This is a genomic window from Methylosinus sp. LW3 (assembly GCF_000527115.1).
Taxonomy (GTDB): Bacteria; Pseudomonadota; Alphaproteobacteria; order Rhizobiales; family Beijerinckiaceae; genus Methylosinus.
In genome coordinates, this window is the sequence record NZ_AZUO01000001.1 from 2,190,419 (window position 1) to 2,246,555 (window position 56,137).

Below are 56,137 nucleotides of genomic sequence, written 5' to 3' on the forward strand. Positions count from 1 at the left end.
CTCGGCGAGAAAGATGAAGCTCGCGGCGAGCAGCGCCGCCAGCAGCAGCGGCATCGACCGCCAGCTATGATGCACGCGGTAGAAAATCCAGGTGCGCGCAAACAGCGCCGCTGTCCCCGCGTACAGCGCGATCCGCAAATCCCACAGGTAATGGTGCAGGAAGAAATTGGCGTAGATCGCCACGGCGAGCGTGGCGACCATCCAAATCGGAGGATGGCGGATGAAGCGGAAATCGAACACCATCCAGGCGCGCATCATATAGCTGCCGATCGCCGCATACATAAAGCCGGTGAAGAGCGGAACGCCGCCGATGCGGAAAAAGGCCGGATCGGGGTAGATCCAGGAGCCGACCGCAGTCTTGAACACCTCCATCGCCGTGCCGACGAGATGAAACAGCAGGATCACCTTGGCTTCCTGCAGGCTCTCGAACCGCGTCGCGAGCAGCAGCGCCTGAATAGCGAGCGCGGCGAGGAAGAGAAAATCATAGCGCGCGAGGACAAATTCGCGCGGATAGAAGAAATGCGTCGCGATCAGCAGCCCAACCATCAGAAAACCGAACAGGCACGACCACGCCTGCTTCACGCCGAAGCGTAGAAACTCGTACGTCAGGCGCCGCAATGGCCGCTGCGACGCCCAGCGCGCGAGGCGCGCCTCGGCGATGGCGAAACGCGCCAATGGCGCCCATTGCGCCGCCGCGCTGGCGCGAGGATCGAGAAAGTCCGGCTCCATATTCCCGCTTACCGCACCGGCGGCGCATATATCAGCCCGCCCTTGGTCCACAGCGCGTTGAGCCGGCGCTCCAGGCCGATGGGCGAGCCGGCGCCGAGATTGCGCTCGAAGACCTCGCCGTAATTGCCGACATGCTTGACGATGCGATAGGCCCAATCGGCCTCGAGCCCCAGCCCGTCGACGCGGCCGCCGTCGACGCCGAGCAGGCGCCGCACGCGCGGATCGGCCGATTTCAGCTGCTCATCTGCATTGGCGGAGGTCACGCCCAGCTCTTCCGCATCGACCATGGCGAAATGCGTCCAGCGCACAATGTCGAACCATTGGTCGTCGCCTTGCCGCACGATGGGGCCGAGCGGCTCCTTGTCGATGAGCTCGGGCAGAATCGCATGTTCGGCGGGCGCGGCCAACTCTTGCCGCTTGGCGGCGAGCGTCGAGAGATCGGCGGTCAGCGCCTCGCATTTGGCCTCGGAATAGGCCTTGGCCGCCTCCTCGAATGTCGGGAACAGCTTGGGCTCGATCGGCTTCACGCCCTCGCGATGAAAATCGACGAGATCGAGCTCGAAGGGCGTACCCTGCTGCACGCAGACGGAGAGGCCGCCGAGATCGCGCAGCGCTGCGACGGATTTTTTGCGCGCGAGAAATCCCTGTCCGTCGAAAAAGCTGATCGCCGCATAGGAGAGTCCCTGCCCGGCGTCGCGCGCCAGAGTCCAGGCGGCGCCGCGCGCCAGGAGATCCACGACTCCCGATTGTAGCGCCTTCACGCGATCCTTGGCGGAGAGCGTCACGAAGCGCATTTTTTCTGGATCGTCGAAAATGGCGGCGGCGAGCGCGCGGCAGAAATCGACGTCGAAGCCGCTCCAGCGGCCGGCCTCGTCCTGATGCGCGAAGCCCGGCAGGCCATTGCTCGCGCCGCAGATCAGAAAGCCGCGCTTTTGCGCTTGCTCGAGCGTCGAGGCGTCGGCGCCGGCGGCGAGCAGCAGAGCGCCCGCGATGAGAATGTTGCGGAACAGGCGAGAGATCATGTCCGACTCTGGATTGGGCTCGGGCGACCGGCGATCATTGGACAATTGCTCCTCTTTCGCCCATGTCCTGCGCGAACAGTCTATACTGCGGCGCGGACGAAGCCGCCGCAATTGCGTTCGCAGAAAGGCCGATGAGCGAGACATGAGCGAGACTAGAGGACAATCTGGGCGAAAAAAGAAAAGCCGCACCCGCCTGGTCCACGCCGGGCGCGAGCCCTCCGAGCAATTCGGCTTCGTCAACACGCCGATCTATCGCGGCTCCACCGTGCTGTTTCCCGACACGGCGTCCCTGCTCGCCAATCGCGGCGCCTATACTTACGCCACCAAGGGCACGCCGACGACGCGCGCGCTCGAGGAGGCTTGGATCGACGTCGCCGGCGCGGCGGATGCGGTCGCCGTCCCCTCCGGCCTCGCTGCGATCACCCTCGCTCTGCTGACGGCGCTGAAGGCCGGCGACCATCTGCTCGTCACCGATTCCTGCTATCTGCCGGCGCGCATGTTCTGCGACAGCGTGCTGAAGCGCCTCGGCGTCGAAACGACCTATTACGATCCGCGCATCGGCGCCGACATCGCCGCGCTGATGCGGCCGAACACGACGGCCATTTTGACCGAGTCGCCCGGCTCGCAAACGCTCGAGGTGCAGGACATTCCCGCCATCGCCGAGGTCGCCCATGCGCGCGGCGCCTGCGTCGTCCTCGACAACACTTGGGCGACGCCGCTCTTCTTTCCGCCGCATGAGCGCGGGGTCGATCTCGCCATAGAGGCCGGCACCAAATATCTCGCCGGCCATTCCGATCTTCTTCTCGGCCTCGTCTCGGCGAATGAGAAATGGGCCAAGCGTCTGCGCGCCACCTACAACGCCTTCGCCATCTGCCCCGGTCCCGAGGATGTCTTTCTCGCGCTGCGCGGCATGCGCACAATGGAATTGCGTCTGCGCGAGGCGGAGCGCGCCGGCCTCGAGATGGCGCGCTGGCTCGCCGAGCGCGAGGAGGTCGCCGAGGTGATCCATCCCGCTCTCGAGAACCACGCCGACCACGCTTTGTGGAAGCGCGACTTTCTCGGCTCGACCGGATTGTTCTCCTTCATCTTGAAGCCGGTTCCGTCGGAGGCCGTCGCCGCCATGCTGGATGGGCTCGAGCTGTTCGGCCTCGGCTATTCCTGGGGCGGCTTCGAGAGCCTCGCTCTGCCCTTCGATTGCGGCTCCTATCGCACCGCGACTGAATGGGCGCCCGGCGGTCCGGCGATAAGGCTCTCGATCGGGCTCGAGGATCTGGACGATCTGAAGGAGGATCTCGACGCCGGCTTGGCGCGGCTGCGGAGAGCGTAAGCATCGCATTGAATAGGTAGTTCCCCTTGATTTCGCATATGCGCGAAAACGCATACCTAAGCAGCAAGCGCGACGGAGTGTCGCGGGCGGACTCGAGGGGAGCAGTTCGATGCGTGACGGAGCTTTCGATCTGACGCCCACCTCTAATGAGGCCATGTTCGGCGTGCGGCCTTCGGCGCAGCATGAGGCGCTGCTGGCGTCCTATCTTCTCGGGCTCGGCCATGGGCCGGCCGTGGTGCGCGACCTCATTGTCGCCGATCTCGACGGCTTTCTGGATCTCGGGCTGAAGCGCCGCGCGGCGGATCAGCTCGTCGTGCTGCGCGCCTTTCTCGCGCGATTTCCAGAAATGACGCGCTCGAGCTGATCGCCCCTCTTGCGCAGAAAAAATCAGCTCCTATTCTCTTCATAGATCGAGCGCCGCGAGCGCGGCCGCTCGCATGAGACGCCCCGACCTCGGATGAACAGGCGGGGCGTTTTCGCGTCAGCGCCGTCCTTCCCAGCCCCGTCCTTCCCAGCCCCAAGCCAGCACGATCATGCCGAGCAGCGCCGCGAGGCCCCAGAGGCCGATCGCGAGCGGCGCCGTCTCGACGCCCTTGAGCTCGCTCGCGCCAGTGCGCTTCACGCCGATGTAATCGGCGCCGCCGAAGACCGAAGCTTCGCGCATCTCCACCACGCGCGGCAGCGTGACGGCGCCGCTCGCGTCTTTCGACAGACGTCGCACCGTGCCGCCGCTTGCCTCGGCGAGAGGCTTCAGCTTCTCGGTGGTGGAGACCACCTCGCGAAACTCGCGCGGATTCTCCGGGCCGACATTGACCAGCGCCGTCAGCTCGCCGCTCTGAAAGCGATAGAGCCCCATCTCCTTCGCCGCATGATGCGCGCGCGCGAGGCCGGGCTCGGCGGGCGCGAGCGCGATCTGCGACGTCGCGCCGGAGGGCGTCGTCATCGTCACCGTGTCGATCTTCTCCTCGAGGCTCTGGCGCTCGATGGCGATGTCATGGCCGTGGGCGCTGGCGCGCAGAGCCTCCTCCTCGAGATCGGGCTCCTTCATCAGCCAATGAGCGAGGCGGCGCATCAGATCGACATGCGGGCCGCCGCCCTCATAGCCGCGCGCCCACAGCCACATCTGATCCGTGAGCAGAGCGGCGACGCGACCCTTGCCCTCACGTGAGAGCACGAGCAGCGGCTTGTCATTGGCGCCGGTGAGGATGGAATTGCCCTTCACCACTTCCGCATCGACCTGGCGGAACCAATCGCCCCAGGCGGGAGGATTGCTCCGCGCGCCCTCTAGCCCGCGCGTGACCGGGTGCTTCTCGCCATCCTTGCTCACATGGGCGCGAAAGGCGCGCTCATAGAGCGAGCCGTCCGGCCGCGCCGGAATGATGCTCTCCAGCGGCGAATAATAGAGCCCCTGCACCGTCGCGAAATCCGGCCCCGTCGCGACAAGAAAGGCGCCGCCATTGTCGACATAGTGGAGGATGTTGTCGAAATAGACGGAGGGCAGGATCGTCTGGTTCGAATAGCGATCGAAGATGATGAGATCGAACTCGTTGATCTTGCGCCCGAAGAGATCGGCCGTCGGAAAAGCGATCAATGAGAGCTCGTGCGGCGGCGTGCCGTCGAGCTTCTCCGGCGGCCGCAAAATCGTGAAATGCACGAGATCGACATTGGCGTCGGAGCGCAGAAGATTGCGCCAGCTGCGCTCGCCGGGATGCGGCTCGCCGGAGACGAGCAGAACCTTCAGCTTGTCGCGCACGCCCTCTATGGTGACGACGGCCTTATTGTTGACGGCGGTCAGCTCGCCGGGCAGCGCCTCCACCTCGAGCTCGACGACATTGGCGCCGCCATGCTCGACGCGCAGCGGAATGTCGACGATTTCGCCGGCCCGCGCGACGATGGGCTCGAGCGCCTGCCCGTCGCGGCGCGTCGTGATGACGACCGGCTCCGTCCCGCCGAGATTGCTGTCGACGACGCGGGCGCGGATCGTCTGATCCTTGCCGACAATGCCGAAGCGCGGCGCCTCGACCAGCTCGAGCCTGCGGTCGCGCTCGCCCTCATGGCCGGTGACGAGCACATGCAGCGGCGCCTTGAAGCCGAGCGCGGCGGCGTTCGCCGGAATGTCGTGAACGATTCCGTCCGTCACCATGATCGCGGCGCCGATGCGCTCGCGCGGAACGTCCTTCAGCCCCTCTTCCAGAGCCTGGAACAATCTCGTCCCGTCGGCCTCGGCGCCGGGACGTGCGGCGTCGATGAAGCGCGGCTCTATATCGCCGAGCTTTTGCAGCGCCGGCTCGAGCGCCGCCTTCGCCGCCTCGGTCTGCGCCATGCGCTCGCCGAAGCTCTGGCTCTCGCTGCGATCGAGCACGATGGGAACGATTGTCCTCAGAGGCTCGCGCTGCTCGCGCACCAATGAAGGATCGGTGAGCGCCAGCAGCACGAGCGCCAATGTCGCAAGGCGCAGCGGCGCGCCGCGCCCGCCGGCGCGCAGAGACAAAAGCGCGATGATAATCGCAGCCACGCTCAGCGCGGCGAGCGCGGGCCAGGGTAGCAACGGCGTGAAGGAGAGGGACAGCTCGCTCATTGGCCGAGCCGCTCCAATAGGTCGCGGACATGGACCTGATCGGATTTGTAATTGCCGGTCAGCGTGTACATCACCAGATTGACGCCGCCGCGTATGGCGAGCTCGCGCTGACGCGCGCCGCCGGGCGTCAACGTGTAGAGCGGCTGGCCATTGCGATCCGCCGCCCAGGCGCCGGCGAGATCATTGGAGGTTATCACCACAGAGGACACGCTATCGGTCGCGCGCACGGGGCGCGCGGGATCGTCCTTGCTCTCTGGCGGCAGCGCCTCGACCCAGGTCTTGCCGTTGATCGTGCGGCCGAAGAAGCCGTCGAGCAAATAGAAGGTCTTGGTGATGACATGATCGCGCGGCGTGACTTCGAGCGGCGGAATGTCGAGATTGCGCGTGAGATCGCGCAGCCATTGCGTCTCCGGCGTCGGCGGCCCGCCCTCATGCGCGGTGAGCGCGTCGCGCGTGTCGAAGACAATGGTGCCGCCCTGCTTCAGATAGACGCCGATCTTGGCGACGGTCTGCGCCGAAGGCAGCGGCGCGGAAGCGACGATCGGCCAATAGAGCATGGGATAGAAGGCCAATTCGTCGCGCGCGGGATCGACGCCGACGGGCGCTCCAGGCGCGAAGGATGTGCGCTGATTGAGCGCGCGCGATAGAGCCTCGAGGCCGAGCTTGCTGGTCTCGTCGACGCGCGCGTCGCCGGAGACGACATAGGCGAGCCTTGTGGTCAGCGCCGCCTCGCGGTCGCGAGGCGAAGCGGCGGTGGGCGCGTCCTTGGCGCGAGCGCTCTGCGGCGCGGCGCTCAGAACAGCGAGCGCGCAAAAAGCGCCCAGGGCGATCGGCGCGGCGCGGCGCAATGCGCCAGACATTGACAGCAGGATCAGCCAATCGGCGAGCAGCGCGATAAAGACCAGCGCGAGCAGAAAGGGGCGCAGATCGATCGGCGCGCCGGCGCGCAGCGCTGAGACCGAGAGCCCCTGCCCGGCGAAATCGAAGGCGCGCAATTCGTCGCTCGCGCGCAGCGGCTGCACGGCGATGGGCGCATCGGCGGCGCCATAGAAGCCGGGCGGATGCTCGCGGCCGGAGCCGCCGTCATAGTCGCCGGCGATCGGCCGGGCGGTCGGCGGCGGCGCGCCGAGACGGCCGCGTCCGTCCAGAGTGACGAGCGGCGCCAGAGCCGGCGCATCGCTGCGCGGGCCGTCCTCGGCCCGGCGTGCGGCGGCCTCGCCGCTCTCGGCGGCGATCCTGTGCAGCATGTCGATGAAGAGGCCGGAGATCGGCAGATTGGACCAAGCGGCGTCGGCGCTCACATGAAACAGCACGATGAGCCCTTTGCCGCGCCGCTCGGCGGTGACGAGCGGCGTGCCGTCGGTGAGCGCGGCCCAGGTCTTGGCCGGCAGGCCCTGCTCCGGCTCGGCGAGAACCTGCCGCGTCACTGTCACCTCCTCGGGAACCGCGAGCCCGTAGAAAGGACTCGCCGGATCGAAGGGCGCGAGCTTCTTCGGCGTGTCCCAGGACATGGCGCCGCCGAGCACGCGTCCGTTGCGCCGCAGGCGCACGGGGGTGAGATCGTCGCCGGCGTTGGCGAGGCGCGCGCCGGCGAAGCGCAAGAGCACGCCGCCCTCCTCGACGAAACGGACCAGCGCCTCATGCGCGTCCGGCGGCAGAGCGCCGACATCGGCGAGGGCGACGATATTGGGCTGCTCGGCGATGAGGCCGGGCAAAGGATCGGCGGCGCCCGGCCGCGGCTCGCGCACCTCGGCGAAAGGCGCAAAGGCTTTTTGCAGATAATATTGCGGCTCCAGCAAAGGCTGCGCGAGATCGGCGCTCACGCCGCTCAGCACGGCGACGCGGCGAATCTTGGAGCGACCGTCGAGCAGCGCCACGGCGCCGGCCGAAGCCTCGCCGTCGAGGCGCAGCAGCGAGGCCTCATTGCGCAGCTCGATCGGCAGATCGAAACGCGCTTTCGCTTTTTCTCCCGCGCCGAAATCGAAATGCGCCTGCGCCAGCACGCGTCCCTGCTGGTCGAAGGCGGAAACGGAACCCGACGCCGGGGCGGCGGCGGAGGCGCGCGCGACCTCCACCTCGAGGCCGGCGGCGGCGTTCTGCGGCGCGAGAAGCGCGCGCGGAACATGATCGCTGGTCAGCGTCTCGACATTCGCGCCAGCGGCGGCGGCCGAGGTCAGCGCTTTGGCGAATTGGCTCGCCCCGCCCTGCGCCAATCCATCGGCGATCCAGACGATGCGCCCATGCGGATGGGCGGCGGCGAATTCGGCGAGCCGGGCGGCGGCGGCGGCGCGGTCCGGCGCATAGGGCTGCGGCGTGAGCGCGCGCAGGCGCTCGTCGATCTTGCCGCCGTCCTCTGGCGTCGGCGCGGCGTCGGCCTGCGACATGGGCAGCAGAGCGATCGTCGCGCCGGAACGCGCGGCGTCGGCGGCGAGAGCGCGCGCCGCCTCGAGGCGGGCGTCGAAATCCGGCGCCGCCGCCCAACCGTCGTCGATCGCGATCAGCAGCGGCGCGCCGGAGAAGGAGGCGGTCGCCGTCGGCGTGATCGCCGGGCCGGCCATGGCCAGAACGGCGAGGCCCGCGAGCGCGAGGCGCAGCGCCAATAGCCACCAGGGCGTGCGCGCGGGCGTCTCCTCGCGGCGCAGCAGATCGAAGAGCAGGCGGATCGGCGGGAAGACGATCTCGCGCGGGCGCGGCGGCGTCACCCGCAGCAGAAAATAGATGGCGGGCAGAGCGAGCAGCCCGATAAGCGCGAGCGGCGCGGCGAAGGTGAGGCCCATCAGACGCGCTCCAATCCAGAGGCGAGCGCGAAGCTCAAAGAAAGCGCCGCCTCCGCCGCAGGCCGGTCGGTTCGGTGGATATGCAGCGAGAAGCCGACATCGGCGGCGGCTTTGGCGATCTCGTCCCTATGCCGCGCGAGACGCTCGACATAGGCCTCCCGCCAGGATTGGGCGCGGCCGGCGCGCAGCTGCGCGCGACTGTCCGTGTCGAGAAAGATCGTCTCGCCTTCGAAGGGGAATGTCTCCTCCACCGGATCGGCGATCATCAGCAGCGCGCCCGCAGCGCCATTTCCCGCGAGCGTCGTCAGACGTTCGGAAAGCGCCTGCGGATCGCAGAGGAAGTCGGAAATGAGCAGAGCCTTGGCGCCGCCGGGCAGAGCCGCCGCCTCCGGCAATTCGCCGCGCGCCGCGCCGCCTGCTGCGACGAGCGCCTGCGCGAGTCGCTCGATGATATCGCGCGTCGACATGGGGTGGGTGAGGCCGAGCAGCCCGATCCTTTCGCCGCCGCGCATGAGCACGTCGGCGAGCGCGAGGCCGAGCGTCAATGCGCGATCGAGCTTTGGCTCCATCGCCAGAGAGGAGACGAAGCCCATGGAGGGCGAGCAGTCCATCCACAGATAATAGGAATGGGCGGCCTCCCATTCCCGCTCGCGCACGAAGAGACGGTCGTCGCGAGCGGAACGGCGCCAGTCGATGCGATGCGCCGCCTCGCCGGCGCCGAAGGGCCGGAACTGCCAAAAATTCTCGCCCGTCCCGGCGCGGCGGCGGCCATGCGCGCCGTGGACGACGGTCGCCGCCACTTCCCGCGCGCGGATGACGATATCCGGCAGCCGGCTGGCCAGCTCGGTGGCGTCTATGCCGCGGGCGCTCGGCGCGAGCCGCTCGGCAATGTCGAAAGCCTCGGTGGAAACCGCCGGTCCCGCCGCCACCTCAGCCGATCCTCGAGACGAGCTTCTCGACGAGGCCGGCGATGGTCTTGCCCTGCGCGCGCGCGGCGAAGGTCAGCGCCATGCGATGGCGTAGCGCCGGCGCGGCGAGCGCGGCCACATCGTCCAGCGACGGCGACAGCCGCCCGGCGAGCAGCGCGCGGGCGCGCGTTGCGAGCATGAGGGACTGCGCCGCACGCGGGCCGGGACCCCAGGCGACATGGGGCGCGATCTCTGGATCGCCCTCCCCCGGCCGCGCGGCGCGCACGAGATCGAGTATCGCATCGACGACCTTGTCGCCGACCGGCAATTGCCGCACCAGCCTCTGCGCCGCGATCAGCTCCTGCGCAGAGAGAGTCTTGCGCGCCTCGATCACACGATCGCCCGTCGTCTCCAGCAATATGCGCCGCTCGCTGGCGCGGTCGGGATAATCGACGTCGATCTGGAGAAGAAAACGATCGAGCTGCGCCTCCGGCAGAGGATAAGTTCCCTCCTGCTCCAGCGGATTTTGCGTCGCCAGCACATGGAAGGGCCGCGGCAGATCGTGGCGCTCGCCGGCGACGCTCACATGATATTCCTGCATCGCCTGCAGCAGCGCCGATTGCGTGCGCGGAGAGGCGCGGTTGATCTCGTCCGCCATCAGCAATTGCGCGAAGATCGGGCCTTTGACGAAGCGGAAGACGCGCTTTTTATCGGCGGTCTCCTCGAGCACCTCGGAGCCCAGAATATCGGCCGGCAGAAGATCAGGTGTGAATTGCACGCGCCGCTCATCGAGACCGAGCACGCGGCCCAATGTCTCGACGAGCTTGGTCTTGGCGAGGCCCGGCACGCCGACGAGCAGGCCGTGTCCGCCGGCGAGCAGAGTGACGAGCGCCTGCTCGACCGCCTCCTCCTGACCGAAGATCACGGTGGAGACGGCGGCGCGGGCGCGGCCGATCTCTTCCAAGACACGCTCGGCTGCGGCGGCGGGAGCGCTCGCCAAATCTTGCTCGGTCATTGACTGTCCTTCGATCGGCGACGACGGCCGCGTCGCAGTTTCCCCCTAGGATAAGCCGGAAAGGACGCTTGTCGACGTTAAAGAATGTTTAATTTCGGCCGGAGGCGCGGCGCGCCCGGACAGACGGGTTCGCCGGCAAAAATGGCTTTTTGACGCTCGCAACCGCGCTCAGAGGGAATAGCGCGAGGATAAGGAGACGCTGATCCCGATCAGGAGATTATAGACATAGACGCTCTGCGCGACGATGCGCGTGTCGCCACTCATCATATTGGTGGTGATGCCCGAATTATTGGCGGTCGGCGCCGTCGCCGTCATGTAGAGCACGGTTTCCGAGATCGAGCCGCTGGTCATGGATTTTGCCAAATATCGCACCGACACATTGAGGTTGGCGGGCGCCGTGGCGCCCTGCATCACAAAAATAATGTTTCCGAGAATGGTTTTCGCGCTGGTTGGAAGCGAGGCGTTGGCGGTCGACGTCGCCGGCGTGACGAGCGTCTGCGCCGTCCAGGCGAGGGATTCGGTCATTTGCGCGACATTGCGATAGGCGAGCAAGGCCCGGCAGCTCTCGACGACGCCGAGCATCAGCATGACGAGAACCGGCGCGAGCAATCCGAACTCGACCGCGACGATGCCGCTCCGCGCGCGATGTCCACGAAAACCGAAGCGTGCAAAAGCGCGCTCACGCATTGGGCGTCACCGTGACGACGGAATAATCGATCTTCTTGTTCACTATGCTCGACCAGACATTGTTGGCGAGCAGATTGAACGGCACGAGGCTCGTGCGCTTGGCGACGACGCGAACCAGCACGGCCGAGGACGCCCCCGGCAGCGAGAAGCTGTCCGCCGTCGGTTGCGTCGGCATGGAGGCCATGGCCGTCGTCGAGAGCGGCGAGACGGAGACGATCACATCCTGCGCCTTCTGCGTCGCCATATTGGCGCCGAGCACGATGGTCTTCGCGGATGCCGCGTCGGTCGGCGGCGAGGAGGAGGAGCTGATCGCGCGGGCGAGCAGGAAGGCGCCGGTCTGAATCGCGCTCGTCTCCATGTAATTGATGCCGAGCTGGATCACCGAGATCACGGTGAAGATCAGCACGGGCGACAAGAAGGCGAATTCGACCACGCTCGCGCCGGAGCAATTGCGCGCGAACGTTCTCGCGCGCGTCTTCCCTAGCTGTTTCCCTCGCTGCTTCACTTGCCCGCCTCCGTCGCGGCGGCGATTTGCGCGTCTCTCGCGGTCGCGAGCCATATGTCCTCGATCATGATCGGCGCGCCATTGCGAATGGCGTGAGACTGCATCTTCATATGGCCGTCGGCGTCGATCGTCTTTTTCCAATTGGCGTCGATCGCGGTGACGCCGAGCGCGGCGAGAGTCTCGATCTCGCCGCGCTGCACGATTCCGTCGCCGTCGTCGATCCACACAGCGAGACCTTCGAGGTCGCGGCCCGTCAGGACGCCGGAGCCGCTATGATCGAGCTTGGCGAGCGTCTCGAACCCATCCGACGTCGTGTCGGTCGGGCCGAAGAGACGCGCAGAGGACATGTCCGTCTCGGCGCGGCCGTCGCGATTGTCGACGAGGAAACCTTGCCCATTGCCGGTGAGCCATTCGATGCGCGTCGGACCGTCCGGCGTGCGCAGCGAGACCGTGCGTCCGACCGCCCGGCGAATGGCGTCGATCGCCGTCGAGACTCCGGTCGTTTCTATGCGTCCGAGGCCGATGAGATCGAGCGCGATCGGCGAGCTGATGTCGTTGCAGGCGCCGTTGAGATCCTCCCAGACCGCGTCCGTATGGCTTTTCACATAGACGAGCTTCCATCCGGCGCCGACGACGTCGGTCATCATGGTGCCGAATTTGCCGGCTGCGACATTGAAGAGATAGGCCTGCTCGTCGGTGGTCGTGTAGACCGCGCCGCCAGCGCCCGTCACCTGCGTCACCGAGGCTGAAGCGGCGAAGCCCTTCGACACGTTGAATGTCACCGTATAGGGGCCGGATTTCGCGCCATTCAGCACGGTCGTCGTGAGCGCGAGGGTCGAGAGCCCGGCGGACGGCGACGGCGAGAGGGAGACGGTTCCCGAATAGCTGGAATTGCTCATCGTCTCCGTGCGCGCGGAGCGCACATAGGCGCTGGCGGAGCAATAGGCCGATGACGACCCGCCAGAGCTCGACGAGCCGCCGCTCGAGCTGGACGAGGACGTGTATGGCAGAGCGTCCTCGCAGAATTGTGGCATGCTTCCGTCCTTGTTGACGTCATGGACGAAGACGCTGGTGGCGGCGGCCGTGGCGGCGGGAATGACGTAATCGGCGCTGATCACATTGCGCGAGAGCAGCTGCGTGGCGTTCGACGAATCGAGACTGGCGTAGCTCACGACATATTGCGTGGGGCTCGACGTCTGCGAGAGCGCCGCGAGCTTGCTCATGGCGAGCGTCTGGCCGGCGACATTATTGGCGGCGTAGATATAGGAGCCGCCCGTGCATTGATATTGCGTCGTCGAGGTCTTGGCGCATTGCGCGCGCACGGCGAGATCGGAGCCGCGATAGCCGAGCGCCGCGCCTAAGGTCGAGCGCACCGTCTGCGTCAAGGCCAGCGAATAGGTCGAGCCCGCATCGGTGAGGGAGACGGAAGCGCCGGAGGTCGAAGAATTGGAGCCGAGCTCGCCCGTGGCGTAGCGCCGCGCCATGGCGACGACGTCGCCCGAGGTCGGGTAATTCACCGTCGAGGCGCTGGAGATCTGCCGGCAAGTCGCGTCGGCGACCCGCTTCAGCCCCGCTTGCGTGTTCTGCACGCGATAAGTGTCGATCCCGAGCCCCACCGCGCCCACCAGAGCAAGCGCGGAAATGCCGAAAATGACGGCGACGGAGCCGAAGGAATCGTCGGCGAATGAGCGAGGCGCCGGTCTGCGCATGCGGGACTCCATGGTGCGACGAAACGCGCGCGAACGAGCGCTCCTTCCGAATGGCGGGGAGGACAGGCCGGAGTCCAACCGGCTCGACGGTGATGGCGTCATGCCGCGGATTTGGATCCGCACCGTCGTCTATGAGCGAATGAGAGACATTCGCGGGAGCCCGGGACACAAGGGGCTCGGGAAAAATTGGAAGCGAGAATGACCCCAAATCCTTTTCAAAAAATTGAGACGATTCCCGGCAGAGAGTTTGTGAGCAAGGCTAATTATTTGTAACTGCGCTAAAGTTAGCCGCGCTCGGCGCGCCTTCACCGCGTGCTATGATCGCGCGAGGTTCAGCGCGGCGATTCCCACCCCGAGAAAATCGCCCTTCGTGCGAGGCGTCCCAATGTGGCGGGTCATCGTTCAACCGGCGTTGCTCTTCGTCACGCCTTTCGTCGCCTATGCGGTCTATCTTCTGGCGCGTCGGCGCTGGCCTTTCGTGGCCGCGCTATGGACGCGCGGCGTCGTCTCGTCGCTGACCATCGCCGGCCTCGCCATCGGCGTCGCCGGCTTTATTTTTCTCGCGCTGTTGTCGCCGCGCAACGAAGGGACCTATGTCCCGGCGCATATAGAGGACGGCCGGCTCGCGCCCGGCCGCTTTCAGTGATTTGCCGAACCGCCTGCTCGACAATCCCAAGATCATCCGCCTGCTCGAGGCCCTGCGCGCCACCGGTGGCGAGACGCGCATCGTCGGCGGCGCCGTGCGCGACTCGCTGCTCGGCCGTCCGCCGCATGAGATCGACCTCGCCACCGCCGCTCTGCCCGAGGCCGTGACCAAGGCGGCCGAGGCGGCGGGGCTCAAGAGCGTGCCGACCGGCATAGATCACGGCACGGTGACGATCGTCGTCGAGGGAACGCCCTTCGAGGTGACGACGCTGCGCGAGGATGTCGAGACCTTCGGCCGCCACGCCAAGGTGCGCTTCGGCGATGATTTCGAGAAGGACGCGCTGCGCCGCGACTTCACCATCAATGCGCTGTCTCTCTCGCCGGACGGGCGGCTGCATGATTACACTGGCGGACGCGAGGATATAGAGGCGCGCCGCGTGCGCTTTATCGGCGATCCTTCGACGCGCATCGCCGAGGATCATTTGCGCGTGCTGCGCTTCTTCCGCTTTCACGCCGCTTTCGGCGAGGGACCGCTGGACGCAGCCGGATTGCATGCGGCGATCATCGCCCGCGCGAGCCTCGCCAAGCTCTCCGGCGAGCGCATCCGCGCCGAGACGCTGAAGCTGCTCGCCGCGCCGCGGGCGGTCGAGGTGGCGCGCGAAATCTCGCAGGCGGGCGTGCTCGAGGTCGTCGTCGGCGCGAGCTTTCCGGCGCGGCTCGAGCGTCTGGTCGCGGTCGAGGCGGCGCTCTCCCACGCCGCCGATCCGCTGCTGCGCCTCGGCGCGCTCTGCGTTCTCATTCCCGAGGACGCCGATCGGCTGCGCGATCGGCTGCGGCTCTCCAACGCCGAGCATCGCCGCCTCGCCCATGCGGCGCGTTTGCTGGAAGGGCTCCATGGCGCGGCCTCGCCGCCGCGGGAGCTGGAGCTGCTGCGGCTCCTCTTCGAGCAAGGCCGCGGAGCCGCCCGCGATGCGCTGGCGCTGGTCCATGCGGAGAGCCCCGCCGCCGCCGATGCGGAATTCTGGCTGCGGGGCGCGCGTTTCCTCGCCGAGACCCCGGCGCCGGATTTTCCCGTGAAGGCCGCCGATCTCATGGCGCGCGGGCTCACGCCCGGCCGCGCATTGGGCGCCGTGCTGAAGGAATTGCAGGCGAAATGGATCCGCGCCGGCTTCCCGCGCGATCCGGCGACGGTGACGCGGCTCGTCGAGGAGGCGGCGCGCGACGCGCTGCGCCCGTCGAGGCTATAGCAGGCTGCGTCCGAACATCAGCACCGCCGCGAACAGGCAGAGCATGGCGACGACGAATAGAAGATCGGCGATCAGCTCATAATTGAGCGGCGTCCGCAGCTGCAGCAGCGAGACGAAGGAGAAGAGGCAGGCTCCGACGAAGCCGACCGCGGAGACCATGGCCACCTCGTCGAGCAGCGTGCTGTCGCTCACCTTGCTGATCTTGAGGCCGGTGATCAGCACGAAGCAGATGCCCAGCAGATTGGAGGCCGCGGTCAAAATATGCGGCTGACGATTTTGAGACATATTTCCTGTCCGGCTCCGCTGGGGCGCTCGGCGAAAATCCTAGGGCGCCGCCGCGCCGCGGCCAGAGGCGCCGGCAGGCCCCACGCTCGCGCGCGAGGCGGAAAATCCGCTGCATGTCCGTGCGTACGGCTTTTCTTTTCACCGCTCGGCGCGCTATCATTCCCCGGTCGGCCGCGGGAGTTGCGTATGAGCGTCGAGACCAGACAGCCGAGAGACGTGGCGCGTCGGCTCGCCGATCGCGCCCGCAGCATCAAAAGCGCGCGCAGCGATAGCTGGCGCCGGGAGACCTTCACGCTCGAGCGCGGCGAGGCCCGCGCCAAGGCGCGCGAATGGTTCGACCTCTATCCCAAAGCCGCCTATATGACCGAGATCGAGTTCTGGCGAGAGCTCGAGGATGGCCGCATCGAATTCACCATCCGCCGCCTGCCCAGCGCCGACTGACCCCCTCCTTTCCTCTGGCGCTCGAATTGCTCTATTCGAGGGTCTTGTTTCCAGGAGGGAAGATGCAACACGGCGTCGATCTCGTCACGACCCTCGCCGCCGCGCTCGGCCTCGCGCTTTTCATGGGGCTCATCGCCGCCAAGCTGCGGCTCTCCCCGCTCGTCGGCTATCTCTTCGCCGGAATATTGATCGGCCCGGCGACGCCCGGCTTCGTGGCCGATGTCGGCCTCGCCGATCAGCTCGCCGAGATCGGCATTATTCTGCTGATGTTCGGCGTCGGCCTGCATCTTTCGATCGACGATCTCCTTTCCGTCCGTCGCATCGCCGCGCCGGGGGCGGTGGTGCAGATGGCTATCGCCACGGCGCTGGGCGTCGGCGTCGCCAGCTATTGGGGCTGGCATTTCGGCGCTGCTCTGATATTCGGCCTCTCGCTCTCCTGCGCCAGCACCGTGGTGCTGCTGCGCGCGTTGGAGGAGCGCGGCGAGATGGACACGATCAACGGCCGCATCGCCATCGGCTGGCTCGTCGTCGAGGATTTGGCGACCGTGCTGCTGCTGGTGCTGCTGCCGCCGGCCGCCGGCCTGCTCGGCGGCGGCGATCCGGACGCCCTGGCCGGCGAGACGAATCTATGGCCGATCGTCGGCCTGACGCTCGCCAAAGTGGCGGCCTTCGTCATTTTGATGCTGGTGGTCGGGCGCTGGCTGTTCCCGCGCCTCTTGTTCTGGGTGGCGGGCGTCGGCTCGCGCGAACTGTTCACGCTCTGCGTCGTCGCCACGGCGATCGGCGTCGCCTATGGCTCGGCCAAGCTCTTCGACGTCTCCTTCGCGCTGGGCGCCTTTTTCGCCGGCATGATGATGCGCGAATCCGAGTTCAGCCATCGCGCCGCCGACGAATCTCTGCCGCTGCGCGACGCTTTCTCCGTCCTGTTCTTCGTCTCGGTCGGCATGGCCTTCGATCCGCGCGCTTTCGTCGAGGAGCCCTGGCGCGTGCTCGCCGTCGTCGGCATTGTGATGGTGGGCAAGACGCTGGCCGCCGTCGGCCTCACCCTCGCGCTGCGCTATCCGCTGGACACGGCGCTGACCGTCGGCGCCAGCCTCGCGCAGATCGGCGAATTCTCTTTCATTCTGGCCGGGCTCGGCGTCTCGCTCGGCCTCATCTCGCCGGACGGCCGCAATCTCATTCTCGCCGGCGCGCTGGTCTCCATTGCGCTCAATTCACTGATTTTCGTCGCGATCGAGCCGATTCGCGTACGGCTGGGACAAAAAGCGCGCTCCTTGGATCCGCTCGCGGAATTGCCGGCGAGCGTCGACGATGCGCGACTGACCGGTCAGATCGTTCTGGTCGGCTATGGGCGCGTCGGCCGTCGGATCGGCGAGAAGCTGCTCGAATGGCGCACGCCTTTCGTGGTGATCGAGCAGAATCGCGAGCTGGTGGAGTCGCTACGCGCGCAAGATATCGCCGCCGTCTGTGGCGACGCCTCAGAGCCCGCCTCGCTGGTCCAGGCGCATATCGCGCGGGCGAGCGAGCTGATCGTCGCGACGACCGCCGACAGCTGCGATCTCCAGCGGATGATCTCCGCGGCGAGAAGGGTCAATCCCAACGTGGGCGTCGCGCTGCGCGCCCGCGACGAGGCGGAGGCGAAGCTGCTCGAGCTCGAGAACATCGGCCGCGTCTTCTCGCCGGAGACCGAGCTCTCGCTCGGCATGCTCGGCTATTTGTTCGAGCGGCTCGGCAAGGAGGGCTCACGATCGGACGGCTGATTATTCGATCTCCACGTCGAAGCTCGGCGCCGCGCCCGCGCCGGTGAAGGCGAAGTGCCACCATTCGGTCGGCAGATTGTGGAAGCCGTGGCTGCGCATCAGCGTCTCGAGGCGGCGGCGATGCTCCTGCGCCTCGCTGCTCACATCCTTGTTGGCGGTCCAGGACCGTTCGTCGAAAAAGTCGAAAGGCGTGCCGAAATCCCAGCCCAGCACGCCGAGATCGACGGCGAGCCCGGTCGAATGCGAGGATTTCTCGGCGATATAGCCGCGCGCGAAGAGGTCGCGCTTGTTCTCATGCGGATAATATTGCGCCTTCATGCTCTCGTCCGGGCCTTTCGCCCAATCGATGAAGGCGGCGACGGCGCGACGCGGGCGGTAGCAATCATAAAGGATGAGCTCGAAGCCTTGGCGCTTCGCCTCGCCCTGCACGGCGATGAGCGCCTTCGCCGCATCCTCGCGCAGCCAGCATTGCGCGGCCTTATAGCCGGGCACCGGGCGGCCCGTGAAATTATCGGCGCCGGCGTAGCGCATATCCTGCACGATCTGCGGCGCGAGATCGGCGAGCCGCACGAAGCCCAGCGGAAGCGCTGCGGCAGCGGCGGTGCAAGCGACGCAGGCGCCGGCGGCGGCGACGATATCGCGGGTGGTTTTGGAGGTCATGGGGCGGCTCGGCGTTGACGGTAGCGCGGCATGCCGACAGTATTAGCCCAGGGACCGGCCCGATCAAAGGCGTCGCACATGCTCATTCGAGACGAGAGCGCAGCAGATCGCGTCGCGATAGGCGACGTGCACAGCGCCGCCTTCCGAGACCATCCGTTCAGCAAGGGGCGGGAGGGAGAGCTCGTGGACGCGCTGCGCGAGGCCGGCGCTCTGACCATCTCGCTCGTCGCCGAAGCCGAATTCATCGTCGGCCATATCGCCATCTCGCCTGTCACGATCGACGGAGCTGCGCTCGGCTGGTTCGGCCTCGGACCGGTCGCCGTGCTGTCTGAGCATCGGCGCCAGGGCGTCGCCGCCGCGCTGATCGATGCCGGCCTGGCGCTGCTCCGCGCCGCCGGCGCCGGCGGATGCGTCGTCTTCGGCGAGCCCAAATATTACGGCCGTTTCGGATTCCGGTCCCATGCCGGACTTCGCTTCGCTGGAGGTCCGCCGGAGCTTTTCATGGCCCTGCCATTGGCGTCGACGATGGCGCTCGGCGCTGTCGATTATCATCCAGCATTCGCGCTGGTCGGCTGAGACGCTAAATCCTCCGCAACGTCACCACGCGGTTCGTGTTCGTGCCTTTGGCGTTATTGCCGACGCCCCAGCAATTGCTGGTCTTGGTGAAGCTCTGGCTGTTCACCAGCACGAATAGCCGCTCGAAAGGCAGCCCCTCGGCGGCGCGCCAGACGAGCCGCTCGAGCAGCACCTTGCCGCCGCGCACCTCCCCGACCTCGAAGGCCACATGCCCGCCGGGCGCGACGATGCGCGCGAATTCCGCGAGACAAGCGCGCACCATTCGTTCCCATTCCGCCTCGCTGCGATGCGCGGAGATGCGCACCGCATCCGTATCGACGCCGGCGAACCAATTGCGCAGCCAATTGTCGCTCGCATATTGCACGACATCCAGAAAGGGCGGCGAGGTGACGACGAGCCGCACTTCCGCGTCGCCGGCATAGGGCGCGCGCCAGGCTTCGCTGGTGGCGAGCACGGCGGGCCGATGCGGCGGCGGCGCGCCATCGGCGAGCAGCGCGCGCGATTTACGCAGGATGAGCGCCGCCACATCGCGCAAGGGCGGCGTCTGCTTGCGCTTGGCGTTGATCTTGGCCTGCGCCTCGACGGAAACCGCCTGGTTCGGCGGCAGCGAATAGACCGAGAAAAAGCCGGGCGAATGGCCGGTCAAGCGATTGATCGCGACCATGCGAATCCAATCGTCGATCTCATCCGTGTCGCGCTCGAGCAAATGACGCCGCAGCGCGCAGAGGCGGCGCAAAGTCTCGGGATGATAGAAGACGTGAAGATCGTCGCGCTCGACCGCGCCTTGCTCCCAAGGGATTTCGGCGAGGCGTTTCTCTATGGCCGCGAGCGACGGCGGCGCCAGGCGCGGGCGCGTCAGCAGAATGGAGAGCGGATTGATATCCGCGCCCATGGGCCGCCGCCCTTGCAGCGCGGCCTCGAGCGGCGTCGTGCCGCGGCCCATGAAGGGATCGAGCACAGCCTCGCCCGGCGAGGTGAGACGCGAGATGAAAAAGCCCGGCAGCTGCGGCTTGAAGCAGGCGCGATAGCTGATCTCGTGCAGCGAATGCGCCTGCCGCTGCGCCGAGGTCCAGAATTCATTGACGAGATAGAGGAGGCCCTCCTCCTCTATCCGCCGCGTCGGCGCGCCGAAAGCGTCGAAGGCGAGCAGCTCTGCTTCGAGAGTCGTATCGGCCGAGCAGGCGAGATTGCGAGCGAGCGCTTGGGGCATGAATCACCCTTGTTCATGCCGACTATAGCGCTTTGGCTTCTCCGCGCGCCCAGCCTTCCTTCGTCTCCGCGATGAAATCAGCGAGGCGCCCCTGCTCTATCGCCTCGCGCAGCCCGGCCATCAGCTCCTGATAATAAGCGACATTGATTTCCGTCAGCAGCATCATGCCGAGGATTTCTTGCGCCTTCACCAGATGATGCAGATAGGCGCGGGAATAATCGCGCGCAGAGGCGCAGGCGGCGCCTTCATCGAGCGGCGCGGCGTCGTCGGCATGACGCGCATTACGGAGATTTACGCGGCCGAAGCGCGTATAGGCGAGGCCATGGCGCCCGGCGCGCGTCGGCATCACGCAATCGAACATATCGACGCCGCGCAGCACGGATTGCACGATATCGTCCGGCGTGCCGACGCCCATCAGATAACGCGGCTTCTCCTCGGGCAGATGCGGGATGACGATGTCGAGCATCGCCAGCATCACATCCTGCGGCTCGCCGACCGCGAGGCCGCCTATGGCGAGGCCGTGGAAATCCATGCCGGCCAGCGCCTTCGCGCTCTCTATGCGCAGCGGCGGCGAGGCGCCGCCCTGCACTATGCCGAAGAGCGCCTTGCCTTTGGCGTCGCCGAAAGCTTTGCGCGAGCGCTCCGCCCAGCGCAGCGACAGGCGCATGGCGCGCTCAGCCTCCGCATCCGTGCAAGGCAGGCGCACGCATTCGTCGAATTGCATGTGAATGTCGGAGTCGAGCAGACGCTGAATCTCCATAGAGCGCTCGGGCGTCAGCATATGGCGCGAACCGTCGATATGGGATTGGAAGGCGACGCCCTCCTCGTTCAGCTTGCGCAGCTTCGATAGCGACATCACTTGAAAGCCGCCGGAATCGGTGAGGATCGGATGCGGCCAATTCATGAATTTATGCAGCCCGCCGAGCGCGGCGACGCGCTCCGCGCCCGGGCGCAGCATCAGATGATAGACATTGCCGAGCACGATATCGGCGCCGGTCGCGCGCACATCCTGCGGAAACATCGCCTTGACCGTCGCCGCCGTGCCCACGGGCATGAAGGCCGGCGTGCGTATCTCGCCGCGCGGCGTCGAGACGAGGCCGCGCCGCGCCGCGCCGTCCTTCGCGAGTAGCCGAAATTCGAATTGCTCGGTCATGCGTCTCTCATTGTCAGCTCTTGGCGCCGAGAGACGCCACTTTGACGATCTCATAAAGGCCGAAATCGCGCTCGTTCCAATGCACGGTGAAGCGCTCGCCGACCTTGATCGCGACGCTGCGTAGATCAGTACGCCACGCTTCCGCGGCGCCCATGCCGAAATCCAGAGCGCCGTCGCGCCGCAGCACGAAAGGCCGGCATTTGCCGCCGGAAAGATCGCAGGCGCCGAAAGTCTCCCAATGCGAGATCACGCGGCGGCTGTCGGCGTCTATGCGCAGATCGAGCGTCAGCGGACATTCGGTGCGATCGTCGCGCCAGAGCGCCAGCACGCGCACGTCGAGGAAAGCGACTTCGCTCATTTGCGCAGCAGCAGGCAAGCGTCGCCGTAGGAATAGAAGCGATAGCCGGAAGCGATCGCATGCGCATAGGCCGCACGCATGCGTTCGAGCCCGGCAAAGGCGCAGACCAGCATGAAAAGCGTCGAACGCGGCAGATGGAAATTGGTGAGCAGCGCATCGACGGCGCGGAACCGATAGCCGGGCGTGATGAAGATCGCCGTGTCGCTCGCAAATTCCGCGAGCGTTCCGTCCTCGCGCGCCGCGCTCTCCAGCACGCGCAATGCGGTCGTGCCCACGGCGATGATGCGCCCTCCCCGCGCGCGCGTCTCGTTCAGCGCTTGCGCCGTCGCGGCGTCGAGCGCTCCCCATTCGGAATGCATCTTATGCTCTGCAGTGTCCTCGACCTTCACCGGAAGAAACGTCCCCGCGCCGACATGCAACGTCACGCGATGCAGCGATACGCCTTTCGCCTGCAGCTCTTCGACGAGGCGCGGCGTGAAATGCAGCCCTGCCGTCGGCGCGGCGACGGCGCCGGCGTTGGCGGCGAACAGCGTTTGATAATCGGTCTCGTCGCGCGCGTCGGCGGCGCGTTGGCCGGCGATATAGGGCGGCAGCGGCATGACGCCGGCGGCCTCCACGGCTTCGTCCAGCGCGGCTCCCGCGAGCGAGAAGCCGAGCAATATCTCGCCATTCTCGCCCTTCTCGAGCGCCGTCGCCGCCAGCGCGCCGTCCGCTCCAAAGCACACGGTCTCGCCGATGGCGAGCTTCTTCGCGGGCTTGACGAGCGCGCGCCAGCGATCGGCCGCGACGCGCTCGATCAGCGTCGCCTCTATATGGGCGCGCGTTTCGCCGCGCGCGCGAAAGCCGGAGAGGCGCGCGTGAATGACGCGCGTGTCATTGACGACGAGCGCATCGCCGGGCGCGAGAAAATCGGTCAGATCACGAATGGAGCGCTCGAGGAAGGCGCCGTCCGGCGGAACGACGAGCAGACGCGCGCTGTCGCGCGGCTCGGCGGGACGCAGCGCGATCCGGTCTCGCGGAAGCTCGAAATCGAAGAGATCGACGCGCATGGGGAACTATAGACGGTTCGCGGAGTCATCGTGCGCGACTCCTTCTCCCACGAGTGGGAGAAGGTGGCCCTCGCGTCAGCGAGGGTCGGATGAGGGCCGACGCCCGCACGGCAAAATCCTTTGGCTCGCCACGCATATCGATACGTGGACGCGGCCGCGCCCTCATCCGACCCGGCTTCGCCGGGCCACCTTCTCCCGCGAGCGGGAGAAGGGAGCGCGAACTTTCATTGGCGGCGGAAAATCAGACCAGCGAGGCCTTGACGATCCTGTCCGGGTCCTTCACCGGCTCGCCGCGCTTGATCTTGTCGACATTCTCCATGCCGGAGATCACCTGGCCCCACACCGTATATTTCTTGTCGAGGAAGCGGGCGTCGTCGAAGCAGATGAAGAATTGCGAATTGGCGGAGTCGGGGTTTTGCGCGCGCGCCATGGAGCAGGTGCCGCGCACATGCGGCTCGGCGTTGAACTCCTGTTTCAAATCCGGATATTTCGAGCCGCCGGCGCCGGTGCCGTGCGGACAGCCGGTCTGCGCCATGAATCCGTCGATGACGCGATGGAACACGATTCCATCGTAGAAGCCTTCGGAGACGAGCTTCTTGATATGCGCCACATGATTGGGCGCGAGATCGGGGCGCAGCTTGATCAAAACGTCGCCCTGCGTCGTCTCGAGCTTCAGATTTTCGGCTTCGGACATGTCCACTCCTGTCGGTTTTACATTTCGCCCGGCGAAGCAATCCGAGGGCCGCGGCGCTCGGATCGCAGCGCGAAAGACGCGATCAGCTATTGTCGCCGGCGAGGCGCAGCTTGATGATCTTGTCGGGGCTCGACACTTTTCCATTGTCGGCCTTGTCGCCCTTCTTGATCTTGTCGACGACATCCATGCCGGAGACGACCTCGCCGATCACCGTATATTGCTCTTCGAGATAGCGCGCCGGCGCGAGGCAGATGAAGAATTGCGAATTGGCCGAGTCCGGGCTCTGGCTGCGCGCCATGCCCAGAGTGCCGCGCACGAATTTCTCCTTGGAGAATTCGGCCGGAATATTCGGCAGGTCGGATTTGCCCATGCCCGTGCCGGTCGGATCGCCGGTCTGCGCCATGAAGCCGTCGATGACGCGGTGGAACACGATTCCATCGTAGAAATGGCGCTTGGCCAATGTCTCGATCTGCGCCGCATGCTTGGGCGCGATATCGGCGCGCAGCTTGATGACGATGCGGCCGTCCTTGGTGTCGAGGTAGAGCGTATGGGGCGGAGCGTCCTCCGCGCTGGCCGGGCCGGTAAGCGCGGCGGCGGCGAGAGCGGCGAGCGTGAAGCTGCGGCGATCGATAGGCAATCGAGCCTCCCTTTGCGTTGTTTTTGTCAGCGTCCGGAGAGCGCGCGGCGCAGAACTTCGGCCGCCTCTGGCGGAACGAAGGCCGAGACATCGCCTCCGAGCGAGGCGATCTGCCGCACGAGCGTCGCGGTGATGTGCCGGACCGCCGGAGACGAAGGGTGAAAAATGGTTCTGATCTCCGGCGCCATGGCGAGATTCATCCCCGCCATCTGCATTTCATAGTCGAAATCGGAGCCGTCGCGCAATCCGCGCAGGATCAGCCCGGCGCCATGGTCGCGCGCCGCCTCCACCGCGAGGCCGGCGAAGGAGACCACCTCGAAGCGACAGGAAGCGGCCTCCGCAAGCCCGGCGCAGACCGTCTCGATGAGCACGACGCGCTGCGCGAGCGGGACCAGAGGCGTCTTGCCCGGATGCGCGCCTATGGCGATGACGAGGCGGTCGCAGAGGCTCGCCCCGGCCCGGATCACGTCCAAATGGCCGAGGGTCAGCGGGTCGAAGGAACCAGTGTAGAGCGCCGTGCGGGTCATAACGCGGATATAGGCGATTTCCCGCCTTTCGTCATGGCATGAGAGATGAGCGACCGTCTATTTTCACGCGGATTTAGGGACGAGCCGTTCGACCTTGATCGACCCTGCTCTGGCGCGCACCAGCGAGAGGTCATGGTTCGCCTGCAGACGAAGCCAAGCATCAGCCGTGCTCCCGAGCGCCGCCTCCAGACGGAACGCCATCTCGGGCGTTATCGCCGATCGCCCAGCTATGATGTTATGCAGCTGTTGCCGGGTGACGCCGAGAGCTTTTGCCGCCTCGCTCACAGAAACGCCCATTTCCTCGATGCTGTCTCCGATGGTCTGCCCCGGATGAGGAGGGTTTTTCATCGCCATGATCAGCCTCGCTCAGTGATAGTCGATGAGGTCGACATCTGAGACCTCTCCCTTTTCCAAACGAAAAACGATCCGCCAATTCGCGCGAACCGTGATCGACCAGAAGCCACGCAGCTCACCTTTGAGCGCATGCAGCCGAAAAGTCGCCAATTCCAGGTCCGCCGGAGTTTCGGCAATGTCCAGCAGAGCGAGGATCTGCTTGATCTTGCGGACTTGGTCGGCGCTGACGCCCTTTGGATCATCCTGCTCGAACAGCCGCTTCAAACCCTTGTGCCGAAAGCTCGCGATCACTGATCCTGCCGCTACTGTAAAACATCGATTGACATTTGTCAGCTCACCCCAGGCTCGCCTTCACCGTCTCGATCAGCTGCTTCAGGCTGAAGGGCTTGGGCAAAAAGCCGAAATCCCCCTCTGGCAGATTCTTGGCGAAAGCCTCCTCGGCATAGCCCGAGACGAACACCACCTTCGCCGTCACGCCGCGCTTGCGCAATTCGGCGAACATGGCCGGCCCATCCATCTCCGGCATCACCACATCGGAAACGATGAGGTCGATGCGCTGGCCCTCGCGCTCCACCACTTCCAGCGCCTCGAGGCCGGAGGCGGCCTCCATCACATTATAGCCGCGCGAGCCCAGCGCCCGCGCCGCGAAGGCGCGAACGGCGTCCTCATCCTCCACCAGCAGGATCGTCCCCTGCCCCGTGTAATCGGTGGCGGGCTTGGCGGCCTCGGGCTTGGCGGCGATCTCGCCGACCTCGGGCACATGGCGCGGCAGGAAGATGCGGAACACGGTTCCGCGCCCGAGCTCGCTCGCCGGAAAGACGAATCCGCCCGACTGCTTGACGATGCCGAACACCATGGAGAGGCCGAGGCCCGTGCCTTTGCCGACCTCTTTTGTGGTGAAGAAGGGCTCGAAAATCTTGGCCATCACATCCGGCGCTATGCCCGCGCCATTGTCCTCGACCTCGATCAGCACATATTCGGCCGGCGTGAGCGAGGCCTCGCCGAAGGCGGCGCATTCGCCCGCGGCGATATTGCGCGTGCGCAGCTGGATGCGTCCGCCCGATTCCGGCATGGCGTCACGGGCGTTCACCACCAGATTGATGACGACCTGCTCGAATTGATTGATGTCGGCCTTCACGAACCACAAATCGCGGCCGTGCTTGAGATCGACCTCGACCTTTTCGCCGACGAGACGGCGCAGCAGCATTTGCAGCTCCGTCAGCACGTCGCCGAGCTGCAGCACTTGCGGGCGAAGAGTCTGCCGGCGCGAGAAGGCGAGCAGCTGGCGCGTGAGGCCGGCGGCGCGATTGGCCGTCTGCTTGATCTGGATAATGTCCTGGAAGGACGGATCGGTCGGCCGGTGATTGGCGAGCAGCAGGTCGGAATAGCCGATGATGGCGGTGAGCATATTGTTGAAATCATGCGCCACGCCCCCGGCAAGCTGGCCGACCGCCTGCATCTTCTGCGATTGGGCGAAGCCCTCCTGCAGCTTGCGATGCTCGGTGGTGTCGAGCGCGTAAATGGTCGCGCCCTTCTTGCCGGCGTCCTCCGAGGGGGCGACGAAGAAACGCGCCGAGCGCGTCGGCAGTCCGTCCTCCTCCTGCAGCGTGGCGTCGATGGGCGGCACGTCGCCGCGATTGTCCAGAGCCGCGGCAATGGCGTCCTTCAGCGCGACGCGGTCGCGCTCGACGACGCTGGCCAGCACGGGCCAGGCGGCGGCGCCCTTCAGCGCTTGCGGCAGCAGCTTGGCGAAGGCGGCGTTGGAGCGCGTGACCTTGCCGTCCGGATCGACGGCGGCGATGGCCATGGGCGTCGAATTGAAGAAGCGTGCGAAACGCACCTCGGCGGCGCGCAAATCCTCCTCCGGCTCCTCGCCGGCGGTGCGGTTGAGCACCAAGGTCCGCGAGGCGCCCGGCGCGCCGTCCTGGCCGAAGGCGACGCGATGCAGCAGCCGCACCGGCAGCGAGCGGCCGTTGCGGCGCTTCAGATCGAGGTCGATCTGCGCGGTGCGGACCTCGCCCGAGCCGCCGGTGATGGCGGTGAGCAGAGTCGAGCCATTATTGGCGACGATATCGGCCAGCGAGACGCCGCCCGAGCCGACCTGGGTGAGGTCATAGCCGAGCCAGCCCGCCAGCGTCTTGTTCATATAGGAGATCGCCCCGTCCGGGCCGGCCGAGAAAAAGCCCGCCGGCGCATGGTCGAGGAAGTCGATCGCGTGCTGAAGCTCCTGGAAGACATTCTCCTGGCGCTGGCGATCGGCGGTGGCGTCGACGACTGTCCACAGATTCGTGTGGCGCGCGCCATCGCGCTCGAGAGGGCGCACGCGAATGCGATACCAGCCGACCTCGGCGTCGCCGGTGAGCGGCGGAACGAGGCGCACATCCTCGACATGGGCGCGCTTGGCGCGGGCCGCCTGGGCCAGTCGATAGATCGCCTCCGACACTTCCGCCGGCCCCGAGAACAGACGTTCGACCGTCAGCAGCCCGGCCGGATCGCGCGAGCCGCAGAGCTCGAGATAGGCGTCATTGGCGTAGACGATCTGCGTGTCGCCCTCGGTGACGAGCAGCCCCTCGGAGAAGGAATCGGCGATCTGGCGGGCGATGTCGAGCCGCGCGGAACGGCCCGGAAAGCGCAAAAATCCAACAGCATAGGCGAAGGCGCAGAACACGCCGGCGACAGCGAGCAGCGCCAGCAGGCCGACGGCGAATTTGGGCGCGACCGGCGCCGGCAGCAGCGAGGCCACGACGATCGAGCCCACCAGGACGATGGCGAGCGCGAGGACCAGGCCGACATTGCCGGGGCGTTCGGTGCGGTCATAGGCGGGCGGCGCCGTCCTGTCGGTCACGGGAATCGTCTCATGAATCGTTTCATGGGCCGCCTCATTGGCCGTATCTCGGGCCGTCTCTCGCCGTCGGATGGGCTCCTGCGCCCACAAACGCTGCGGCGCAGGCAGAATCAGGCGGAACAATGGCCCCGGCCGGGGCACATGGCAATGTCCTTGCGCATTTTCCGCAAGCGCGAATCACGAAGAATGCACTATTAACCATTGCTTAACCTTTGAGGCGCGCTTGCGTCCAACGCTGATAGACTGCATTCTCGCGCCGCGTCACGACGAAAGAAAAATCGATTCATGCCGTCCAGCATCACACAGTCGCAGCTCCTGCCGATACTCGCCGCAATTGTCGCGTTCCTGTTCGCGGCGCTGCTGCTCGTCTATATCTACCGGCTCTTGTTCGGACGACGCATCAAGGCTCCGGGGCCGCGCAACCGGCCGCGCCGGCTCGATATCGTCGATACTTTCGATGTCGATGGCGATCGGCAGCTGGTCATCGTGCGCCGGGACAATGTCGAGCATCTTCTACTCATCGGCGGACCGAATGATCTGCTGGTCGAGGCGTCGATCAGCCGCGTCGAGGTCCGCGAGCAGCGTCCGCGCGAGAAGGAGGCGCCCTCCGCCGGCCCCGGCTGGCCGCTCGGCCCTTCCGCCGCGCCGCAGGCGCCGGCTCCCGCCCCTGCGCCGGCCCCGTCTTTTCCGCCGACGCTCGGCCAGGCCTCTTCGCCCGTGGAGAGCGAGGCTCCCAAGCCGCTGGTCGAGCCTGCGCCGCCGCCGTCGGCCGGTCTCGCCCCGCTGCCGCCGGATCTGTTCGGCCCGCCGCCTTCCAAGCCCGTTCCGCCGCCTGCGCCCGAGGCGCCTGCCCGCGCCGGAACGCCGCGCTTCACGCCGCAGCGGCCGCCCTTCACCCCGACGCCGCGCCCGCCGCGGCCCGCGCCGCCGCCTTTCCTGTCGCGCGCCGCCAAGCCGCCCGTCCCGCCGCCGGCCGCCGAGGTCCCCCCTCCGCCGCCGCCCGCTCCCGAGGAGCCGCCGCATCTGCCCACTCCTGAGCCGCCGCCGGAGCCCGTGGCTGTCGAACCGCCCCCGCCGCCTGCGCCGGAGGAGCCCGCGCCGCCGCCCGCCGAGCCTGTCGATCCACTCGACTCGCTGGAGGCCGAAATGGCCCGCTTGCTGGGCCGGCCGGAATCCAAGCCCTGAAAATAAAACAGCGCCCGCGGATGTTTTCCGCGGGCGCTGTTTTGTTTCAAATCCAGAAGAAGCAGCAGAAAGCGCTTTCAGTCGTCCCGATAGACGCGCTCGCGGCGCTCGTGCCGCTCCTGCGCCTCGATCGACAGAGTGGCGATCGGCCGTGCATCCAGCCGCTTCAAGGAAATGGGCTCGCCCGTCTCCTCGCAATAGCCATAGGTGCCGTCCTCGAGCCGCGCCAGAGCGGCGTCGATCTTGGAGATCAGCTTCCTCTGCCGGTCACGCGCGCGAAGCTCGATCGCACGATCGGTCTCCGACGAAGCGCGATCCGCGAGGTCCGGATGGTTTTCGTTCTCGCTCTGCAGAGTGGCGAGCGTGTCGCGGCTCTCCTGCAGGATCTCGTCTTTCCACGCGAGCAGCTTGCGCCGAAAATACTCGCGCTGCCGGTCATTCATAAAATCTTCTTGCTCGGACGGTCTGTAGCTCGCGTCTAGATCCACCGCCATGGCCGCGAATCCTCCCTAAGCCTGAACGCGGCGTCTATATAGCCGCGCCGCTCGGGTAGCACAATCACTTCGTCCGCGTCTCATTTGCCTGCCTGAAGCGCGGCTGCGAGGTTGGAATCGATCTTGTCCAGGAAGCCGGTGGTCGACAGCCATTTCTGATTATGGCCGACGAGCAGCGCCAGATCCTTGGTCATGAAGCCCTGCTCCACTGTGGCGACGCAGACCTGCTCCAGCGTCAGAGCGAAGCGCGCCAGAGCCTCATTGCCGTCGAGCTTGGCGCGATGCGCGAGCGCCCGCGTCCAGGCGAAGATGGAGGCGATGGAATTGGTCGAGGTCGCATGGCCCTTCTGATGCTCGCGATAATGGCGCGTCACCGTGCCATGCGCAGCCTCCGCCTCGACGGTCTTGCCGTCCGGCGTCATCAGCACGCTGGTCATCAGGCCGAGCGAGCCGAAGCCCTGCGCCACAGTGTCGGACTGCACGTCGCCATCGTAATTCTTGCAGGCCCACACATAGCCGCCGGACCATTTGAGCGCCGAGGCGACCATATCGTCGATCAGCCGATGCTCATAGGTGAGCCCATTGGCCTGGAATTGCGTCTTGAACTCGGCGTCGAACACTTCCTGGAACAGATCCTTGAAGCGCCCGTCATAGGCTTTCAAAATCGTGTTCTTGGTCGAGAGATAGAGCGGGAATTTGCGGTTCAGCGCAAAATTCATCGAGGCGCGGGCGAACTCGCGGATCGAATCGTCGAGATTGTACATCGCCATCGCGACGCCGGCACCGGGGAAGCGGAACACTTCCTTCTCGATCACAGTCCCATCGTCGCCTTCGAATTTCATCGTCAGCCGGCCCTTGCCGGGCGTGCGGAAATCGACGGCGCGATATTGATCGCCGAAGGCGTGGCGGCCGATGACGATCGGCTGCGTCCAGCCGGGCACGAGGCGCGGAACATTCTTGGCGATGATCGGCTCGCGGAAGATGACGCCGCCCAGAATATTGCGGATCGTGCCGTTGGGCGACTTCCACATTTCCTTCAGGCCGAATTCCTGCACGCGGGCTTCGTCCGGCGTGATGGTGGCGCATTTGACGCCGACGCCGTGAGTCTTGATCGCCTCGGCGGCGTCGATCGTCACCTGATCGTTGGTGGCGTCGCGGTTCTGAATGGAGAGATCGTAATAGAGCAGCTCGAGATCGAGATAGGGATGGATGAGCTTGTCCTTGATATAGGCCCAGATGATCCGGGTCATCTCGTCGCCGTCGAGCTCGACGACCGGATTCTCGACCTTGATCTTGCTCATGAAATGCCTCTCCCCGCGTGAGCCGCCGGCCTTATAGCGCGCGTAACGCGCGAGGCAAAGCAGGCGCCATGGGCAAATCTGCGAGGCGAAGCGGTTTGCGCGTCTCGTGACGGCGATTTTGATCGACTACTGCCGAATGTTCAGGCGCCGACGCCTACGGCGCGCTCGGCCGAGAGAAAATTCGACCGACGCCAGAAATAGCACGTTATGCGCATAATGTGTTATCCTCCGCCGAGGAGGCGCGCCATGAACGTATCCGTCGGCAAGCATTGGGAAGAGTTCATCGATTCCCTGGTCAAGCAGGGCCGCTACGCCTCGGCGACCGAGGTGATGCGCGAAGGCTTGCGCCTCGTGGAGGAGCGCGAGGCGAAGCTGAAGGCGCTGCGCGAGACGATTGAGGCGTCGCTGGCCGAAGGGGGCGAGCACAGCAGCAAGGACGTGGCCGCTCATCTCGACAGGAGAGCCGCGGAAGTGAAAGCGAGAGGATATTGATTTGCGCCGTAATGGGCGAGACCGAGCATTGATCCCGTGACCGGCGCTGGAACCGACCACACCAAGCCAAAGCTCGAAGGCGGGCCGACCATTGTGCTCGTGCGGCCGCAGCTCGCGGTCAATATTGGCATGTGCGCGCGCGCCATGGCCAATTTCGGGCTCTCCGATCTGCGGCTCGTCGCGCCGCGCGAGGGCTGGCCGACGCGCGATCCCGTGTATCGCGAGGCCTCCTACGCGGCCGCCGCCGGCGCCGCGCATCTGCTCGATTCGGCCAAGCTCTACGAGAGCGTGCGCGAGGCGATCGCCGATCTTTCCTTCGTCTATGCGGCGACGGCGCGCGGGCGGGGACAGGTGAAGCCCGTGGTGACGCCCGCGACCGCAATGTCCTCTACAGTCGTGCGCATCAAAGCCGGCGAGCGTCATGGCGTGATGTTCGGGCCGGAGCGCACGGGGCTCGACAATGACGACGTCGCGCTCGCCGATTCGATTCTGACCTTTCCGGTCAATCCCGCCTATGCCTCGCTCAATCTGGCGCAGGCGGTGCTGCTCACCGGCTATGAATGGTTCCGCTACGCCCATGGCGAGACGCTGCCCTTCGACGTCACCGAGCGCTCGCCGCCCGCCACCCGCGAGATGACGCTGGCCTTCTTCGACTATTTGGAGAAGCATCTCGACGAGCGGCAATTCTTCCGTCCCGAGACGAAGAAGCCGGTGATGTCGCGCAATCTGCGCAATATGTTTCACCGCATGAACATGACCGAGCAGGATGTGCGCACGCTGTGGGGCGTGGTGGTGCGGCTTGTGGAAGGCCCGCGGCGCGAGCCGAAGAAGGCGAGGCGACGCAAGTCCGAGGAGCAGAGCTGAACCAGCGCCGCTCCTTCTCCCGCCCTGCGGGAGAAGGAGCGGCGCACACTGGTTGCTGATATGATCCCCATATGTCCCGCTTCGCCGAGCTCGCGACTGCGACCAATTTTTCCTTCCTGCGCGGCGCCTCGCATCCCGAGGAGATGGTCGCGCAGGCGATGGCGCTCGGCCATATCGGCATAGGCATAGCCGATCGCAATTCGCTCGCCGGCGTCGTGCGCGCTCATTCCTATCTGCGCGAACATGCGGCCGAAGCGCCCGGCTTTCATCTCGCCATTGGCGCGCGCCTCGTCTTTGCCGACGAGACTCCGGATGTTCTCTGCTATCCGAAGGACCGCGCCGCCTATGGCCGTCTCTGCCGGCTGCTGACGCGCGGCAATATGCGCGCGCAGAAGGGCGAGTGCCGCCTTTTCCTCGACGATCTCCTGGAATTCGCCGAAGGCCAGCAGCTCATCGCGATGGAGGGCGCGGCGCTTCCCCCCGCCCTGCTCGCGGCCGCATGCGGCCGACTGTGGCTCGCCGCGACCGCGCTCTATGGCGTCGATATGCGCGCCGCCCTCGCCCGCCGCATCGCGCTCTCACGCGAGACCGGCCTGCCTCTCATCGCAGTGAACGAGCCGAACATGCATGTTCCCGAGCGCCGTCCGCTCGCTGACGTTCTCGCCTGCGTGCGCGAGAAGACGACGCTCGATAATGCCGGCTATCTGCTCTCCGCCAACGCCGAGCGCTCGCTGAAGAGCGGCGCAGAAATGGCGCGGCTCTTCGTGCAGGCGCCGCAGGCGGTGGAGGAGACGGCGCGCTTTCTGGAAGGTCTTTCCTTCCGTCTCGACGCGCTCGCGCATAATTATCCGAGCGAATTGCGCGAAGGTTTCGCCAGCGAGCAGGAGGCGCTCGAATATTACGCGCGCGAAGGCGCGAGGATGCGCTATCCAAACGGCGTTCCCGATAAGGTCGAGGCGCTGCTGCGCCATGAGCTGAAGCTGATCGCCGAGCTCGGCTACGCCGCCTATTTTCTCACTGTCCACGACATTGTGCGTTTCGCGCGCAAAAAGGACATTCTCGCGCAGGGGCGCGGCTCGGCCGCCAATTCCGTGATCTGCTTCTGCCTCGGCGTCACCGAGGTCGATCCGACCAAGCATGATCTCCTCTTCGAGCGCTTCGTCTCCGCCGCGCGCAACGAGCCGCCCGATATCGACGTCGATTTCGAGCATGAGCGGCGCGAAGAGGTCATGCAATATATCTACGCGCGCTATGGCCGCGAGCGCGCCGGCCTCACGGCGACGGTGGTCTCCTATCGCTCGCGCTCGGCCATTCGCGAGGTCGGCAAGGCTTTCGGTCTTTCCGCCGATGTCGTCTCGCGGCTCTCGAACAATGTCTGGGGAGGAATGGCGCAAGGAGAGGCGTCCCCACCTCCCCCTCGAGGGGGGAGGTCGAGCGCCGAAGGCGATCGGGAGGGGGTGAAACCCCGAGTCTTTGCCGTTGAACCCCACCCCGTCCGGCTATCGCCGGCCGACCCTCCCCTTAAAGGGGAGGGTGAGCGCGAGCCGCGTCTCGCCAAGGCGCTGGAGCTGACACGCGAGCTGACCGGCTTTCCGCGCCATCTCTCGCAGCATACGGGCGGCTTCGTCATCACGCGCGATCGGCTGGACGAGATTGTCCCGCTCGCGCCCGCCGCCATGGAAGGCCGCACGACGATCGAATGGGACAAGGACGATCTCGACGCGCTGCGCATATTGAAGATCGACGTGCTGGCGCTCGGCATGCTCACCTGCCTGCGCAAGGGCCTCGCCCTGCTGGCCGAGCGCTATGACGTCGTGCATCGCCTTTCGTCGATCCCGGCGGAGGAGGAGAGCGTCTATGACATGATCTCGCGCGCCGATACGATCGGCGTGTTCCAGATCGAGAGCCGCGCGCAAATGTCCATGCTGCCGCGGCTGCGGCCGCGGGAGTTCTACGATCTCGTCATAGAGGTGGCGATCGTGCGGCCCGGCCCCATTCAGGGCGATATGGTTCACCCATATCTCCGCCGTCGTATCGGCAAGGAGCAAGTGTCCTTTCCTTCGGCAGAGCTCGAGCAAGTGCTGCGCAAGACGCTCGGCGTGCCTTTGTTCCAGGAGCAGGCGATGCGCATCGCCATCGTCGCCGGCGGCTTCACGCCCGATGAGGCGGATCGGCTGCGCCGCGCCATGGCGACGTTCAAGCGCGTCGGCACGATCGGAACCTTCCGCGCCAAAATGCTCGCCGGCATGGAGGCGCGCGGCTATAGCCGCGAATTCGCCGAGCGCTGCTGGGGGCAGATCGAAGGCTTCGGCTCCTATGGTTTCCCCGAGAGTCACGCGGCGTCTTTCGCTCTGCTCGTCTATGCCTCCGCCTGGCTCAAATGCCGTTATCCGGACGTGTTCTGCTGCGCCTTGCTGAACGCGCAGCCCATGGGCTTCTATGCCCCGGCGCAGATCGTGCGCGATGCGCAGGAACATGGCGTCGGCGTGCATGAGGTCGATGTGAACGCCTCCGATTGGGATTGCACGCTGGAGACGCGCGCGCAGGCGACGCCGCTGCATTCGCGCCACGCCTCCATGGCCGGCGACATTCGCGCGACGCATGATGTGCGGCTCGGCTTCCGCCAGATCGTCGGCCTGCGCGAAGCGGACATGAAGCGCCTCGTGGCGAAGCGCGGCGCGGGCTATGATTCCGTGCGCGATCTATGGCTGCGCGGCGGGCTCGAGCCATCGACGCTCGAGCGCTTGGCGGAGGCCGGCGCCTTCGCCTCGCTCGGCCTGCCGCGACGCGACGCGCTCTGGGCCGTGCAGGCGCTCAATCGCGCCGGCGACAAGGACGATCTCCCGCTGTTGCGCGCGCTCTCCTTCGCGCCGCAGGAGGAGGACGCGAACCTCCCGCCCATGCCGCTCGGGGCGGAGGTAGTGGAGGATTATCGCTTTCTGTCGCTGTCGCTGAAGGCGCATCCAATGGCGTTTCTGCGCGCGCGGCTCGAGGCCAAGGGGATCATGCCCTGTGGGGCGCTCGGCGGCGGCCCCCTCCCACACCCTCCGCCGAAAGGCCCCCTCCCCAACCCTCCCCCGCAAGCGGGAGAGGGAGCAGGCTCCACACTTCATCGAGATTTCGCGCAACGCCGGCCGCTCCCCTCTCCCGCGCAGCGGGGGAGGGTGAGGGAGGGGGCAACGGGCCAAGGCGCGCGCGAGGGCGCCCGCGTGACAGTCGCCGGCCTCGTGCTGGTGCGGCAGCGGCCGGGCTCGGCGAGCGGCGTGATCTTCATGACGATCGAGGACGAGACGGGAATCGCCAATATCGTCGTCTGGCCGAAACTGTTCGAGCGCCAGCGTCCCGAGGTCATCGGCGCGCGGCTGGTGGCGGTCACGGGGCGCGTGCAGAATGAATCCGGCGTCGTCCATGTGATCGCGCAGAAGATCGAGGATCTGACGGCCGATCTGCGCCTGCTCGAGCAATCGCGCGGCGCAAACGCAAGCGAGGCCAAGGCGCGCGAGGCAATCCCGAAGGGACGCAATTTTCAATGACCCGAGACGACTTCCTCACCACCTTCGACTCTCCGCCGGGCGCGCTGCAACGCTTGTCGCCGGCGACGCGCCGCATCGTCGCGCCCAATCCCGGCGCCTTCACCTATACGGGCACTTGCAGCTACATCATCGGGGAAGGCGAGGTCGCGATCATCGACCCCGGCCCGGCGGACGCCTCCCATATAGAGGCGCTGCTCGCCGCCATTGCTGGCGCAACGCTGCGCTATCTGCTCGTCACCCATACGCATCGCGACCACTCCCCGGCGGCGCGCGTTCTGGCGGAGAAGACCGGCGCGACCATCGCCGGCTGCGCGCCTTATGCGCCGCCGCCCGATCTTTCGGTCACTGGCCCCGGCCTCGACGCCTCGCATGACAAAACATACGCGCCCGACATGTCCCTCGCCGATGGCGATAGGCTGAGCTTCGGCGGCCTCACCATCGAGGCCGTCGCGACGCCCGGCCATACGACCAATCATCTCTGCTTCGCGCTGGCCGAGGAGGCGACGCTCTTCACCGGCGATCATGTGATGGCCTGGGCGACCACCGTCATCGCGCCGCCGGACGGCTCCATGGGAGAATATTTCGCTTCGCTGGAAAAGTTGCGCGCGCGCGACGATCGCCTCTATTGGCCCGCCCATGGCGGGCCAGTGAAGGAGCCGCAACGCTATCTACGCGCCCTGCTCCACCATCGCCGGCAGCGTGAGGCGGCCATCCTCGAGCGGCTCGAGGCCGGCGACGAGACGATCGCCGCCATGGTCGCGCGCATTTACGAGGGCTTCGACGCGAGCTTGCAGAGGGCGGCGGCGCTCTCCGTCTTCGCCCATCTCGAAGATTTGATCGAGCGCGGGCTCGCCCGTTCCGACGGGCCGGCGACATTGGAGACGCGGTATTTCAGAGTGAGCGAATAGGGAGTAGCGAATAGCGAATAGCGGCGTCCCAGTTCTACTCGCTATTCGCTACAAACTCCCTACTCCCTCACTTCTCGTTCAACCCCGCCTGCAGCTCCTCGGCGAATTGGCGGATGCGCTTTGCGTTGGCGCCGAAATCATGGCGCCCGTAACGGGAGGCGGAGCGCACGTCTATGCGCGTCTGGCCGGCGAGCGGGCGCAGCCGCACGGCGATATCGTCGGCAAAGCCCATCACCAATGTGCGGTCGAGAAAATCGAGATGGCCGATGCCGGAACGGCCGCCCGGCGGACGCTGGTCGATGACGCGCCAGCCGCGGCTCTGCGCCGTCTCCAGCACCAGCTGATAGGCCTCGTCCGGCTCGAGATCGACGACGATCGGCTCTATGTCCGGATAGCCGTCCCTCTGCCGCTCCGCAGTGTCGGCGTCGAAGCCCGCGGGCGTGAAGCCGGCGCGCGCCGCGACGGCCGCCCGCGAGGTGGAAAAGCGCGGCGGATCGGCCGTATCCGTCGAGACGTCGGATAGCACCGGCAGACGCACGGCCTGGACGGCGAGATAGGCCGGATAGCCGAGCGTCACGGCGGCGAGAAAGGCGCCGCCGAGCGCCTCGCCCAGCCCGCGCCGGCCCTCCTGCCAGATGACGACGCAGGCGGCGAGAAACAGCAGCAGCGCGACGAGCGCCACCACGATCGCGCCGCCGAGCACGGCGAGCGAGGCCTGCGGCTCCACCGCATTGGCGCGCGCGAGGATCACGGCGATCGCCGCCACCGGCAGAGAGAAAACAGCGAGCCGCCGGCACCAGACCGCGGCGTTGGAGACGGGCTCTTCGGGGATATGGCGCAGCATGAGGCGATCATAGCATCGATCGCGGCGCGGCTCATCCACAGGGGCATGTGGAAGTCGCGCGGCGGGCTCCGCGATTTTACGAATAGTTTACCGGGGTAAGGGAGACTTTAAATCAAATGCACGCATTCCTCGAGCGCCCCGCAACCGTTCAGTAGAGAGTAGCCGCCATGTCGAAGCTCGTCGCCACCGATTTCAGCGAAGCGCAATCCGCCGACCGTCCGCATGATCTGCTCACCCGCCTCTATCGCGAGATCGGCATTTCGGCCGTCGCCGCGGCGCTCGAGGTGATGGCGCATCCGAGCCATGACGAGACTGAGGCCTCCGAGGACGCGCGCCTGCCGGCAATCCTCCTCGAGGAGCAGCTCGCGGCCTGACGGTCCACAACTCTCTTCTCCCCGACTTGGGACCGCGAGCCATTCGGCTCGCAGTCCCTTTTTTCGAAGCGAGCCCGAAAGGCTCGCTTTCTTATTCGATGATCGAGGCGACGACGCCGGCGCCGAGCACGAGCGCTTCGCGCTCGTGCAAACCTAATGCGGTTGTCGCGACGGCGTGCTCGCTCCGATCACTCGATGATCGAAGCGACCACGCCTGCTCCAACCGTGCGGCCGCCTTCGCGGATGGCGAAGCGCAGCTTCTCCTCCATGGCGATCGGAACGATGAGGTTCACCTCCATCGCCACATTATCGCCCGGCATCACCATCTCGACGCCCTCAGGGAGCGTCACAATGCCGGTCACATCCGTCGTGCGGAAGTAGAACTGCGGACGATAGTTGGTGAAGAACGGCGTATGACGGCCGCCCTCTTCCTTCGTCAGAATATAGGCTTCCGCCTTGAACTTGGTGTGCGGCTTCACCGAGCCGGGCTTCGACAGAACCTGGCCGCGCTCCACGTCCTCGCGCTTGGTGCCGCGCAGCAGCGCGCCGATATTGTCGCCCGCCTCGCCCTGATCGAGCAGCTTGCGGAACATTTCCACGCCCGTCACCGTCGTCTTGATCGTCGGGCGAATGCCGACGACCTCGACTTCCTCGCCGACCTTGACAATGCCGCGCTCGACGCGGCCCGTCACCACCGTGCCGCGGCCAGAGATCGAGAACACGTCCTCGACCGGCATCAGGAAGGGCTGATCCTTCGGACGCTCCGGCTGCGGGATGTATTCGTCGACCGTCTGCATCAGCTTCAGGATCGCGTCATGGCCGATCTCGGGCGTCTTGTTCTCGAGCGCCGCCAGGGCCGAGCCCTTGGTGATCGGAATATCGTCGCCGGGGAACTCGTATTTCGACAGCAGCTCGCGAACCTCGAGCTCGACGAGCTCGAGCAGTTCCGGATCGTCGACCATGTCGACCTTGTTCAGGAACACGACGAGCGCCGGCACGCCGACCTGGCGGGCGAGCAGGATGTGCTCGCGGGTCTGCGGCATCGGGCCGTCGGCGGCGGAGACGACGAGGATGGCGCCGTCCATCTGCGCGGCGCCGGTGATCATGTTCTTCACATAATCGGCGTGGCCGGGGCAGTCGACATGGGCGTAATGGCGATTGGCGGTCTCATACTCGACATGCGCCGTCGAGATGGTGATGCCGCGGGCGCGCTCTTCCGGGGCCTTGTCGATCTGGTCATAGGCCGTGAAGGTCGCGCCGCCCGTCTCGGCCAGAACCTTGGTGATCGCCGCCGTCAGCGACGTCTTGCCATGGTCCACGTGACCGATCGTGCCGATGTTGCAATGCGGCTTCGTGCGTGAGAATTTTTCCTTGGCCATGCTTTCTGGTTCCCGGTTGCGGCGCGCCTCGCGTCCCGCGCGCGCGTGCCTTTAAGGCGGTTGCCGCTTTTCTTCAAGAGCGTTCGCGATTCCGCCGGGCCGCCCAAACAAGATAGGGGAGGCGCCGCCGATCGCCGCCTCCCCTCTCAGTATCTTTTAGATCAGAGACTTGAGCTCAGAACTTGAGCTCAGGACTTGAGCTCAGAACTTGAGCTCAGAACTTGAGCTCAGGACTTGAGCTCAGAACTTGAGCTCAGGACTTGAGCTCAGAACTTGAGCTCAGGACTTGAGCTCAGAACTTGAGCTCAGGACTTGAGCTCAGAACTTGAGCTCAGGACTTGAGCTCAGAACTTGAGCTCAGGACTTGAGCTCAGGACTTGAGCTCAGGACTTGAGCTCAGGACTTGAGCTCAGAACTTGACCTTGACGCCGCCATAGACGGAGACCGGCGCGCCCGGAACATAAGTGCGCGCATTGGTGAAGCCGCCGGCCGACGCGGTCGCATTGCCGCTGTTGTCGAAATAGGTCCCGAAAGTATAGTAGCGCCGATCGAAGAGGTTTTGCGCCAGCGCATAGACCTCGACATTCTCGGTGACCTTATAGGAGGTCTTCAGATTGACGACGCCCCAGGAGGGCAGCGGCTTGTCGAGATTGGACTCGTCGCCGCGCAGCCGCACGCCGCTCGTGAAGATGTAATCGGCGCCGAACTTCCACTCGGGCGTGATGAAGTAATCGAAGCCGAGCTTCACGCGATGGCGCGGCACGCCCGGCATCACATTGCCCGGCCGCACATGGATGAGGCCATTGGCGTCGGCGTAGGGATTGCTTTCCGACTGCACATCGAAGGCGCTACGGAAGGTGGCGTCGATCAGCGCATAATCGGCATAGAGGCTCAGCTGGTCGTTGCGCCAAGCGACGCCGGCTTCGACGCCTTGGCGGCGGGTGGCCCCGACATTGGCGAAATAGCCCCTGCCCTGGATCACATTCGACGGCAGCGAGACGATGTCGTCGCTGTTCACGGCGCGGAAGATATCGACCTTCCACTCGAGCCGGCCATGGTCCGGCCCGATGTCGTGATAGCCGCGGAAGCCGATCTCGCCGCTGCGCGTCACCACCTGCTTCAACGGCGGATCGGCGACGAGGAAGCTGTCGATCGTGCATGGATGATTGGCGTCGGCGCAGCCGTTCTCGAGCGCCGTCGGCGCGCGGTTCGCCTCCGAATAATTGCCATAGACGGTGAATTCGGGGATGAAAGTATAGGTGAGGCCGGCGACCGGATTGACGCGCTGATAGCTCTTGTCACTGTTGAGGCGCACGCCCAAACGATCATAGAGCGTGATTTCCGCGCTATTGAAACGCAGGCCGGCGGTGAGCGTGAGCTTGTCGGTCAGATCGAGCGTGTCGAGCGCATAGACGCCGTAATAAAGGTTGCGCGCGAAGACCGAGGAGGGTTGGAATCCGCCTTCGGGGACCGAGTTGAAATATTGCAGCCCGGTCGATGTGACATTGAAATCGCCCTGCAGAATGCCGAGTTCCGAATAGCCTCGAAAGTCGGTGAATTGGCGATCAAACGAGCCGCCGACGATGAGCTTGTTCTTGAAGTCGGCGATCTTCTCGTCATAGGTCCCCTGAATCGCGCCGCCATAGGAACGCGAATGGGTGCGCGAATAGTCGATCGTCGCCGGCAGGCCCCCGGCGAGCACCGAGGACCGAATATAGGCGCCATTGGGTCCGATCAGACGACGCTGCGCATTGGTCGGCACATTGCCGATGAAGGGGTCGTTGTCCTGGCAGACGAAGGTTTTGGAGCTGCAGGTCTCCATATCGGCGATATTGCCGTCGATATGCGCCTGCTGATAGTCGCGGTAATAGAAGTTGCCGTTGAGCTTCAGCGCGCTCGAAACGTCATAGGAGCCCTTCAGATTGAGGAAGTGCAGCTCATTGGTCGAGCTCTGCGGCGTCGTGTAGACGGAGCTGTAGTCGCGCTGGAGCATCTCGACCGGCGTCGCCGCGGCGGCGCCGAGACGCGTCGTAGCGCCCGTGTAGTTCAAATGGAACTCGGCCTTGTCGCCCTTATAGCCGAGATCGAGATAGCCGCGCAGCAGCTCCGAGCCGGAACGCTTGCGCCAGCCGCTGTCGCCGAGCGCCTCGAAGGCCGAATAAATGGCGAAATCGCCGTATTTCTGGCCGACCTGCGCCGCGCCATAGCGACGGCCGAAGGAGCCGCCGCGTCCCTCCAGCTCATAGCCCTGCCAGGTGAAGCCGTTCTTCATCTCCAGCGTCAGAGCGCCGCCGAGCGCATTGAGGCCGAACAGCGGATTGCCGCTGACCAGCTCGCTATTGGCGATAGCGACCGTGGGAATGAGGTCGAAATTGACGACGTCGCCGAAGGCCTCATTGATGCGCACGCCGTCCTGATAGACGGCGAGGCCCTGCGGCGTGCCGGACACCGGCGAGGCCGAGAAGCCGCGATAGGTGAGATCGGGCTGGAAGGGATTGCCCGCGACATCGACGATGGACACCGAAGCGTTGCGGCGCTGCAGAGTGTCGGTGATGACCAGCGCGCGGTCGCGATCGAGATCGCTACGCTTGGTCATGATCGGATTGGTCGGGACCTTCGACCTCTCGATTCCCGCGCCCGCCTCCGGGGCCGCCGCTATAACGTCGATGTCGGGCAGCGCCTCCTGGGCGCGCGCCTGCAGCGCAGGCGCCGCGGCGACCATCAGCGCGACGAGGGAAATACGGGAACCAAGCATCGCTTCTCTTCCACTTGACGGCCCGGCCGCTCGGGCGATTTTCTCGTCGAAGGCGACGCGTCGCGGGAAAACGAACGTAGAATCAGGACTAACGCCCCGCCTTCGGTTCGCGGAAGTTACGGGCAGTTAACCTACGTACCTATTTCAAAGATTCACAATCCACTTGCCGCTTTTTCCCGAAATTGGCGAAATCACGGCGGGAAGACGCTTTTTTCGTTATGGCTCTGCTCTAGGCGTCCGGCCGCTCGAAGACGGATTCTCCCGCGACGAATGTCGATTTCACCCGACCTTGCAGGCGCGCCGTGTCGAAGGGCGTGTTCTTGCAGCGGGAATGCAATTCGGCCGGATCGACGACAAAGGGCTCGTCCGGATCGAAGCGGATGAGGTCGGCCGGCGCGCCTTTGGCGAGACGTCCCTGCTCCAGGCGCAAAATCTCGGCCGGCCGTGTGGACATGGCCCGCAGCAGCGTCGGCAGCGGAACATCGCCCGAATGGACGAGCCGCAATCCCGCCGCCAGCATGGTCTCGAGGCCGACGGCGCCGGCCTCGGCCTCGGCGAAAGGCAGGCGCTTCATCTCCACATCCTGCGGATCATGGTCGGAGAGAATGACGTCGATGAGCCCGCTCGCCACCGCCTCCACCAGAAGCCGGCGCTCGTCCTCATGGCGCAGCGGCGGCCGCAGCTTCAAAAAGGTGCGATAGTCGCCGATGTCGTTCTCATTGAGCGTCAGATGATTGATCGTGGTCCCGCAAGTCACCGGCAGGCCGCGCGCCTTGGCCTGCTCGAGCGCCGCCAGCGACAGGCCATTGGCCACGATGGAGGCGTGGTAGCGCGCGCCGGTCAGCTCGACGAGACGCAAATCGCGATCGACGATGACGGCCTCCGCCTCCTTGGGCACGCCGGCGAGGCCGAGGCGCGTCGCCAATTCGCCGTCATTCATGACGCCCTCGCCGACGAGGTCGCGATCCTCCGGGAAATGGATGATGAGCGCGTCGAAATCGCGGGCGTAGGTCATGGCCCGGCGCATGGTCTGGGCGTTGCGAAGCGAGCGCTTGCCGTCAGAGAATGCGATCGCTCCGGCCTCGCGCAGCAGGCCGAATTCAGAGATTTCCTTGCCCTCGCGCCCTTTGGTGAGCGCGGCCATGGGCAGCACGCGGACGCGGCCGGTGTCGCGGGCGCGGCGCAGAACGAAGTCCACGACGGCCGGATCGTCGATCGGCGGCGAGGTGCCGGGCGCGGCGACGATGGTGGTGACGCCGCCGGCCGCCGCCGCCGCCGTGGCGGTGGCGATGGTCTCGCGATGCTCGGCTCCCGGCTCGCCGAGAAAGGCCTGCATGTCGATGAGGCCGGGCGCGAGCACATCGCCCGCGCAATCGACGATTCGCACGCCCTGCGGCGCGGACTCGGCCGTCAGCGCCGGGCCGAGATCGGCGATTTTTCCGTCGAGGACGAGGAGCCCCCCGCGCGTCTCCACGCCGGAGGCGGGGTCGACGAGGCGGGCGTTCACGAAGAGGAGAGGCGCATGCGGCGGCATGGGGCCTGCTTAGGCCATTTCGGCCGATAAGGGAACGCGCCGGGGGAATTTCGCGGCGCGCCTATCGCGCCGATTTCTCCGCTTCCTCGAGCGCGGCGAAGCGCACCTGCACATCGGCCCCATCGGCGGGCGGCGAGGCGAGGCGGGCGCGGAACTGCACGCTCTCCCCGGCGGCGAGGCGCATTTTCGGCGCGGCGGCGGTCCAGCTGTAGCGCTCGCGGCCGTCGGCGCCGCGGATGGCCAGCGCCATGGGCGGCACGCGATTGGCCGAGCGCCGCAGATTGACGATCTCGCCCTCGACGGTCAGCACCTTTCGTGATCCCTCGGTGACGATCTTGGAGGTGACGCCGCGCAGATCGAGCCCGGCGGCGTTGACCTTCAGTCCCATCGCCGAATAGAGCGCCGTCGCGAAGGGCATGACCCGCACGATCTTCTCGCGCATGCCGATCAGAGCCATGGCTCCGAAGACGACGGCGATGATCGCCGCGATCAGCGGCAGCAGGCGCTGGCGCCGCTCATCGACGAGATCGCTCTCGCGCGGCGGCTCCCGCCACAGCCGGGCCTCGTCCGGATCATGGGCCTTAGGGGCCGAGCCGACCGGAGAATTGTGCGGGGCGAGGTCGTTGCGCATGGCCGGTCTCCGAACCGTGGGCGGCCGCTTCGGAATCGGCCGCCGACATGTCGTCGATTAGCCGCCGATATGGTTAATGGGCGGTGAACTGCTAATCTCCCCGCAGCGCGATTCTGAGCCCGCCAATGGATACACGCCTTTGCTGACCTTCGAGAACGTCGGCCTGCGCTATGGAAACGGCAGCGAGATATTGAGCGATCTCGCTTTTTCCATCACGCCGCGCTCATTCCAATTCCTCACCGGACCCTCCGGCGCCGGCAAGACGACGCTTCTGAAGCTCGTCCTGCTGTCGCTGAAGCCGACGCGCGGGCGAATCACCCTCTTCGGCAAGGATACGGAGACGCTGGACAAGGACTCCGTCACCGACATTCGCCGGCGCATCGGCGTCGTCTTTCAGGACTTCCGCCTGCTGGAGCATCTCAATTTATACGAGAATGTCGCTCTGCCGCTGCGGGTCATCGGCCGCGAGGAAGCGAGCTATCGCGCCGAGGTGCTGGAGCTGCTGCGCTGGGTCGGGCTGGACGAGCGCATCGCCAGCCTGCCGAGCGTGCTCTCTGGCGGCGAGAAGCAGCGCGCCGCCATCGCCCGCGCGCTGATCGTGCGGCCGGAGCTGCTGCTCGCCGACGAGCCGACCGGCAATCTCGACCCCACTCTGGCGCGGCGGCTGCTGCGGCTCTTCGTGGAATTGCACAAGAGCGGAACCTCGGTGGTCATCGCCACCCATGATCTGGCGCTGATGGAGCAATATGAGAGCGCGCGCCGTCTGGTGCTCGCGGATGGGCGGCTGCATGTCTTCGAATGACGCCAAGCCCCGCCCCGGCCAGCGCCCGGCCGCCACGGCGGCCAAGGACGCCGCGCGCGAGGAGACGCTCGGCCGGGAGACGCCGCTCGTCCCCACCTCCTCCATCGCCGGACGCTCGCTCGTCATTGTCATTGCTATCATGACCTTTCTGGCGGCGCTCTCGGCCGGAGCGGCGCTGATGGTCGCCGACGCCAGCGTCGATTGGCGGCGCGAGGTGGCGCGCGAGGCCAGCGTCCAGATCCGCCCACTGCCCGGCCGCGACATAGAAGCCGATGTGAGCAAGGCGACCTCGGTCCTCGTCGCCGCCGAGGGCGTGCGCGACGTGCGCGTCTACACCAAGGCCGAATCGGAGGCGCTGCTCGCCCCCTGGCTCGGCCAGGGCCTCGATTTCGCCGAGCTGCCGGCCCCGCGCATGATCGTCGTCAAGCTGGACGACAGCCGCCGCGCCGATCTCGACGCGCTGCGCCGCGAGCTGGCACAGGCGCTGCCGAGCGCGGCGCTGGACGATCACCGGCTGTGGGTGGAGCGGCTCGGCCAGATGGCGCGCACCGTTGTGGCGGTCGCGGCGCTGGTCTTCGTGCTGATCGTGGTCGCCATGGGGCTCGCCGTCGCCTTCGCCACGCGGGCGGCCATGGTCGGCAATCGCGAGATCATAGAGGTGCTGCATCTCGTCGGCGCGGCGGACAAATATATCGCCCAGCAGTTCCAGCGCCGCTTCCTGGTGCTGGGGCTGCGCGGCGGCTTCATCGGCGGCGCCTCGGCCATGGGCTTTTTTCTCTTCGCCGGCTATCTCGCCAATCGCTGGACCGCGACGCCGGACGGCGATCAGCTGGAGGCCATGTTCGGCAGCTTCTCGCTGGGGCCGCTCGGCTTCACCGTCGTCGGCCTCATCTCGGCGGCGGCCGGGCTTCTGACCGGCTTCATGTCGCAGGAGATCGTGTTCCGCCAATTGCGGCGCCTGGACGGAGCCGAGTAAACTCTATCCGGGCATAAATTCCGCCCGGCCCTGGACGGCCTCGAGCGCCGCTTCCATCTTGTCGAGGATTCGGGGTCGGCGATGAGGACGGACGCTTGCGATCGCATGCGCGAGACAGGGAAGCACGAGGATGGGCCGCGCCCGGACGCTGGCGCCTCGCGGTCCTCGCCCTCTTCTGCTTTCTGGCCTCCGCCTTCGTGGCCGGCTTCATCGGCTTCGCCCTCTCGCTGGAGCGGACCGAATCGACTCTGACCGTGCAGGCCGATGGCGTCGTCGTGCTGACCGGCGGCTCCGACCGCGTCTATGAGGCGGGCGGGCTCCTGGCGCGCGGCCAGGCGCGCCGGCTGCTCATCACCGGGGTCAATCGGGCGACGCGCGGCCATGAGATCGCCAAGCTGCTGCCGGTCTCGCGGGAACTGTTCGAGTGCTGCGTCGATCTCGGCTATCGCGCCCAGGACACGATCGGCAATGCGCGGGAAACGCGCGACTGGGCGCATGCGCATGGAATCGGCGCGGGCTCGCTCATCATCGTCACCTCCAATTACCATATGCCCCGCGCTCTGGCCGAGCTTTCGGCGGCGCTGCCGGGGGCGGAACTCTACCCTTTCGCCGTGGTCAGCGATCATCTTCGCGTCGAGGACTGGCTCGGCGACCTCGCCGTGACGCGGCTCATCGCGGCCGAATATGTTAAATACCTCTACGTCCTGCTGCGCACCCGGCTGCTGGAGCCGGGCCTTTCCGCGACCGCTCTCGCGCCGGCCGAAACTGCCGACCTCACGGCGCAGACGCGCTGAATCGGCGGGCGCAGCGCCCGAGAAAGCGCCGTCCCGACCGAGCGGCGGTTCCGTTCGAAGGAAAAGCGCATTAGAGTGTTTTCGAGCGAAGTGGGGACCGGTTCGCGTGAAGAAAACACGACCGAACAAGGGAATCTAGAGTCATTCCGGTTCAATCTGAACCGGAATGACTCTAGAAGGCGTTCGCGTCCCACCTTCCGCGAAACCCCACGGACGACCAAAGCATGCTCTTCCTGCGCTCGCTGCTGTTCCACATCACTTTCTTCGTCAGCCTCATGACGCTGCAGATCATCTGGCTGCCCGCGCTGCTGATGAAGCGGCACGCCTCCATGACGCTCGGCCGCGTCTGGGGGCGAACGTCGCTCTTCTGGCTCGAGAAGATCGTCGGGCTGAAATTCGAGTTTCGCGGCCTCGAGAATATTCCGAAAGGGCCGGTCATCGTCGCCTGCAAGCATCAGTCGACGTGGGAGACCTTCGTCCTGCCGCTGCATTCGCCGGATTTCTCCTATATTCTCAAGCGCGAGCTGGTGTTCATCCCCTTTTTCGGCTGGTATCTGATGGGCGCGGAGCAGATCGGCATCGATCGCGCCAAGGGCGGCAAGCTGCTGCCGCAGCTGATCGAGAAGACCAAGGCGCTGTTCGCGCAAGGCCGGCAATTGTTCATCTTTCCCGAGGGGACGCGGCGGCCGGCGGGCGCGCCGCCTCTCTATAAGTTCGGCGTCGCAATGCTCTATCGCGAGACCGGCGCGGCCTGCCTGCCGGTGGCGCTGAATTCCGGCCTGTTCTGGGCGCGTAAGGCCTTCATCGTGCGGCCTGGGACCGTGGTCATCGAATATCTGCCGATCATCCCGCCGGGCCTCGAGCCGCGGGAGTTCTTCGAGCGCATGCAGAACACGATCGAAAGCGCCTCCGACCGCCTCATCGCGGAAGCGGTGGCGCGCGATCCCTCGCTCGCCGCCGTCGTGGAGCGCGGCCGCAAAGAGGCGCCGGCGAGCGCCTGAGCCTATCGGCTGTAGGCGGTGAGCTCGCGGGCGCCGGCGGCGAGCGCCTTGCGGTCGCGCAGCGGATATTCGGCCTCGACGATATAAGGCCCGCCGCCGACCGAATCGCGCGAGGAGAACAGCACGAAGCGCGCCGCCTCGAAGCGTAGGGGCGGGAAATAGCCGCGCGTCCCGAGATAGGCGGCGACCGCCGAGCAGGAGGCGCCGCGCAGCCGCGCGAGGGTCACATGCGGCGCGAATTTGCGTGGTTCCGGCGGAATGCCGATGCGCCGCAGCAGCCGCTCCTGCTCGGCCTGCAGCTCGGCCAGCGCCGAATCGGCGCGCGCCTTTACGACTATGGCGCGCGGCTTGTCGCCGCCGAAGCTCGACAGCTCCTCGAGCGTGATCGAGACAGGAGGACGGCGGATGGCGGCGAGGGTCATGGCCGCGTCATGGCCGAGCGCATCGTCCACATCGCCGATAAAGCGCAGCGTGATGTGATAATTCTCTGCGTCGATCCAGCGGGCTCCCTGAATGCCTCCGCGCAGAGCGGCGAGATTGCCGGCGACGAGAGGGGGGATTTCGAGGGCGGTGAACAGTCTGGGCATCGCAGTTCCTCCATCCTGGCCTCGCAAGGCGTGCGGGAGCGGGTAAGGCGAAGTCGCTGTCTGCTCGCTCGGCCCTTGCCCGGCCGCGACGCGGCGGAGCGAAGGGGCCTATGTCGGCGCCTCCTCGCGGATCAGCGCGCCGCAATGGCGCGCGCTAAGGATGGTGTCGGCACTATATCGAGAATGCGACGGCTGTAACGAAATTCCGGCGTGTGAACGGATTTTTTCTCACGGCCTCGCTTGCGGCCTCGCTCAACGCTGCGCGGCGCCCTGACGCTTCGATCGCAGGGAATCGAGGCTCTTCTCCACCAGCGGCGCGACGCCGGCGACGATCCGCGCGACGCCGGCCCGGCTCGGATGCAGGCCATCGACGAGCGTCATGCCCTTCTCGCCCACGACGCCGTCGAGAAAGAAGGGATAGAGCGGCAAGCCGCGCCGCGCCGAAAGATCGGGGAAAATGGCGTCGAAGGCTTTTTTCTGCTCCTCGCCGAAATTGGCGTTGGCCAGCATTCCGGCGAGCAGCACATCGAGGCCCTTCTCCTTGGCGGCGCCGATGATTTTCTCCAGATTGTCGCGCGTCGCCGCCGGATCGAAGCCGAGCAGCATGTCATTGGCCCCGAGTTCGAGAATCATCAGATCGCCGCCGTCGCGCAGCGCGTAAGAGACGCGCGCCAGCCCGCCTCTTGTGGTGTCGCCGGAGACGCTGGCGTTGATCACGCGGGCGTCATAGCCGTCATTCTTCAGCCGCGCCTCGAGCTGCGCCGGAAAGGCTGCGTCCGCCGGCAGCTGAAAGCCGGCGCTGAGACTGTCGCCGAAGGCGATGATGCGCAGCGGCTCGGCCACGGCGGGCAGCGAGATCATGGTGAGAAGCGCCAAAATTGCGGCGGCGCAGAGCAGCGCAGCCGGGCCGAGCGGACGAAAGCGCGGCCGAGCACTGGAAACCGGCGGCGCCTTCGCATATGTCGGGGCGGGCGTCTTCGCCGGGTCGCGAGAGCGGCGGCGGGCGCAGCGGCAAACCATTTTAGGACCTCCAAAGTGCAGCGGCCGGTCATCGAGCTCGAGGACGTCGATCTCACCCTCGGAGCGGGCGCGGCGCGCGTCCATGTGCTCAAGAACATAAGCCTCGCCGTCGCGCGCGGCGAGGCTGTCGGCCTCGTCGGACCCTCGGGCTCGGGGAAATCCACATTGCTGATGACGCTCGCCGGCCTCGAGCGGCCCGATTCCGGCAAGGTGCTCGTCGACGGCAGCGACCTCGCCCGGCTCGATGAAAATGCGCTGGCGCGGTTCCGTGGAGGGAAGATAGGCGTCGTCTTCCAGTCTTTCCAGCTCATCGCCACGATGACGGCGCTGGAGAATGTCGCCATTCCGCTGGAGCTCGCCGGCCGCGCCGACGCTTTCGAGCGCGCCGCGCAGGAACTGGAGGCCGTGGGCCTCAGTCATCGCCTCTCCCATTATCCAACGCAAATGTCCGGCGGAGAGCAGCAGCGCGTCGCCATCGCCAGAGCGCTCGCGCCCGATCCTGTCATCCTGGTCGCCGACGAGCCGACCGGCAATCTCGATTCGGAGACCGGCGCGGCCATCGTCGATCTCATCTTCGCGCAAAAGGCGCGGCGCTCGGCGACCCTGGTGCTGGTCACGCATGATCCCTCCCTCGCCGCCCGCTGCGACCGCGCCGTGCGGCTGCGCTCCGGCCGCATAGAGGACGAGGCGCGGGCGTCATGAAGGTGGGACTCGCCTCGCGCATTCCGCTGGCGCTGCGTTTCGCCCTGCGCGATCTCTCCGGCGATCTGCGCGGCTTTTCCGTCTTCATCGCCTGCATCGTCATCGGCGTCGCCGCCATTTCCGGCGTCGGCGCAGTGTCCCGCTCGCTCGCCGACGGCCTCGCCCGCGAGGGGCGCACGATCTTGGGCGGCGATGTCTCCGTCACGACCACCATGCGGCGGCTCTCGCCGCAGGAGCGGGAATTTTTGGAGCGCGACGGCCGCGTCTGCGAGATCGGCCTGATGCGCGCCATGGCCCGCTCGGCGAGCGGCGAGGCGGCGCTGATCGAAATAAAAGCTGTCGATTCGGCCTATCCCGGCGCCGGCGCAGTCGAGCTGACGCCGTCGCTGCCGCTCGCCGAGGCTCTGGCGCAGCGCGACGGCGGCTTCGGCCTCGTCGCCGATGCGGGCCTCATCGCCCGGCTCGGGCTCGAGATCGGCGATCGCGTGAAGATCGGCGCCGGCTCCTTCACCCTCACAGCCGAGCTTTCGAGCGAGCCCGATAAGCTCGCCGGCGCCTTCGGTTTCGGCGCGCGCGTGCTGATGAGCCAGGAGGCTCTGAAGGCGACCGGGCTGATGCAGCCGGGCGCCGTGACGCGCTGGCTGACGCGCGTCTCGCTGGGCAAGACCGAAGCCGTCGCCAGCGACGCGGAGGTCGAGCGTTTCGTCACGACGCTGACCGCGGCTTTTCCAGACGCTGGCTGGGATTTGCGCAAGCGGGACGCCGTCTCCCCGCAATTCTCGCGCAATCAGGAGCGCTTCACCCAGCTGCTGACGCTGGTTGCGCTGACCGCGCTGGTCGCGGGCGGAGCCGGCGTCGCCAACGCCGTTTCCGGCTTTGTCGCGAGAAAGCGCGACGCTTTCGCAATATTGAAGGCGCTGGGCGCGCCGGCCTCGCGCGTCTTCGCCATGGCGCTCGTCGAGGTGCTGCTCGTCGCCGGCCTCGCCGTCATCGGCGGCCTCGCGATCGGCGCGACCTTTCCTTATCTCGCCGACCTCGCCCTTTCGGCTTCCATTCCCCTGCCCTTTTCGCCGACGCTCGACGCGCGCTCGCTCGCCGTCGGCGCGGCCTATGGTCTGCTGGTGACGCTGATCTTCGCGCTGCCGCCGCTCGGCCGCGCCTATGGAACGCCGGTCGCGCGGCTCTTGCGAGACGAGGCCGAGGAAAAATCCCCTCCCCGCGTCTTTCTGCTCGCAGCGCTGCTCGCCGCAGCGGCGCTCGTGGCTCTGGTCATGCTCTCGGCCGCCGACAAGAAGCTCGCAGCGACCTATATCGCCGCCACCGCCATGGCCTTCGTCCTGCTGCGCGGCGTGGCGGCTCTCGTCATCCGCTTAGCGCAGCGCTTCGCCCATGCGCCCGGCGCGCAGCTGCGTCATGCGATCGGCAATATTCGCCGCCCCAAGAGCCTCGCCGTGACATTGATTGTCTCGATCGGCGTGACGCAGACGCTTCTCGTCGCGCTGGCGCTGATCGAGGGCTCGATCCATGCGGAATTGTTCCAGGCGCAGAAGAGCCGCACGCCGAGCTTCTATTTCGTCGATGTCGCCAAGGAGCAGGCGGACGAATTCTCCGCCTTCCTCTCCTCCTTCTCCGCCGACGCGCGCATCGAGCATGTGCCGATGATGCGCGGCCGCATCGTCGCCGTGAAAGGCGTCCGCTCCGAGAATCTGAAGCCGCCGGACGATATCGCCTGGGCGCTGGAGGGCGACCGCGGCGTCACCATCGCCGCCACGCCGCCCAAGGGCTCGGAGATCGTCGCCGGACAATGGTGGGAAGAGGGGCGCAACGGCCCGCCCCTCGTCTCGCTGGAGGCGCGCGTCGCCGAAGGGCTCGGCCTCACGGTCGGCGACGAGATCGTCGTCAATGTGCTCGGCCGCGACCTCACGGTTCGCATCGCCAATCTGCGCCGCGTCGATTGGCGCAGCTATGGCATTAATTTCATGATGGTGTTCTCGCCCGAGGCTTTCGCCGACGCGCCCTTCTCGGAGATTTTCACCGTCGCCTTCGCCGATCGCGACGATCCGCTCCGCGACAAAAGGCTGACGCGGGAGGCGGCGACGCGCTTTCCTCAGGTCGCCGCTCTGCGCGTGAAGGACGCGCTGGAGGCGATAGAGAAAATCGCCGATCAGCTGACCTTCGCGGCGCGAGCGGCCGCTGGCCTCGCCATCGTCACGGCGGCGCTGGCGCTGGGCAGCGCCGTGGCGGCGAGCCAGCGCGGACGCCAGCGCGACGCCATAATATTGAAGACGCTCGGCGCGACGCGCTCATGGCTGACCGGCGCCTTCGCGCTGGAATTCGCTCTGCTCGGCCTCGTGGCCGGACTCTTCTCGGCAATCGCGGGCGCAGGCGCGGCGGGCATCATATTGGAGGCGCTGATGCGGATGGATTTCGTCTTCCGTCCCTGGCCGGTCGCGCTGACGACGCTCGGCGCGCTGGTTTTCGCGGTCGGCCTCGGCCTCGCGGGCAGCTGGCGCGTGCTCGGCGAGAAGCCCGGCCCGGCCCTGCGCCGCCAGTAGAACGCAAAAAAGCGCCGCTCCGGCGACGTTTTCGGTTATCGGAAGCGGGTTTTTTCGCGCTCTGACCCTTGCCCGGAGAGATCGCTCGCCTTAAAAGGCGGGCTTCGCCGGCGTTCAGGGGGCTGGACGCGAGATGATCGCGCTCGCCCTCGAACAAGCGTTGAGACCATGCCCCAGCTTCTACCCGAACGCAAGAAACTGCCCGTTCCCGACAACGGCGACTTTACGTTCTCGCAGATCTTCGCCTCCATCGGCGGCGGTCTCGCGGGCGCGGCCGTGTTCGCCGTCCTCACCAAGGGCACTTCGGCGTCGGTTCTGTTCGCCTTTCTCGCGCCGCTGCCGATCTCCATCGTCGCGCTCGGCTTCGGTCTGCGCCATGGCGCGACCGCGGGCCTCATCGCGACCGGTCTGCTGTCGATCTGGCCCAATCCCATTTTCGGCCTCGTCTACGCTTTTCTCGTCGCGCTGCCGGCGCTCGCCGCCGCCTATGTCGTCTCCGGAGCCAATTGGCGCGGCCGCGAGCTGGTGACGTCCCATGCGCCGGCCTGGGCGGTGCTCGCCGCCGGCGGCGCAGTCGCGGCCGCAGTCTCGGCGGCGGTCGCCATAGCGGCGATTCGCTTCGGCAGCCTCGACGAGGCGCTGAACCCGCTGCGGGCGCGCGCCTTCATGGCGATCGAGGATCTCATCCGCACGCAGGAGCTCGGCGACAAGCTCGACGCCAGCCAGCTCTCGGCGCTCGTCGTCTTCGCTTTTCCGGCGACGCTGGCGGCGCTCACCTTGTTCAGCCATGCGCTCAATCTGTGGGGCGCCGGCCTGCTCGCCCGCGCCTCCGAGGCGCTGCCGCGGCCCTGGCCGGATATTGCGCAGGAATTCGTGCTGCCGCGCGCCGTCGCCGGAGGCTTTCTCGCCGCCTGCGCCCTCGCCTATCTCGGCGACCTCCCCGGCGAGATCGGGCTGGTGATCGCCGAGACGCTCGGCCTCGCTCTGGCGATGCAGGGCCTCGCCGTCGTTCACTTTCTGCTGCGCGGGACGCGCATCGGCGGCGTGACGCTCACCGTCGTCTATATCGTCATCGGCCTGTTCGCCTGGCCGATCGTCCTATTCACCGTCGTCGGCGTCGCCGATGCGGCGTTTTCGTTCCGAAGCCGCAAGCAGGCGGCGCAGGCGCGGCGCGGCTGAGAATCGCCGCGGCGCAATTCGAGAGACACTGAGGAGAGAGAACCCATGGTCGATGTCATTCTGCTGGAGCGCGTGGCCAAGCTCGGCCAGATGGGCGACACCGTTCGCGTGCGCGACGGCTATGCGCGCAACTTCCTGCTGGCGCGCGGCAAGGCGCTGCGCGCCACGGAAAACAACAAGAAGCATTTCGAGACGCAGCGCGCTCAGATCGAGGCGCGCAACCTCACCGCCCGCAAGGAGGCCGAGGCCGTCGCCGAGAAGCTCGAGGGTCAGACCTTCGTCATCATCCGCCAGGCCGGCGAGAGCGGCCATCTCTATGGCTCGGTGGCTCCGCGCGACATTTCCGACGCGGCGACCGCGGGCGGCTTCTCGCTCAACCGCAATCAGATCGATCTGCAGCATCCGATCAAGGCGCTCGGCCTGCATAATGTGCCGGTGAATCTGCATCCCGAGATCGAGGTGAAGATCATCGTCAACGTCGCTCGCTCCGCCGAAGAGGCCGAGCGTCAGGCGCGCGGCGAGGCCGCCGCCACTCGCGAGGAGACGACGCTGGACGATCTCGGACTCGAGGTCGGCGCCGCTCTGGCCGAGGCCGGCGACGTCGAGCTCTGATCGCTCGCAACCGATTCGCTCTATCGAAAAAGGCCGGAGACGCCCGCGTCTCCGGCCTTTTTCATGCCCGAGCGATTCGGCGTGACGAAATTGTCACAAGCAAAGGAATTCACGCAGATAGACCGAAAGCTGCGCTGTCGCATGTGGAAATGACTCACAAGATGGCCGCGCTCGCATTCGCCGAGCTTTGCGGCCATCTTTGTCATTGGCGCCGCTCTCTCCTTCGGGCAAATTCGCCGCCGTTCTCGAGTGCCTGTCGCTACGCGTTCACGAGCATCGAAGACATCCCGCCATGAGAGAGAAATGCCAGCAATCGAACCGTTGCCGGGTCCGCGGCCTTTTTCGGTCGCGCCGCTCGACGCGCCCGCCTATCGCACGCCGCCGCATAATATCGAAGCCGAGCAGGCGCTGCTCGGCGCCATACTCATCAACAATGACGCCTTCGATCGCGTCTCCGATTTTCTACGCTCCGAACATTTCTCCGAGGATTTGCACCGACGCATCTTCGAGGTTTTGGCGCAGATCATTCGCGCCGGACGCATCGCCACGGTCGTGACTCTGAAGACGCATTTGGGCGACATAGAGCTTCCTGGCGGCGTGCCGATGCAGACCTATCTCGCCGGCCTCGCCCGCGAGGCGACGACGATCATCAACGCCGAGGATTATGGCCGCACGATCCATGATCTCGCCGTGCGGCGCGAGTTGATCGTCATCGGCGAGGATATCGTCAATTCCGCCTATGATGCGGCCGTCGATCAAGCCCCACGCCAGCAGATAGAGGAAGCCGAACGCAAGCTCTATGCGGTGGCCGAGACCGGCCGCTATGATGGCGGCTTTCAGCGTTTCGCCGACGCGCTCTCCACCGCCATGGATATGGCGAGCAGCGCCTATCAGCGCGACGGGCATCTCTCCGGCGTCGCCACTGGTCTCGTCGATCTCGACGAGAAGATGGGCGGGCTGCAGAAGTCCGATCTCATCATCGTCGCCGGCCGTCCCGGCATGGGCAAGACGGCGCTTGCCACCAATATCGCCTTCAACATCGCCAAGGCCTATGTGCCGGAGCAATTGCCGGACGGCTCGATCAAGGCGGCGAATGGCGGCATCGTCGGCTTCTTCTCGCTGGAAATGTCGGCCGAGCAATTGGCGACGCGCGTCATCGCCGAGCAATCCGGCGTGCCCTCCTACAAGATCCGCCGCGGCGACATCAACGAAGACGACTTCCGCCGCATAGCGGAAGCCGCGCGCGAGATGCAGAGCGTGCCCTTCTTCATCGATCAGAGCGGCGGCATTTCCATCGCCCAGCTCACCGCGCGGGCGCGGCGCCTGAAGCGCCAGCGCGGGCTCGATCTGCTCGTCGTGGACTATCTTCAGCTGCTCTCCGGCTCCAAATCGCGCGGCGACAATCGCGTGCAGGAGCTGACCGAGATCACCACGGGCCTGAAGGCGCTGGCCAAGGAGCTGGCGGTGCCGATCATCGCGCTCTCGCAGCTCTCGCGTCAGGTCGAGAGCCGCGACGACAAGCGCCCGCAGCTCTCCGACCTCCGCGAATCCGGCTCGATCGAGCAGGACGCCGACGTGGTGATGTTCGTCTATCGCGAGGAATATTATCTGCGCAATCGCGAGCCGCGCGAGGGCACGGAAGAGCATATCGCCTGGCAGAACGAGATGGAGCGCGTGCATGGGCGCGCCGAGGCGATCCTCGGCAAGCAGCGTCACGGCCCCACGGGAACGGTGACGCTCTCCTTCGAGGCGGAAGTGACGCGCTTCTCCAATCTCGCCGAGGAGGACAAGCTGCCGGCGCGCATATGAGGCGCGGGCCGCGTCAGGCGACGCGCGTCGCCTCGAAGGCCGGAACCTCGCGCGAAAAAGCGTCGAGCCAGGCGAGGAGCGCGGGATATTTCGCGCGCCAGGCGCCTT

The 56,137-nt window shown here is 66.2% G+C and carries 53 protein-coding genes (2 of these 53 cut by a window edge); 22 read left to right on the plus strand and 31 right to left on the minus strand.

Features of this window, described 5'->3' with window-relative positions:
• Both METLW3_RS0111120 and METLW3_RS0111125 read right to left on the minus strand, forming a co-directional pair.
• Positions 1-729, minus strand: partial view of a DUF817 domain-containing protein gene (locus tag METLW3_RS0111120; RefSeq protein ID WP_024879986.1) — the 5' portion only. 222 nt of this gene lie to the left of the window's left edge; only the first 729 of its 951 coding nucleotides appear in the window; the start codon lies at positions 727-729; its stop codon lies off the left edge, out of view.
• 8 nt (positions 730-737) lie between these two features.
• A complete protein-coding gene (locus METLW3_RS0111125) occupies positions 738-1,796 on the minus strand; it encodes an amino acid ABC transporter substrate-binding protein (protein WP_245267311.1) in 1,059 nt (352 codons plus the stop codon).
• A gap of 97 nt (positions 1,797-1,893) precedes the next feature.
• Between METLW3_RS0111125 and metC the strand changes: the two genes are divergently transcribed.
• Both metC and METLW3_RS0111135 read left to right on the plus strand, forming a co-directional pair.
• A complete protein-coding gene (gene metC / locus METLW3_RS0111130) occupies positions 1,894-3,078 on the plus strand; it encodes a cystathionine beta-lyase (RefSeq protein ID WP_024879988.1) in 1,185 nt (394 codons plus the stop codon).
• Positions 3,079-3,187: 109 nt separating this feature from the next.
• Positions 3,188-3,442, plus strand: coding sequence for a hypothetical protein (locus tag METLW3_RS0111135; protein WP_024879989.1), 255 nt, complete (start codon positions 3,188-3,190; stop codon positions 3,440-3,442).
• 117 nt (positions 3,443-3,559) lie between these two features.
• Here METLW3_RS0111135 and METLW3_RS0111140 read toward each other — a convergent pair whose 3' ends face one another.
• The 7 genes from METLW3_RS0111140 to METLW3_RS0111170 form a co-directional block, all read right to left on the minus strand.
• Positions 3,560-5,656: a membrane protein gene (locus METLW3_RS0111140; protein WP_024879990.1), complete on the minus strand. Its 2,097-nt coding sequence runs from the start codon at positions 5,654-5,656 to the stop codon at positions 3,560-3,562.
• Positions 5,653-8,433, minus strand: coding sequence for a DUF4159 domain-containing protein (locus METLW3_RS0111145; RefSeq protein ID WP_083967030.1), 2,781 nt, complete (start codon positions 8,431-8,433; stop codon positions 5,653-5,655). Before METLW3_RS0111145 ends, METLW3_RS0111140 begins: the two co-directional genes overlap by 4 nt.
• Complete coding sequence (locus METLW3_RS0111150) at positions 8,433-9,362, minus strand: DUF58 domain-containing protein (RefSeq protein WP_024879992.1); 930 nt, start codon at positions 9,360-9,362, stop codon at positions 8,433-8,435. Before METLW3_RS0111150 ends, METLW3_RS0111145 begins: the two co-directional genes overlap by 1 nt.
• Position 9,363: 1 nt before the next feature.
• A complete protein-coding gene (locus METLW3_RS0111155) occupies positions 9,364-10,356 on the minus strand; it encodes a MoxR family ATPase (RefSeq protein WP_024879993.1) in 993 nt (330 codons plus the stop codon).
• Positions 10,357-10,524: 168 nt separating this feature from the next.
• Positions 10,525-11,043 carry a TadE/TadG family type IV pilus assembly protein gene (locus tag METLW3_RS0111160; protein ID WP_024879994.1) on the minus strand — a complete coding sequence of 173 codons (519 nt, stop codon included), beginning with the start codon at positions 11,041-11,043 and terminating at the stop codon, positions 10,525-10,527.
• The gene (locus tag METLW3_RS0111165) at positions 11,036-11,476 is read right to left on the minus strand and encodes a hypothetical protein (protein WP_134188067.1); all 441 of its coding nucleotides are present in this window, start codon (positions 11,474-11,476) and stop codon (positions 11,036-11,038) included. The genes METLW3_RS0111160 and METLW3_RS0111165 overlap by 8 nt, the downstream gene beginning before the upstream one ends.
• Before the next feature lie 68 nt (positions 11,477-11,544).
• On the minus strand, positions 11,545-13,257 hold the full coding sequence (locus METLW3_RS0111170; protein WP_024879996.1) for a pilus assembly protein TadG-related protein: 1,713 nt from the start codon (positions 13,255-13,257) through the stop codon (positions 11,545-11,547).
• Positions 13,258-13,642: 385 nt separating this feature from the next.
• Here METLW3_RS0111170 and METLW3_RS0111175 point away from each other — a divergent pair, with 385 nt between their 5' ends.
• Entirely contained in the window at positions 13,643-13,903 is a 261-nt protein-coding gene (locus tag METLW3_RS0111175; RefSeq protein ID WP_024879997.1) for a DUF6111 family protein, read from the plus strand.
• 1 nt (position 13,904) lies between these two features.
• Positions 13,905-15,149: a CCA tRNA nucleotidyltransferase gene (locus METLW3_RS0111180; RefSeq protein WP_024879998.1), complete on the plus strand. Its 1,245-nt coding sequence runs from the start codon at positions 13,905-13,907 to the stop codon at positions 15,147-15,149.
• Here METLW3_RS0111180 and METLW3_RS0111185 read toward each other — a convergent pair.
• On the minus strand, positions 15,144-15,434 hold the full coding sequence (locus METLW3_RS0111185; protein ID WP_024879999.1) for a hypothetical protein: 291 nt from the start codon (positions 15,432-15,434) through the stop codon (positions 15,144-15,146). The genes METLW3_RS0111180 and METLW3_RS0111185 overlap by 6 nt on opposite strands.
• A 186-nt stretch (positions 15,435-15,620) precedes the next feature.
• On the opposite strand from METLW3_RS0111185, the gene METLW3_RS0111190 reads away from it, so the two are divergent.
• Together METLW3_RS0111190 and METLW3_RS0111195 are read left to right on the plus strand one after the other, a co-directional pair.
• Positions 15,621-15,875, plus strand: coding sequence for a hypothetical protein (locus METLW3_RS0111190; protein ID WP_024880000.1), 255 nt, complete (start codon positions 15,621-15,623; stop codon positions 15,873-15,875).
• 62 nt (positions 15,876-15,937) lie between these two features.
• Positions 15,938-17,635 carry a cation:proton antiporter gene (locus METLW3_RS0111195; protein WP_024880001.1) on the plus strand — a complete coding sequence of 566 codons (1,698 nt, stop codon included), beginning with the start codon at positions 15,938-15,940 and terminating at the stop codon, positions 17,633-17,635.
• On the opposite strand, the gene METLW3_RS0111200 is transcribed toward METLW3_RS0111195, so the two are convergent.
• Positions 17,636-18,295, minus strand: coding sequence for a M15 family metallopeptidase (locus METLW3_RS0111200; protein ID WP_024880002.1), 660 nt, complete (start codon positions 18,293-18,295; stop codon positions 17,636-17,638). It abuts the gene before it with no gap.
• Positions 18,296-18,373: 78 nt separating this feature from the next.
• Between METLW3_RS0111200 and METLW3_RS0111205 the strand changes: the two genes are divergently transcribed.
• Positions 18,374-18,871, plus strand: coding sequence for an N-acetyltransferase (locus METLW3_RS0111205; protein ID WP_024880003.1), 498 nt, complete (start codon positions 18,374-18,376; stop codon positions 18,869-18,871).
• A 4-nt stretch (positions 18,872-18,875) separates the two neighbouring features.
• Here the strand turns inward: METLW3_RS0111205 and METLW3_RS0111210 are convergent, their stop codons facing one another.
• From METLW3_RS0111210 to METLW3_RS0111255, 10 genes are all read right to left on the minus strand, one after another.
• A complete protein-coding gene (locus tag METLW3_RS0111210; RefSeq protein WP_024880004.1) occupies positions 18,876-20,081 on the minus strand; it encodes a DNA methyltransferase in 1,206 nt (401 codons plus the stop codon).
• Between the two features lie 22 nt (positions 20,082-20,103).
• The gene (gene tgt, locus METLW3_RS0111215) at positions 20,104-21,234 is read right to left on the minus strand and encodes a tRNA guanosine(34) transglycosylase Tgt (protein WP_024880005.1); all 1,131 of its coding nucleotides are present in this window, start codon (positions 21,232-21,234) and stop codon (positions 20,104-20,106) included.
• A gap of 13 nt (positions 21,235-21,247) precedes the next feature.
• Positions 21,248-21,592: a hypothetical protein gene (locus METLW3_RS0111220; RefSeq protein WP_024880006.1), complete on the minus strand. Its 345-nt coding sequence runs from the start codon at positions 21,590-21,592 to the stop codon at positions 21,248-21,250.
• A complete protein-coding gene (gene queA / locus METLW3_RS0111225) occupies positions 21,589-22,641 on the minus strand; it encodes a tRNA preQ1(34) S-adenosylmethionine ribosyltransferase-isomerase QueA (RefSeq protein WP_024880007.1) in 1,053 nt (350 codons plus the stop codon). Before queA ends, METLW3_RS0111220 begins: the two co-directional genes overlap by 4 nt.
• 241 nt (positions 22,642-22,882) lie before the next feature.
• Positions 22,883-23,335: a peptidylprolyl isomerase gene (locus METLW3_RS0111230; RefSeq protein WP_024880008.1), complete on the minus strand. Its 453-nt coding sequence runs from the start codon at positions 23,333-23,335 to the stop codon at positions 22,883-22,885.
• Between the two features lie 82 nt (positions 23,336-23,417).
• Positions 23,418-23,972, minus strand: coding sequence for a peptidylprolyl isomerase (locus tag METLW3_RS0111235; protein WP_024880009.1), 555 nt, complete (start codon positions 23,970-23,972; stop codon positions 23,418-23,420).
• Between the two features lie 26 nt (positions 23,973-23,998).
• Complete coding sequence (gene coaD, locus METLW3_RS0111240) at positions 23,999-24,499, minus strand: pantetheine-phosphate adenylyltransferase (RefSeq protein WP_024880010.1); 501 nt, start codon at positions 24,497-24,499, stop codon at positions 23,999-24,001.
• Between the two features lie 63 nt (positions 24,500-24,562).
• Positions 24,563-24,853, minus strand: coding sequence for a HigA family addiction module antitoxin (locus METLW3_RS0111245; protein ID WP_024880011.1), 291 nt, complete (start codon positions 24,851-24,853; stop codon positions 24,563-24,565).
• Between the two features lie 12 nt (positions 24,854-24,865).
• The gene (locus METLW3_RS0111250) at positions 24,866-25,144 is read right to left on the minus strand and encodes a type II toxin-antitoxin system RelE/ParE family toxin (RefSeq protein ID WP_024880012.1); all 279 of its coding nucleotides are present in this window, start codon (positions 25,142-25,144) and stop codon (positions 24,866-24,868) included.
• A gap of 43 nt (positions 25,145-25,187) precedes the next feature.
• Complete coding sequence (locus METLW3_RS0111255) at positions 25,188-27,698, minus strand: PAS domain-containing sensor histidine kinase (protein ID WP_024880013.1); 2,511 nt, start codon at positions 27,696-27,698, stop codon at positions 25,188-25,190.
• A gap of 285 nt (positions 27,699-27,983) precedes the next feature.
• On the opposite strand from METLW3_RS0111255, the gene METLW3_RS26840 reads away from it, so the two are divergent.
• The gene (locus tag METLW3_RS26840) at positions 27,984-28,883 is read left to right on the plus strand and encodes a flagellar biosynthetic protein FliO (RefSeq protein WP_024880014.1); all 900 of its coding nucleotides are present in this window, start codon (positions 27,984-27,986) and stop codon (positions 28,881-28,883) included.
• 77 nt (positions 28,884-28,960) lie between these two features.
• On the opposite strand, the gene dksA is transcribed toward METLW3_RS26840, so the two are convergent.
• Both dksA and METLW3_RS0111270 read right to left on the minus strand, forming a co-directional pair.
• Positions 28,961-29,377: an RNA polymerase-binding protein DksA gene (gene dksA / locus METLW3_RS0111265; RefSeq protein ID WP_024880015.1), complete on the minus strand. Its 417-nt coding sequence runs from the start codon at positions 29,375-29,377 to the stop codon at positions 28,961-28,963.
• Positions 29,378-29,457: 80 nt separating this feature from the next.
• The gene (locus METLW3_RS0111270) at positions 29,458-30,678 is read right to left on the minus strand and encodes an NADP-dependent isocitrate dehydrogenase (RefSeq protein ID WP_024880016.1); all 1,221 of its coding nucleotides are present in this window, start codon (positions 30,676-30,678) and stop codon (positions 29,458-29,460) included.
• 246 nt (positions 30,679-30,924) lie between these two features.
• On the opposite strand from METLW3_RS0111270, the gene METLW3_RS0111275 reads away from it, so the two are divergent.
• The 4 genes from METLW3_RS0111275 (at position 30,925) to METLW3_RS0111290 (ending at position 36,475) form a co-directional block, all read left to right on the plus strand.
• Entirely contained in the window at positions 30,925-31,170 is a 246-nt protein-coding gene (locus METLW3_RS0111275) for a type II toxin-antitoxin system ParD family antitoxin (RefSeq protein WP_024880017.1), read from the plus strand.
• Between the two features lie 36 nt (positions 31,171-31,206).
• Positions 31,207-32,034, plus strand: coding sequence for an RNA methyltransferase (locus tag METLW3_RS0111280; protein WP_024880018.1), 828 nt, complete (start codon positions 31,207-31,209; stop codon positions 32,032-32,034).
• A gap of 71 nt (positions 32,035-32,105) precedes the next feature.
• Positions 32,106-35,567: a DNA polymerase III subunit alpha gene (dnaE, locus tag METLW3_RS0111285; protein ID WP_024880019.1), complete on the plus strand. Its 3,462-nt coding sequence runs from the start codon at positions 32,106-32,108 to the stop codon at positions 35,565-35,567.
• Complete coding sequence (locus METLW3_RS0111290; protein WP_024880020.1) at positions 35,564-36,475, plus strand: MBL fold metallo-hydrolase; 912 nt, start codon at positions 35,564-35,566, stop codon at positions 36,473-36,475. The genes dnaE and METLW3_RS0111290 overlap by 4 nt, the downstream gene beginning before the upstream one ends.
• 67 nt (positions 36,476-36,542) lie before the next feature.
• On the opposite strand, the gene METLW3_RS0111295 is transcribed toward METLW3_RS0111290, so the two are convergent.
• The gene (locus METLW3_RS0111295) at positions 36,543-37,319 is read right to left on the minus strand and encodes a DUF1499 domain-containing protein (protein ID WP_024880021.1); all 777 of its coding nucleotides are present in this window, start codon (positions 37,317-37,319) and stop codon (positions 36,543-36,545) included.
• A 167-nt stretch (positions 37,320-37,486) separates the two neighbouring features.
• On the opposite strand from METLW3_RS0111295, the gene METLW3_RS0111300 reads away from it, so the two are divergent.
• Positions 37,487-37,693: a hypothetical protein gene (locus METLW3_RS0111300; protein ID WP_024880022.1), complete on the plus strand. Its 207-nt coding sequence runs from the start codon at positions 37,487-37,489 to the stop codon at positions 37,691-37,693.
• 188 nt (positions 37,694-37,881) lie between these two features.
• On the opposite strand, the gene tuf is transcribed toward METLW3_RS0111300, so the two are convergent.
• From tuf to METLW3_RS0111320, 4 genes are all read right to left on the minus strand, one after another.
• Positions 37,882-39,072: an elongation factor Tu gene (gene tuf / locus METLW3_RS0111305; RefSeq protein ID WP_024880023.1), complete on the minus strand. Its 1,191-nt coding sequence runs from the start codon at positions 39,070-39,072 to the stop codon at positions 37,882-37,884.
• Between the two features lie 409 nt (positions 39,073-39,481).
• Positions 39,482-41,827: a TonB-dependent receptor gene (locus METLW3_RS0111310; protein WP_024880024.1), complete on the minus strand. Its 2,346-nt coding sequence runs from the start codon at positions 41,825-41,827 to the stop codon at positions 39,482-39,484.
• A 229-nt stretch (positions 41,828-42,056) separates the two neighbouring features.
• A complete protein-coding gene (locus METLW3_RS0111315; RefSeq protein WP_024880025.1) occupies positions 42,057-43,361 on the minus strand; it encodes a dihydroorotase in 1,305 nt (434 codons plus the stop codon).
• Positions 43,362-43,422: 61 nt separating this feature from the next.
• Positions 43,423-43,992 carry a hypothetical protein gene (locus METLW3_RS0111320; RefSeq protein WP_024880026.1) on the minus strand — a complete coding sequence of 190 codons (570 nt, stop codon included), beginning with the start codon at positions 43,990-43,992 and terminating at the stop codon, positions 43,423-43,425.
• A 139-nt stretch (positions 43,993-44,131) separates the two neighbouring features.
• Here METLW3_RS0111320 and ftsE point away from each other — a divergent pair, with 139 nt between their 5' ends.
• The 4 genes from ftsE to METLW3_RS0111340 all read left to right on the plus strand — a co-directional run bounded on the left by ftsE (position 44,132) and on the right by METLW3_RS0111340 (position 47,565).
• Positions 44,132-44,794 carry a cell division ATP-binding protein FtsE gene (gene ftsE, locus METLW3_RS0111325; protein WP_024880027.1) on the plus strand — a complete coding sequence of 221 codons (663 nt, stop codon included), beginning with the start codon at positions 44,132-44,134 and terminating at the stop codon, positions 44,792-44,794.
• Positions 44,781-45,770, plus strand: a complete 990-nt coding sequence (locus tag METLW3_RS0111330; protein ID WP_245267313.1) for an ABC transporter permease — start codon at positions 44,781-44,783, stop codon at positions 45,768-45,770. The genes ftsE and METLW3_RS0111330 overlap by 14 nt, the downstream gene beginning before the upstream one ends.
• A 95-nt stretch (positions 45,771-45,865) precedes the next feature.
• A complete protein-coding gene (locus tag METLW3_RS0111335; RefSeq protein WP_024880029.1) occupies positions 45,866-46,564 on the plus strand; it encodes a YdcF family protein in 699 nt (232 codons plus the stop codon).
• 224 nt (positions 46,565-46,788) lie between these two features.
• Positions 46,789-47,565: a lysophospholipid acyltransferase family protein gene (locus METLW3_RS0111340; RefSeq protein ID WP_024880030.1), complete on the plus strand. Its 777-nt coding sequence runs from the start codon at positions 46,789-46,791 to the stop codon at positions 47,563-47,565.
• 2 nt (positions 47,566-47,567) lie between these two features.
• On the opposite strand, the gene thpR is transcribed toward METLW3_RS0111340, so the two are convergent.
• Together thpR and METLW3_RS0111350 are read right to left on the minus strand one after the other, a co-directional pair.
• On the minus strand, positions 47,568-48,152 hold the full coding sequence (gene thpR / locus METLW3_RS0111345) for an RNA 2',3'-cyclic phosphodiesterase (protein WP_024880031.1): 585 nt from the start codon (positions 48,150-48,152) through the stop codon (positions 47,568-47,570).
• A 252-nt stretch (positions 48,153-48,404) separates the two neighbouring features.
• On the minus strand, positions 48,405-49,172 hold the full coding sequence (locus tag METLW3_RS0111350; RefSeq protein WP_084484822.1) for an arylesterase: 768 nt from the start codon (positions 49,170-49,172) through the stop codon (positions 48,405-48,407).
• A gap of 15 nt (positions 49,173-49,187) precedes the next feature.
• Here METLW3_RS0111350 and METLW3_RS0111355 point away from each other — a divergent pair, with 15 nt between their 5' ends.
• The 5 genes from METLW3_RS0111355 (at position 49,188) to METLW3_RS0111380 (ending at position 56,029) form a co-directional block, all read left to right on the plus strand.
• Positions 49,188-49,874, plus strand: coding sequence for an ABC transporter ATP-binding protein (locus tag METLW3_RS0111355; protein WP_024880033.1), 687 nt, complete (start codon positions 49,188-49,190; stop codon positions 49,872-49,874).
• Positions 49,871-52,429 (plus strand): FtsX-like permease family protein, encoded by a 2,559-nt coding sequence (locus tag METLW3_RS0111360; RefSeq protein ID WP_024880034.1) that lies wholly within the window; start codon positions 49,871-49,873, stop codon positions 52,427-52,429. Before METLW3_RS0111355 ends, METLW3_RS0111360 begins: the two co-directional genes overlap by 4 nt.
• A gap of 168 nt (positions 52,430-52,597) precedes the next feature.
• A complete protein-coding gene (locus METLW3_RS0111365) occupies positions 52,598-53,608 on the plus strand; it encodes a DUF2232 domain-containing protein (protein ID WP_024880035.1) in 1,011 nt (336 codons plus the stop codon).
• Between the two features lie 45 nt (positions 53,609-53,653).
• On the plus strand, positions 53,654-54,220 hold the full coding sequence (gene rplI, locus METLW3_RS0111370) for a 50S ribosomal protein L9 (RefSeq protein ID WP_024880036.1): 567 nt from the start codon (positions 53,654-53,656) through the stop codon (positions 54,218-54,220).
• Positions 54,221-54,523: 303 nt separating this feature from the next.
• Entirely contained in the window at positions 54,524-56,029 is a 1,506-nt protein-coding gene (locus METLW3_RS0111380; protein ID WP_024880038.1) for a replicative DNA helicase, read from the plus strand.
• A gap of 13 nt (positions 56,030-56,042) precedes the next feature.
• Here the strand turns inward: METLW3_RS0111380 and METLW3_RS0111385 are convergent, their stop codons facing one another.
• On the minus strand, positions 56,043-56,137 hold the end of the coding sequence (locus tag METLW3_RS0111385) for a glutathione S-transferase (protein WP_024880039.1). The gene runs 499 nt beyond the window's last position; 95 of the gene's 594 nt are visible here — the last part of the coding sequence; its start codon lies off the right edge, out of view; the stop codon is at positions 56,043-56,045.

Bases quoted from the DNA above. Each gene is read 5' to 3' on its own strand.
- rplI (WP_024880036.1), top strand. From the start codon at position 53,654: ATGGTCGATGTCATTCTGCTGGAGCGCGTGGCCAAGCTCGGCCAGATG.
- METLW3_RS0111145 (WP_083967030.1), bottom strand. From the start codon at position 8,433: ATGGGCCTCACCTTCGCCGCGCCGCTCGCGCTTATCGGGCTGCTCGCT.
- METLW3_RS0111300 (WP_024880022.1), top strand. From the start codon at position 37,487: ATGTCGAAGCTCGTCGCCACCGATTTCAGCGAAGCGCAATCCGCCGAC.
- METLW3_RS0111380 (WP_024880038.1), top strand. From the start codon at position 54,524: ATGCCAGCAATCGAACCGTTGCCGGGTCCGCGGCCTTTTTCGGTCGCG.
- METLW3_RS0111350 (WP_084484822.1), bottom strand. From the start codon at position 49,172: ATGGTTTGCCGCTGCGCCCGCCGCCGCTCTCGCGACCCGGCGAAGACG.
- METLW3_RS0111190 (WP_024880000.1), top strand. From the start codon at position 15,621: ATGAGCGTCGAGACCAGACAGCCGAGAGACGTGGCGCGTCGGCTCGCC.
- METLW3_RS0111365 (WP_024880035.1), top strand. From the start codon at position 52,598: ATGCCCCAGCTTCTACCCGAACGCAAGAAACTGCCCGTTCCCGACAAC.
- dnaE (WP_024880019.1), top strand. From the start codon at position 32,106: ATGTCCCGCTTCGCCGAGCTCGCGACTGCGACCAATTTTTCCTTCCTG.
- METLW3_RS0111310 (WP_024880024.1), bottom strand. From the start codon at position 41,827: ATGCTTGGTTCCCGTATTTCCCTCGTCGCGCTGATGGTCGCCGCGGCG.
- METLW3_RS0111160 (WP_024879994.1), bottom strand. From the start codon at position 11,043: ATGCGTGAGCGCGCTTTTGCACGCTTCGGTTTTCGTGGACATCGCGCG.
- METLW3_RS0111320 (WP_024880026.1), bottom strand. From the start codon at position 43,992: ATGCGCAACGACCTCGCCCCGCACAATTCTCCGGTCGGCTCGGCCCCT.
- METLW3_RS0111185 (WP_024879999.1), bottom strand. From the start codon at position 15,434: ATGTCTCAAAATCGTCAGCCGCATATTTTGACCGCGGCCTCCAATCTG.
- METLW3_RS0111210 (WP_024880004.1), bottom strand. From the start codon at position 20,081: ATGCCCCAAGCGCTCGCTCGCAATCTCGCCTGCTCGGCCGATACGACT.
- METLW3_RS0111340 (WP_024880030.1), top strand. From the start codon at position 46,789: ATGCTCTTCCTGCGCTCGCTGCTGTTCCACATCACTTTCTTCGTCAGC.
- dksA (WP_024880015.1), bottom strand. From the start codon at position 29,377: ATGGCGGTGGATCTAGACGCGAGCTACAGACCGTCCGAGCAAGAAGAT.
- METLW3_RS0111140 (WP_024879990.1), bottom strand. From the start codon at position 5,656: ATGAGCGAGCTGTCCCTCTCCTTCACGCCGTTGCTACCCTGGCCCGCG.
- METLW3_RS0111230 (WP_024880008.1), bottom strand. From the start codon at position 23,335: ATGTCCGAAGCCGAAAATCTGAAGCTCGAGACGACGCAGGGCGACGTT.
- METLW3_RS0111205 (WP_024880003.1), top strand. From the start codon at position 18,374: ATGCTCATTCGAGACGAGAGCGCAGCAGATCGCGTCGCGATAGGCGAC.
- METLW3_RS0111290 (WP_024880020.1), top strand. From the start codon at position 35,564: ATGACCCGAGACGACTTCCTCACCACCTTCGACTCTCCGCCGGGCGCG.
- METLW3_RS0111275 (WP_024880017.1), top strand. From the start codon at position 30,925: ATGAACGTATCCGTCGGCAAGCATTGGGAAGAGTTCATCGATTCCCTG.
- METLW3_RS26840 (WP_024880014.1), top strand. From the start codon at position 27,984: ATGCCGTCCAGCATCACACAGTCGCAGCTCCTGCCGATACTCGCCGCA.
- coaD (WP_024880010.1), bottom strand. From the start codon at position 24,499: ATGACCCGCACGGCGCTCTACACTGGTTCCTTCGACCCGCTGACCCTC.
- tgt (WP_024880005.1), bottom strand. From the start codon at position 21,234: ATGACCGAGCAATTCGAATTTCGGCTACTCGCGAAGGACGGCGCGGCG.
- METLW3_RS0111155 (WP_024879993.1), bottom strand. From the start codon at position 10,356: ATGACCGAGCAAGATTTGGCGAGCGCTCCCGCCGCCGCAGCCGAGCGT.
- METLW3_RS0111270 (WP_024880016.1), bottom strand. From the start codon at position 30,678: ATGAGCAAGATCAAGGTCGAGAATCCGGTCGTCGAGCTCGACGGCGAC.
- METLW3_RS0111200 (WP_024880002.1), bottom strand. From the start codon at position 18,295: ATGACCTCCAAAACCACCCGCGATATCGTCGCCGCCGCCGGCGCCTGC.
- tuf (WP_024880023.1), bottom strand. From the start codon at position 39,072: ATGGCCAAGGAAAAATTCTCACGCACGAAGCCGCATTGCAACATCGGC.
- METLW3_RS0111220 (WP_024880006.1), bottom strand. From the start codon at position 21,592: ATGAGCGAAGTCGCTTTCCTCGACGTGCGCGTGCTGGCGCTCTGGCGC.
- METLW3_RS0111245 (WP_024880011.1), bottom strand. From the start codon at position 24,853: ATGGCGATGAAAAACCCTCCTCATCCGGGGCAGACCATCGGAGACAGC.
- METLW3_RS0111295 (WP_024880021.1), bottom strand. From the start codon at position 37,319: ATGCTGCGCCATATCCCCGAAGAGCCCGTCTCCAACGCCGCGGTCTGG.
- METLW3_RS0111135 (WP_024879989.1), top strand. From the start codon at position 3,188: ATGCGTGACGGAGCTTTCGATCTGACGCCCACCTCTAATGAGGCCATG.
- queA (WP_024880007.1), bottom strand. From the start codon at position 22,641: ATGCGCGTCGATCTCTTCGATTTCGAGCTTCCGCGAGACCGGATCGCG.
- METLW3_RS0111360 (WP_024880034.1), top strand. From the start codon at position 49,871: ATGAAGGTGGGACTCGCCTCGCGCATTCCGCTGGCGCTGCGTTTCGCC.
- metC (WP_024879988.1), top strand. From the start codon at position 1,894: ATGAGCGAGACTAGAGGACAATCTGGGCGAAAAAAGAAAAGCCGCACC.
- METLW3_RS0111175 (WP_024879997.1), top strand. From the start codon at position 13,643: ATGTGGCGGGTCATCGTTCAACCGGCGTTGCTCTTCGTCACGCCTTTC.
- thpR (WP_024880031.1), bottom strand. From the start codon at position 48,152: ATGCCCAGACTGTTCACCGCCCTCGAAATCCCCCCTCTCGTCGCCGGC.
- METLW3_RS0111315 (WP_024880025.1), bottom strand. From the start codon at position 43,361: ATGCCGCCGCATGCGCCTCTCCTCTTCGTGAACGCCCGCCTCGTCGAC.
- METLW3_RS0111170 (WP_024879996.1), bottom strand. From the start codon at position 13,257: ATGCGCAGACCGGCGCCTCGCTCATTCGCCGACGATTCCTTCGGCTCC.
- METLW3_RS0111195 (WP_024880001.1), top strand. From the start codon at position 15,938: ATGCAACACGGCGTCGATCTCGTCACGACCCTCGCCGCCGCGCTCGGC.
- METLW3_RS0111330 (WP_245267313.1), top strand. From the start codon at position 44,781: ATGTCTTCGAATGACGCCAAGCCCCGCCCCGGCCAGCGCCCGGCCGCC.